A 57671-nucleotide genomic window follows, 5' to 3' on the forward strand; every position below is an offset into this window, starting at 1 on the left:
CGAGCCGAACGGAGCGACGGTCGAGAACAACACCCTACCTCTCTGCTATACCGCGGATCCGGAATCAACGTTCGGCTCGTGGACGGACAATGTAGCCCACGTGTACGAGTACGAGTCGGCAGGGACCGTTCCCGGAGGTCCGAGAACTTACGCGAATCGGGTCGGCGTGAACCCGGTCCGAACCCCGCTGGATGTTCAGAACCTATGGAGAAAGCAGCTCATCTTCTACGAGGGACTCGGTTGCCATAAGAACGCGTGGGTGGACGCGTGGACGGCGTGCGGAAATACCCGGAGACTCGATCCTCCCGGCTCGCCGGACTCGCTCGCGGGGCAGAGGGTCGAAGATCTGATGAGCTGCTTGCGCCTGCTCTTCCCTGTCCGCCCTTCCGCTTTCCACAACGTCGCTCATCTCCGCATGGAACCCGATTATGCGGAGAGCAGCAGTTGCGCTCCGACCCGCGGGCTGGTTCGAGAGATGAACCAGGACGCATCCTTCGGCCTGATGATGTCGGTTTCGTCCTCCCCGCGTCTTTGGGGAGAGTGGCTGTCGAGGGACTGTGCCAACTTCGAGTTCGTGCTGGAGACCGTATGGGTACCTCCGGTCGTGCTTGGTCTGTCTTGCGGGACGAACGGAATCGACATGGACAACGATAATCGCCGGCACTCGACTGTGGAAAAGCTGCTCCCGCTTGACCGGAGAGGCTTCTCGGCCCATATCGGTCCCACGAGGGGTTTCTGGCAGTATTACTACTACTGGTACGGGGAGAAGTGGTTGGCGGCGCAAATGCACCCGGAGCGCTTTCCGACGATCGGAGATCTCCACAACCACGTGAGGACCGAGCTGATCGCCGAGCACGCGGACGATCCGAACATGCCCATCTTCTGCGACATGATGATCCTCGTCGGGAACCCGATCCTTCGGCTTCCCGGCATGAACTGGGACCCTCACGTCGGGGTTGCGCACAACGAGGGGAGAACGCACTTCCGACTCGGTTCTCCGCGCCCGTCTCCCTTCGGCTCGGCCACGGTATTTCCGTATGCGCTCGGAGAGCGACAAGCGGTCACGCTGCACGTCTACGATATCCGCGGGCGGCTCGTTCGGGTCTTGCTTTCCGGCGAGCAGGAAGCAGGGGAGCACCGGATCGAGTGGGACGGGCGGGACGGGAGAGGCCGGCGCGCACCGGCGGGTCTCTATTTCGCGAAGCTCCGTGCCGGATCGGAGAGCGCGACGCGAGAAGTGACGTTGATTCGTTGAAAAGACGATTGCGCGGGATCACGGCTTGAGGAACAGGGAGGTTCGGCCATGAACCGAAGGAAGGCCCGAATCGGGTTCGGGATCGGCCTGTGTCTTCTCTTCTCGCTCGCGGAGGCTGGAGGCGAGGACGAGTGGGAGCTCTTCTATGAAGGCAAGGTGGGCGATGGGATCGACGAGTACAAGGTCGCTCTTCACGAAACCCAGCTCTTTGGCGTCCGAGATTACACGGTGGACGATGTAACCGGGGACATCCTTCTCTATGACGGGGAGAAGAACGACATCAAGAGGATCTCCTCGGAGGGGCGATATCTTCGCACGATCCCGGTTCCGGTGCGCGAGTACTGGGTGATGAAGATCGTGGCGTCGGGGGAGGATGTGTTTCTCTTTCGAGAGGACAGCGCCATCGGGCCGTCCTTGAAGCATCTCCGTCCGGATGGATCGGTCGTCGACATCTCCCTCCGAAGGAAGATGGATCTCTACGAGGTGACGACATGGGGGATGAAGGGTTACGCCCACAACGTCGTGTCGCCGTACGTGGTGGGCGATTCTCTCTATCTTCTCGTCGCCGGGAACGAATGGTTCACGCTCCCGATCGGGGGGCGTTCGGCGAGGGCCGAGGGGGGCTGGGAGTTTCTCGATCCGGAGGAGCAGGAAGCAAGGAGAAGGCCGGGGCGCGTGAGGTCGGGGGGCCTTCCGAACGTGGCCTTCAACAGGGAACGCGTCCGGGCGGAGATCATCGATCGAGACGGCCAGACGCTTCGGGAGCTTGGGGACCAGGAATCCCTGGAAGAAGTGGATGCCCAAGGCAATGTCTACACGGTGGCCGTCGAGTATCGGGGGAATGAGATCCTTTCGTGGTTCAAGGTGTACGACCCAGCGGGAATGCTGGTGAAGACGATCCCTCGAGTCAGGGTTCGCAGTGATGTAGCGTACGACAAGCCTCGAACGCGGTTCGGTCCGGAGGGATCGGCCTATTTCATTCAGCTCACGGAAGAAGAGGTAGTGATATGGAAGGCAGCGACGCGATAGTTGCCGAGTCGGATGGGATGATCATGCGATGGACAGTCCGGGCGTGTCTCGCCCTAGCTGCCGTTTCTTTTCCACCTCTTTCCCCAGCCCAGTGGACGCAGCAGGATGCCGTCACGCTCGCGCTCCACTATGCGAACGATTACTGGAACAGCGCCCCCGAAGGAACGACCGCGCGGGCATGGAACACGTCTCATCCGAACTGCAATGTCGGAGGGGGCGATACGTGCTCGGCCCATGCTCCCTACTACTACGCGAGGTACGGCGATGTGCAGGCGTTCACGGAGCGGGGCGTTCCCTACGCCTTCAATCTGTGCGACGAGCCGAGCGAGATTCAAGCCGCCATCGATGCGGGGCAGTCGGCGGGGAGCACGCGTTGTCACTGTGAGAGAGACGGGGGGTGCTCTCGGAACGGCGTTCCGACGTGGGCGACCGGCGTCGACTGCAGCGGGCTTGTCGGGGCGGTGACGCGGATCGGGTGCGTCGGAACATGTACCTTGATGGAGCGCAGCACCCCGATCGATCCCTTGCGGGTGGGGTATGGGGATTTCCTCGTCAAGTGCGGGGTCCATGCCGTCTTCGTGTTCCATGTCGGCTCTCCCGGAACGGTTTCGATCATCGAGGCGGACGGCAGAGCACATGTGCACCGCGTCATGAAGGCTTGGGATGTGGATGTCGATTACTACCTCAACCAAGGCTAGTCCGCGCGCCGGAAGAACGAGTGGGTGGACAATGTCGCCGCGCATCTTGGTTTCTCTCGCTTCGCCGAGGAAGGAGGACAGGTCTTCGTCGAGTGGGAAGCGGTCCGCGAGGAGGACGTGTACTTCTACACGCTCTCCGTGTCGTCCGATCGAGAGGGACCCTACGAGGAGTGTGCCCGGGTCGAGGCGGTCGGCGCGCATCATCTCTATCGGGTTCCGATCGAGCCTCGGGGCTCTTGCTTCTACAAACTGACCGACACCGAGCGTCGAAGCGCGGTCGTGACCGGGCACGGCATTCTCTGGTGGCCGAGGGACTTCGAGGAGCGAGTGGCGGAGTGGACGGACGAGCCCCCTCCCTCCCTGCGTTAGGCCCGGATCCCTTCCGGCTCTCTACCCCCGCCTCGCGATCCTGTGGAAGAGGATCGAGAGAAATCCAAGGCTCCGACGGCCTTCCACAGTTCCCTGGAGAGCAGGCAGTAGCTCCCAGCTCCATCAACAACCGCCTCTGTCGTGGCCTTGTGGATGGTTGAGGACGCCGTGTCCCCGGCGGCGTCTTGACCTCGGGAGCCTCTCGCTCTACCATCCGATGCGGCCCGGCCCCATCGCCCCGCTTCCCCTTCCCCGATCCTCGGGGTTGAGGGAGCGGGACTCGGCCCCGCCCCGGATGGAGAGTTCGATGAGCCACGACTCGATGCTCGCCCTGGTCTACGACAAGGAGCGGGATCCCTGGGACGAAACCCGCGGCCTTCGCCTCGCGGAGGTCGAGAAGCCGAGGCTGGACGAAGCCGCCGATCCCCTCGATGCCGAACACGTGATCGTGAAGGTGATTTACGCGGGCTTCTGCGGATCGGATCGGGGGATCTGGTTCCGCCGCGCCTTCAAGGGGATGATCTTCGATTCCTTGAAGAACGAAAAGAAAGTGCGCCGCGTGATCGGGCACGAGATGATCGGCGAGATCGTCGAGGTCGGGAGCCTCGCGGCCCGGCGCTACGGCTACCGTCCGAAGGAGATCGTCTCGACCGAGTCGCACATCATTTGTCGAAAGTGCTTCCACTGCAGGACCGGCGAGACGCACATCTGCTCCGACGACATCATCATCGGGATCTCGCGGGACGGATGTTTTGCTGAATACATCAAGCTTCCCGCGCACCCGCTGTGGCCGACCGACACCTCCAAGATTCGCATGAAGGTCGGGGCGCTCCAGGAGCCGTTCGGGAACGCCGTCCACGTCTGCACGAAGGTCGATCTTCGCGGGCGGAGCGTGGCCGTCTTCGGATGCGGGACGATCGGGCTCTTCGCGATCTTGATCGCGCGGGCGATGGGCGCCTCGCGTGTCGTGGCGATCGAGCCGGACCCGGATCACCGCGAGAGGGCGCGCGCGCTCGGCGCGGACGACGTGATCCCTCTTTCGCTCGAAAGCGCTTGGGGGAGAGATCCTTGGCGCGCCGATCCGGAGATCGTCTCCGCGCTGAAAGCGGCGTTCCCTCCCGAGGGGCCGGATGTCGCGCTCGAGATGGCCGGTCCCGAAAACTCGGTGAACAACGCGATCCAATCGGTCCGCCGCGGCGGGGACGTCGTCCTTTTCGGCATCAAGGGCGGATCGTTTCAGATTCAAGACTTCGACCGGATCATTCTGAACGGGATCACGCTCCATTCGGTGATCGGCCGGAGGATCTTCGAGACCTGGTACATCACCAAGGGTCTCCTCGAGTCGACGACGAACGGGATTCAAGAGAAGATCCACGACGTGATCCTCGCGGGCGGCGAGGAGACGGTCGTTCCGATCGCGTCCTTTGATCCCGATTCCTTCGAGAAGAAGATCTCCTCGCACCCGAAGGTTCTCTTGAAGCTCTGATCCGGGCGCTCGCGGCCTGGTCTTCGCGGTTGCGCGCCGGAGCGGGAAGGGTCTACACTACCCGAACGGTTCCTTTTCATCCGATCGAAGCACCCGGGCCGGGGGTGATCTCTTGCCTTCGCAGGCGCCCATCGATCCGCTCTTCGCCGACATCCTGCGATGGGCGAAGGGGATCGCGCTCGCCGAGGGAGCGAAGGAGCTCGACGCGTCCCACGTTCTCCTCGGCGCCTTCAAGAGCGCGGGCGGCCGCGACCTCCTCAAATCCCTGCTTCCGACGTCCGTGCCGCTCGAGGAGACGCTCGATCCGGCCGTTCGGAGCCGCCTCGCGGCCGTGAACGAGCCGGTCGCCGAGCCGTTCGGCCTCTCGCCGCGCATGAAGCGGATTCGGGACGAGGTGTGGGGCCGGCACGGCGCTCTTCCGGCGGAGGCGGTTCTCCGGAGCATCCTCGATTCGCTTCGCGCGGAGGAGGAGTGGGTGCGCGCGCTCCTCGAGTCGGCGGAAGGCTCCGCCGGCGCGGCGCCCGCAGAGCGCGTGCGCGCGCTCCTCGGCTTCCTCGACGACACGCACATCCTCCGGCGGGCCCTCTCCGAGCGGCTCGCGGGGCAGAACCGCGCGATCGAGATGGTGTGCGATGCTTACTTCTCGACGCGGCTCTTCGAGAAGGCGGGCGCGCGCGATCCGGTGACCGGACGAGGCCCGCGGATGATCCTCACCTTCGTCGGTCCGCCCGGCGTCGGCAAGACCTACATGGCGGAGATCCTCGCTCACCATCTTCGCGAGGGGGAGGCGGCCGAGCTTCTCCGTCTCGACATGACCGCGTACGCGGGGCATCAGGCGCACGAGCAGCTCGTCGGCTTCAGCACCTCGTACAAGGGGGCGACCGAGGGGCTTCTCACCGGGTTCGCGCGCGCCCACCCGGAGGGGTTCATCCTCGTCGACGAAGTCGAGAAGGCGCACCCGAACACCCAGGATCTCTTCCTCCAGGTGCTCGACTCGGGAGGGCTCTACGACAACCACGTGCGCGAGACGATCGACTTCTCCTGCAACGTGACGATCTTCACGACGAACCTCGGGCGGTCGCTCTACGACGCGCCGGAGCGCTCGGGCGTTCTTCGCGATTCGGAGCATCTCGCGGACGCGGTTCTCCAAGCGCTCCGCGAGGAGGTCGGCCGCGAGCACGAAGGCCGAACGGGGCTTTCCGCGGAGCTTCTCTCGCGCCTCGCGAAGGGGCACGTCGCGCTGTTCAACCGGCTCGACGGCCTCGCCCTCGAGCGGATCGCGGGGATGACCGTGCGGAAGTTCTCGGGCGAGCTCGAGGCGAGCATCGGCCTTCCGCTCGCGATCGACGATCCGATCGTCCTCGTCCTCTTCGTCCTCCGCTTCGGCGCCGGGGGGGACGCGCGCCGCCTCACCACCGGCGTCCGAAACTACCTCTACGGGGCGGTCAAGCAGCTTCTCCACGAGCACCGGGGCGAGCTTCTCGAGGGAGAGAAACCGGTCCTCCCCAAGGTGCGCGCGATCCGAATCGCGCTCGGTCGATCGGCCGTCATCCCCGCGCGGATCACCGAGGCGATGGAAAGGAAGAGCCGCGTTCTTCTCATCGACGACGATGAGTGGGATCTTTCGAACGAGACGGATTTTCACTGGAGCCGGGCCGATGGGAGAGAGGAAGCGGACGCTCTTCTTCGCAAAGGGGACATCGATCTCGTCCTTCTCGATCTTCACATCGGCGCCGGCCCGACGGAGAAGACGAGCGAGAAGGGGATGCTCCTCCTTCGGTGGATCCGCTCCCGCTCTCCGACGACGCCGGTCTATCTCTTCTCCGAGTCGCCGGAGAAGCGCGGTCTCTCGGCCGAGGCACTGCTGCGCGTGTCGGCCGAGGGGGGCGCCGCGGGCGTCCTGCCGAAGCTCTTCCTCGGCGACGCGGTCGAGGAGATGCTCGCGCGCGACGGCTTCTTCAGCCGGCTCCGCGAGGTGGACGCGGGGGTCAAGCGGCAGAAGCTCGTCGAGCAGTACAGGAACCGTCTCAAGGTGATCGAGTTCGACGCGGAGCGCGCCCCCTCTCTCGACGCGGAAGGGCGGGTCGTTTTCGAGGTCGGCGGCATTCGCGAGGCGACATCGATCGCCCCCGAAGACCGCGATCTTCCCGGGTGGGTCGATCTTCCGCGCGAACGCTTCTCCGACATCGCCGGCGCGGAGAACGCCAAGCAGCGGCTCGCCGAGGTGGTCCGATGGCTCGGCGATCCGCGGCCGGTGATCGACATCGGGGTCGATCTTCCGAAGGGGATCCTCCTCACCGGTCCGCCCGGGACAGGGAAGACCTCGCTCGCGCGCGCGACGGCGGGCGAGGCTGAGGTCCCCTTCTTCGCGATCTCGGGCGCGTCGGTGTTCCGGAAGTACGTCGGCGAGTCGGAGGCGACGATCCGGAACCTCTTCGCCGCGGCGCGCCGCTACGCCCCCTCGATCCTTTTCATCGACGAGATCGACGCGATCGGCGGGGAGAGGAGCGGCACGTCGGTCGACAACGCCGCGCGCGTCGGCGTGCTGAACGAGCTTCTCGCGCAAATGGACGGCTTCGTGCAGACCGGGCGGCCGGTCTTCGTCATGGCGGCGACGAACCGGGCGGACATTCTCGATCCTGCGCTCGTCCGTTCGGGCCGCTTCGATCTTTCCGTCGAGGTTCCGATTCCGAACGCCTCCGCGCGCGAGGAGATCTTCCGCGTGCATCTTCGCCGGGTCGCCGCGGAAGACGGGGTCGATGTCGCGGCCCTCGCCGCGCGCACGGCCGGGCTCTCCGGCGCCGACATCATGCAGATTTGCAAGGAAGCGGCCTTTCTCGCTCTTCGAGAGGGGGCGAAGCGGATCGGTCCGCGCCATCTCGACGAGGCGATCACGACCGTGCGCTTCGGGCTCTCGTCCGAGCGCGTGCTTCTCGACGACGCCTCGAAGTGGAGCACCGCGGTGCACGAGGCGGGGCACGCGATCGCGCAGCACGCGATCTTCCCCGACGAGCCGGTGAGCCAGATCTCGATCTTGCCGCGCGGGCGGGCGCTTGGCTTCACCGAGCACGTTCCCGCGCGGCACTACGTGGATCAGAGCCGGAAGCGGCTCCGCGGGATGCTCCGCGTCCTCCTCGCGGGGCGCGCGGCGGAGAAGATGGTTCTCGGCGAGGACGGTCTCACGAGCGGCTGCTCGGAGGATCTCGAACGCGCCTCCGCCCTCGCGCTCCGAATGGTCGTCGCGTGGGGAATGGACGATCGTCTCGGACCGCTCAGCCTCTCGGGGCTGAAGCAGGGCCTCTCGGTGGCGGAGGGGATGCCGGTCGAATCGGCCGCGTTGGACGAGGCGGTCGCCGCCTCGCGGAAGATCCTCGAGGAGGAAGAGGACGCGGCGCGGCGTCTTCTCGAAGAGAACAAGGAGCGTCTTCTCCGCCTCGCGGAGGCGGTTCGGAAGAAGGAAACGCTGGGGAGCGCGGAGCTCGGGGCGCTGCTCGAACGGAAAGCGGAGAAGGAGATCTGACGGATGGCGACGACCCTCAAGGAGATCATGGCCTTCCTGGACGGCGAGAACCTCAAGTACAAGCCGGAAGAAGAGAAGGATTTCCTCGTCACCGGCTTTCGAATGGAGAACTACCAAAACCCCGAGGGCGAAAAGCGTCTCGTGATGGTGGTGCAGCTCTACGAGGACGGGGAGTTTCTCGAGGTTCTCGCGCCGAAGGCTTATGTGTACAAGGAAGGGCCGCACGCGCTCGCGGTCTTCAGGGCCTGCATGTTCGTCTCCTGGCGCACGAAGATGATCCAGTACGAGTACGATCCGATCGACGGCGAGATCCGCGCGGTGATCGAGTTCCCGCTGGAGGACTCGAAGCTCACGAAGAAGCAGTTCATGCGCGTGTTGATGGGGCTCCCCTCGATCATCGACCGTTTCCATCCGGTCATCCAGGGCGCGATCGACACCGGCGAGCTCAAGATGCCGGACGACGACGAGGCCGCAGCGGCGATGCAGCTCTTCCAACTTCTCGAGGAGCTCAAAGGTCAAGACCCGAAGGTCGTCAAGGAGACGATGGAGAGGATCAGCGAGCTTCTCAAGAAGACGAAGAAGAAGCCGCCGGAAACGCTCTGAGCGAGAAGAACGGCCTCTGCGGATCGCATGCTCGCGGTCGATTTCCTTGACTTCGCAAGTGAAGTTCGGGTCCCTTCGGCGCTCGCTGTGGCCCCAGCGGGAGAATGCGTCGCAGGGTGACGCCTCCGGCATCCGGATCGTCCCGTCGCTTCACGGACACACGGGTGCCCGAAAGGGCGAGCTCGCCGGCGATTCCAGAGAGGTGCCGGGTGCCTGTCGGCAGCCCATGCGCTCATCCCGCGTTCCCGACCTTCCCCTCATCGCGCATCGCACGGATATCCAGGACTTTCCCCATAAACTGACGATTGATTCGACCTAACTCTTGCAATGCCAAGGGGAGGGGGGTTCTTGAAAAGTGAAAGTGGTCTCGGCTGCCAGGGTGATGTGAGAGCTTTGGAACGAACAGTTCCCCCGAGCAAGAGGAGGCCACGAAGTGGTTGAGACTAGGGGAGTTGCGCGGAAATTGCGAGAGCAGATCCACGATTATTCGGGGAGACTTTCTCCCCGGTTTTCGTTGCCGATGCGGCGGTTAGTGGAGGAGATGCTGTACGGGATCCAGGCTTCGCAGTCGGTGCGGCTCAGCGAGGTGGGGCGTTCGTTGGAGGAGGCGATCGAGCGGGGCCGAGGTCGCGGCGTGATTACCCCGACTCTTGTGTCCAAGAAACCGGGTGCGGTACATATCCGATATGGTTCATAACGATGGGCCGGGTATTCGGGGGACGCGATATCGATTTCGGGACGATTGGAGACTCATTCCGATTGCGGGTCTGGCGCAATAGGTACGGTGTCCCCCGAATCCCCCCGCGGCGTTCGGCCTTCTTTACGGCGGGTCAGGAGGGTGTAGAATAAGAGTATGAGCCCGACGGTGTTCAGGTGGCGTGGCTACCGCTTCTACTTCTTCTCGCGTGAAGAACGCCGCCTGCACGTGCACGTCCACCATGCGAGCGGAGAGGCGAAGTTCTGGGTCGAGCCTTCCGTTTCCCTGGCGGCAAACTACGGCTTGAGCGCACGTCGAGCGGCGACGGCGCTCCGGCTGGTTCAGGAGCATGAGGATGAGATCCGCGCAGCGTGGCAAGCGCACTTCGGCGGTTGAGATCGGAAACATCTCGAAGCATGGCTTCTGGCTACTCGTGGGCGACCGAGAGATGTTCCTCCCCTTCACGAAGTTCCCCTGGTTCCGCGAAGTGCCGATCGGGAAACTGCTGAACGTCGTGCTGTTGCATCCGCAACACCTGTATTGGCCGGACCTGGACATCGACCTTGCCGTGCAGTCGATCGAGCAACCCGAGAAGTATCCGTTGGTCAGCCGCTGGCGACCCAAGACGCCACTCCAGCCGACGGGCGTGGCGCGGCGTCGCTCGAAGGGTGAACGTGCTCGAAGCCGCGCCCGCAGCTGAGCGGCATCGTTGGGTCGACGGATCACCGCCGTCAGACATTTATCTGCAGCATCTGGCGCGAATGCGCCCTCGCCGAAGATTGAGTTTGGGTGAACCCGCCAGCCTCGAAACAGGTTACACGAAGTATCGCCACGCCTCTTGCGCGGATCACACATTCACCGAACAGCGAGGACCGGCGGGGAAGGCGCATCCGTGGCATCCGGCAGGGAGGATTCGGGGGACACCCTACCGATTTCGCCCGGCCAGCGATCGGGACAATCCGCGAATCGTCCCGAGATCGGTATCATGCCCCCGGAAACCCCGCAGCAAATCGAGGTGGGAGCTTCGGGGAAGGAGTTGTCGCACGGCCGGTGGGCCGCGTGAAGGAAAGGAGAGGGCTTACGATGGTACGGGTACTTCTGGCGACACTGATCGCCGTTGTCTGGATCGGTGGGTGCGCCCAACAACAAGAAGATACGGAAGCTGTCTCCGACACGGGAACGATCGTGTTCCTCTCGTTTGAGGGGGGCTTCTTCGGCATTGTTGACGATCACGGCAGGCGCTGGGATCCGAGTGGTTTGCCCGAGGAGCTTCAGGTGGACAGCCTCCGCGTGAGATTCGAGGGGATTCCCACCGATGATGTCACGTTTCGCATGTGGGGCCGGACGATCGAACTGATTTCGATCACGCCGCTGAAGTAGGTCGTCGCGATCGCGGACTGAGGCGGGAAGGAAGAGCGGACAGTGCGCATGGAGCTGGTTTCGGGAAACAAGGCGGCGCGTTGCCTGTGGGGCGCGGCGGCGTTGGACGCCCGCAAGAGAGGATGAGGAGAAGGGAAGCGGAGCGACCCCTTCGCCCTCCATCCTCGAGACCGCGATCGCTTCATTGACATCTGAGCGGCGGAACAGGTTATAATCGCCCCCGCTTGCGTGAAGCCGAGCCGATCGCGGAGGTGACATGGAAGAGAGCCGAATGCCGCGCATCTCGATCTGGTGGATGGCTTTCGGCTACTTCGCCTGCTACTGGCCGTACAGCGCGCTCGTGCGCGCGACCTCGGACGGGATCCTTCCGGGTCTTGCGGGGCGGATGGACGGCCTGTCGCTTCAACCGTTACAGGTCGCCGCGTCCCTCGTCTCGATGTTCGTCTTCATCACGTGGATCGGATGGTGGAAGTATCCGGGGAGGCGGGAGCTTCTCGGCGCGCGCATCCCCTTCCCGTCGCTCTGGACCGCGCTCTCGGGCGTGTGCACCGCGATGGTGATCGTGACGACCAACCTCGCCTACACGTTCACCGGCGTCTCGATCGTCTTTGTGATGCTCCTCATGCGGGGGGGCGTCCTCATCCTCGGTCCGATCGTCGACACGTTGAACCGCCGCAAGGTGCGGTGGTTCTCGGCGACCGGCATGCTCCTCAGCCTCGCGGCGCTGTTCGTCGCTTTCGCCGAGAAGGGGGGCTACGCGATCTCGCTCCTCTGCGCGATCGACGTCGCGGCGTACCTTCTCGCGTACTTCGTCCGCTTCCAGTTCATGAGCCGGATCGCGAAGTCGGCGGACACGACGAGGAACATCCGCTATTTCGTTGAGGAGCAAATGGTGGCGACCCCCTTCCTGATGCTCCTTCTTGCGCTTGTCGCTCTCTTCGGCCGCGGGGAGATGGCGGAGCAGGTGCGCGTCGGTTTCGTCGGGCTTCCGGGAGGAATCGCGATCGTCTACATCGTTCTCGCGGGGATCTTTTCGCAGGGAACCGGCATCTTCGGGACGCTGATCTTCCTCGATCGCAGGGAGAACACGTTCTGCATTCCAGTGAATCGCTCCTCGAGCGTTCTCGCGGGCGTTCTCGCGTCCTTCACGCTCGCGGTTTTGTTCGGGATGCGCCCGCCGAGCGCGCACCAGCTCCTCGGCGCTGCTCTCGTCATCCTCGCGATCCTCGTTCTCAGCCTCCCGACGATCCTCGCCAAGAGGCGATCGGCTTCGGCGGAGGCGGCCGGCCGGACGCCGGCTTGACAGCGCGCGGAGTGCGCACTAGGCTTAATTCACGGCATGTCAACGAGTTCGTAGCGTCGGCCCGGAGGAGAGCGTGAGGCTTCCCGTCTATCTCGATCACCATGCGACCACCCCGTGCGACCCCCAGGTGGTCGAGGCGATGCTCCCCTTCTTCACCGAGCGCTTCGGCAACCCGGCGAGCCGAAGCCACCGCTACGGGTGGGAGGCGGAGGAGGCGGTCCATCGCGCCCGCGAGGAGATCGCGAGGGCCATCGGGGCGCGGGCGAAAGAGATCGTCTTCACGAGCGGCGCGACCGAGGCGAACAACCTCGCGATCAAAGGAGTGCTCGAGGATCACGGCTATGCAGGGAGCCATGTCGTCGCGTGCGTCACTGAGCACGCGTCGGTTCTCGATCCGCTCGCCTACGCCGAGGGGCGCGGCACGGCGGTGACCTACCTTCCGGTCGACGAGGCGGGGCGGATCGATCCGGAGAGGGTTCGCGACGCGATCCGGGAGAACACCGTGCTCGTCACCGTGATGGCCGCGAACAACGAGATCGGGACGATCCCTCCGCTCGATGCGATCGGCAAGGTCGCCCGCGAGAGAGGAGTCCTCTTTCACACCGACGCGGCGCAAGCTTTCGGCAAGATCCCGATCGACGTGGACGCGATGCACGTCGATCTTCTCTCCCTCTCGGGGCACAAGATCTACGGCCCGAAAGGGATCGGGGCGCTCTACGCGCGAAGGCGGGAGCCGCGCGTCCGTCTCGAGGCGCAAATCCACGGCGGGGGGCACGAGCGGAAGATGCGCTCGGGCACTTTGAACGTCCCGGGCGCGGTCGGGCTTGGGCGGGCGGCGGCGATCGCGAGGGAGCGGATGGAGACGGACGCGAGCCGGATCGCGGGCCTTCGCGATCGTTTCTACATGAAGATCATTTCGAGCCTCGACCGGGTTCGCCGGAACGGAGATCCGGAGAGGTCGCTTCCGAACACGCTCAGCCTCACGTTCGAGTTCGTCGAGGCGGAGGCGCTTCTCATGGATCTGGAGGATGTCGCGATCACCCCCGCCTCGGCGTGCTCGTCGGGGAGCTTCCGGCCGTCGCACGTCCTTCTCGCGATCGGGCTCGGGGTCGAGAGAGCGCTCTCGACGGTCCGGTTCGGGCTCGGCCGCTTCACGACCGAGGAGGAGGTCGACTTTGCGGCGGAGAAGATCGTCGAGGCGGTTCGCCGCTTGCGGAGCTGGTCTCCGCTCTACGAAGAAGAGCGGGAGAAGTGAACCGGCGCGTCGCGTGCGCCCCCCGCGGCGCTTGATTATTTTCTGATGCGGCGAGTGCGTCCGCCCGATGGGGGGCGGAGCGAGCGCGGGGGACATGAGAGATGCTGGCGTTGACCGATCGAGCCGCCGGACAGGTGAACCCGAACGCGCGGGGAACGTGCGGCTGCGGGCAGTCGTTCGCCGTGTAACCAAGAACTGCCGGTGGGCGGAAGATGATCGGACAAAGGGAAGCGCTGCGGAAGACCTCCCTCGAGGAGCTTGAGGCGAGGATCGCGCGAGCGAAGGGGAAGCTCGCCTCGCGCGTTCTCATCCTCGGCCATCACTATCAGCGAGACGAGATCATCCGCTTCGCGGACTACACCGGCGATTCGTTCAAGCTGGCCCGCGACGCGGCCGCGGAGAAGGAGAAGCCGTACATCGTCTTCTGCGGCGTTCACTTCATGGCCGAGAGCGCGGACATCCTCACGTCCGACGAGCAGGCGGTGATCCTTCCCGATCTCGGCGCCGGATGCTCGATGGCCGACATGGCGGACATCGACCAGGTGCTCGATTGCTGGGAGGAGATCGCCGAGCGAAACGGGAAGCGCACGGTTCCGGTCTGCTACATGAACTCGAGCGCGGCGATCAAAGCCTTCTGCGGCGACCAGGGCGGGATCGTTTGCACCTCATCGAACGCGCACTCGGTCTTTCGGTGGGCGTTCGAGCGGGGAGAGCGGATTCTCTTCATCCCGGATGAGCATCTCGGAAGGAACACGGCGCACACGCTCGGGATCGGAGACGAAGAGCTGACGGTCTGGGATCCGGCGAAGCCGCTCGGGGGATGCGAAGAAGGGGCTCTCGACCGCGCGCGCGTTCTGCTTTGGAAGGGATTCTGCAGCGTGCACATGCATTTTCTTCCCGAGCACGTCGACCGGATGCGCGAGCGCTTTCCGGGTATCCGCGTGATCGTGCATCCGGAGTGCACGGCCGAGGTCGTGGCGAAAGCGGACGCGATGGGATCGACCGAGCAGATCCTTCGCGCGGTCCGCGAGAGCGCTCCGGGGACGCGTTGGGCGGTCGGGACCGAGTTTCATCTCGTCGGACGGCTCGCGGCCGAGATGGCTCCGCGCGGGGTCGAGGTCTCGACCCTCTCGCCGTTCGCCTGCCAGTGCGCCACGATGTACCGGATCCACCCGCGGTCCCTCTGCTATGTCCTCGAGAGTCTGGTCGAGGGGTGCGTCGTGAACCGGATCGTCGTTCCGGAAAAGATCGCGTGCTCCGCCCGGGTCGCCCTCGATCGAATGCTCGAGCACAAAGGGTAGATGCGCGGGAGCGTGGGGTCGCCGTCTCCTGCGGCTTCGTTGGCGGACACGCGGGTCGTGGGAGGCCACGGCCCGCACGTGGTCCCGTCTGCGAACGGCGGGTCCTGTCGGCGGCTGTCCGCTCCATGCTCGCCAGTCGCCCTTCGGGCTTGGTGGCTGCGCTTCTCGCGGACACCTGCCGCCGCCACCCGCCGTGGTTGAGTGGATGAATCGTTGCAGGCCGAATTCGGTGCGCGAATGGAGCTCCGGCCGATCCCTGAAGACGTCCCCCCGCGCGGGTGGCGGCCACGGCCACCACCCAGTCTGGGTACCATGAATGCCTTCGATCGGTTATGATGAAAGAAGACGGGCGGGAGGATCGCCCGTTTGTTCCGAAAGGGAGGACGATCCGTGCCGATCTACGAGTACCGCTGCATGAGCTGTCAGCACTTTTTCTCCCTTCTCGTGTTCGGAAGGGAGGAGATCCGCTGCCCGAAGTGCGGGGCGGATCAAGTCGAAAAACAGTTCTCGATCTTCGGCGTGGGGGGGAGCTCTCCCTCCGGCGCGGGGCCGTCCTGCGGGCATTCGGGCGGGTCTTGAGGGCCGAGATGTTGAGGCCTGAAGGTCTCAGGCCGGAGAGTAGGACTTCGTGCGCGCGTCCGTTCACACGCTCGGCTGCCGTCTGAATCAGGCGGAGAGCGCTCTTCTGCTCGGCGGCCTCCTTTCGCGCGGCTGGTCCGCTGCGCCCGAGGGGGAGAGCGCCGATCTCCACATCATCAACACCTGTTCGGTCACGAGGGGGAGCGAGGCGAAATGCAGGCGCCTCATCCGCCTTCTCCGGAAGCGATCGCCGGAGGCGCGCGTCGTGGTGACCGGGTGCTACGCGGAGCTCGACGCGGAGCGGATCCGCGCAATCGGCGGCGTCGATCTTGTCGTCGGAACCGTGGACAAGCACCGCCTTCCCGACCTCGTCTCCGCGATCGACAAGTCCTCTCCGGTCTTGAGAAACCGGGTCGAGCGCGGCCCCTTCGCGATCGAGGGAGCCGGAATCTTCGCCGAGACGCGCGCGAACTTGAAGATCCAGGACGGGTGCGACCAATTCTGCGCCTTCTGCGTGATCCCGCTCACGCGGGGGCGCGCGCGGAGCCGGCGCGCGGATGATTGCGTGCGCGAGGCGGAAGCGCTCGCGGCGCGCGGGCATCGAGAGATCGTTCTTTCGGGCGTGAACATTGGAACGTACTCGGACGGCGGCGCCGACCTCGCGCGGCTCATCGATCGGCTGGAGGAGGTTTCCGGGATCGATCGGATCCGAATCGGGTCGATCGAGCCGATGACGGCGGGGGACGAGATCATCGCGCGCATGGAGCGCGGCGGGAAGCTCTGCCCGTACCTCCATCTTTGTCTGCAGAGCGCCGACGACGGGATTCTCGCCGCGATGGGGAGGCCCTACACCGCGGCGTCGTACGCCGCGCTCTTCGGAGCGTTCGCCCGCCGCGTGCCGGACGTCGGCGTCGGAACGGACGTGCTCGTCGGCTTTCCCGGAGAAACGGAAGAGGCGTTCCGCAACACGATGGGTCTTCTCGAGTCGCTTCCCTTCTATCATTTCCACGTCTTCCCCTACTCCGAGCATCCAAGGACGCGCTCCGCGCGCCTTCCGGGGAAGGTGCGTCCCGACATCATCCGGCGCCGGGCGGACGAAGCCCGCGCGCTCGGCGAGGAGAAGAAGCGGCGTTTCCACGAGCGCTTCATCGGAAGGACGCTCGACGTCCTCTTCGAGACGCGCGACCGGAGCGGGCGCTGGGTCGGCCACGCGCCGAACTACACGCGCGTCGCCGCCCGCTCGGCGGAGGATCTCGAGAACCGGATCGCGCGCGTGCGCGTCGAAGAATCGTCGGTCGCGGATGCGCGGGGAACGGTCGAGGAGGTTCTCGGTTGAAGGTTTATCTCGAAACCTACGGATGCCAGATGAACCTCTCCGATTCGGAGGTCATCGGCGGGCTCCTCGAGGGAGAGGGCTTCGAGGTCGTCGAGGACCTTCGCGAGGCGGACCGCATCCTGATCAACACGTGCGCGGTGCGCGAGCACGCGGAGGAACGGATCTACCAGCGCCTCCGGCAGCTCCATCCTTTGAAGAACGAGAGGCCGGCTCTTCGGATCGGCATCCTCGGATGCCTCGCGCAGAACCTCAAGGCGGATCTCCTCGAACACGAAGGGGCGGTCGACTTCATCGTCGGTCCGGACGCGTATCGGGCTCTCCCCGATCTTCTCCGAAAGAGCGCGAAGGGCGACCGGGAGCGGGAAACGCGGCTCTCGAAGACCGAAACGTACACGGACATCCCGCCGCTTCGACGCTCGGGCGTGAACGCCTGGATCACGGTGATGCGCGGCTGCGACAACTTCTGCACGTTCTGCGTCGTGCCGTACACGCGGGGGCGGGAGAGGTCGCGGCCGCTCGCGTCGGTCCTCGCCGAAGCGCGCGCGGTCGTCCGAGAAGGCGTCCCGCAGATCACGCTTCTCGGGCAGAACGTGAACTCGTACCGGGACGAAGGGCGCGGTTTCGCGGATCTCCTTCGCGCCATGTGCCGGGTCGACGGAATTCGGCGCGTTCGTTTCACCTCTCCCCATCCGAAGGATTTTCCGGACCAGCTCCTTTGCGTCCTCGCCGAGGAGCCGGCCGCGATGCCTCACGTGCACCTTCCCCTCCAGTCGGGGAGCGACCGGGTTCTGGATCGGATGGGACGCGGCTACACGCGGGAGCATTTCGACGGCATTGTCCAGCGGATTCGGGAAGCGATCCCCGGGGTCGCGATCACGACCGATCTCATCGCGGGCTTCCCGGGCGAAACGGACGGAGATTTCGAGGAAACCGTCCGCGCGATGGAGGAGATCCGCTTCCATTCGGCGTTCACGTTCCCGTACTCGGAACGCAAGCACACGCTCGCCGCGCGCCGCTTCGCGGACGACGTCCCCTCCGAGGTGAAGAGCGAGCGCGTGACGCGCCTCGCGCGCATGGAGAGGGAGCACTCGAGGGAGAGGCTCGAGGAAGAGGTGGGGACGGAGGCGGAGGTCCTTGTCGAGAGCGCCAGCAAGAAGTCGGCGGAGGAGGCGTTCGGGCGAACGCCGAAGGGGAGCGGCGTCGTCTTTCCGGTCGAGCGCGTGAGGCCGGGCGAGATCCGCTCGGTCCGGCTCGTTCGCGCCACGGCCCATACCCTGATCGGGGTTTCCGGTCAACCCGATGGAAGTGCGCTCCACGCGCGGCCGCCGGGGCCCGGGGCGAGGGGTGTCTGAGCCTGTACGCGCCTGCCCCGGGCCGAGGCCGGGAGGCGCCGGTCGAGTCTCCGTCGGATTCGGATTCATCCGGCGCGAGACGAACCTCTCGGGCTCCCGGCGAGAGGCGACGAATCCGGGGTTGAGGACCGCATCGTCTTCTGCTATACTAGCAAAGCTCGGGCGGGGCCGGCTCGTGGTGTGAGGGGCAGAGGCAGAGGTCGAAACGGACGCCGGAAACCGCCTCCCCGCCGGATTCCTGCCCCGCAAGTTGCGATCCCCTGTTCGAGAGGTCGTTGGAACGTGAGCGGAAAGAACGGTCGGCAAGAAGTCCTCGCGAGCGCGTCCCGAGTCGAAGAGCACTCCACACCGAACGGCGAGTATCGCTGCATCGTGTGCGGGATGCGCTATCGTGCGAGAGAGCACGCCGAGATCTGCTGCAAGAAGATCGCCGGAATCGAGAACCTCGGAGGGCGCAGGCAACACCGCTGGCGCTGATCCCGGTCGACGCGCGCCGACGGGGCGGGGCCTTTCCGCTTCGTTTCTCCGGCGCGCGTTGCCGCATCCGCTCTTCGATCCCGCTCCGTTCTTTTTCTTGACCCTTGCCGGGCCGGATCCGTATATTTCCCTGCGAACCGAACACGCACCCCGGCGGCCGCGCGCGCGACGGATGGATCGCGCGGCGTGGGCGGTCCGGTTCCTCGAGACGCCGGCCCGTCGCGTCCGGCCGGCTTCACAAGGCTTCTCCCGGAAGCGTTCCGGGGCCCGCCCGGGACCGCTTCCGTTCGTCTCCTCGTGTGGGGATCGAATGAACGGTTACGCCCCGCTCATCCTCGTGGTCGCTCTCGCCCTGATCACCCCGGCGATGCTGCTCGTCGTCTCGAACTTCCTCGGAGCGAGACGGACGGAGCGGACGAAAGGGGAGCCGTACGAGTGCGGCATTCCGCAGCCCGCTCCCCCACGCCGGGCGATCCCCGTGAAGTACTACTTGGTGGCCGTTCTCTTCCTCCTCTTCGATGTCGAGGCGGTCTTCCTCTATCCGTGGGCCGTCGTCTACCGGCGTCTCGGTCTCTTCGGTTTCGTCGAGATGGCCGTCTTCCTCGCGATGCTCGTCGCGGGGCTCGTCTATGTTTGGAAGCGGGGGGCGCTCGAATGGGATTGAGGGAGATCGAGAACCTCTCCGGATCGGGCGTGCTCACCACGCGTCTCGACGCGGTCCTTCGATGGGGGCGCCGGAACTCTCTCTGGCCGCTCCCCTACGGAACCGCCTGCTGCGCGATCGAGTTCATGGCGGTCGTCGCCTCTCCGTTCGATCTCTCGCGCTTCGGCGCCGAGGTGGTCCGCTTCTCCCCGCGCCAGTCGGATCTCCTCATCGTCTCGGGAACGATCGTGCACAAGCAGGCGGTGATCCTTCGCAGGATCTACGCGCAGATGGCGGAGCCGAAGTGGGTGATCGCGATGGGCGCCTGCGCGAGCGCGGGCGCGTTCTATGACAATTATTGCACGCTTCAAGGAATCGACCACGTGATCCCCGTGGACATCTATATCCCCGGGTGTCCTCCGCGGCCCGAGGCGGTCCTCCACGCCGTCACGGAGCTGCAGAGGAGAATCGACGCGGGAGTCCCCCCCCGGTCGCAGCGGACGGAAGGGAGCGCATAGACTTGTCGTCGCCGTCTCTCGACCGTTTCCGGAGCCGCTTGGCCGGCGCGGTCCGGGAGGAACCGAATCCCTTCGGGGATACGGTGTTTCGGGTGGAACCTTCCGGTCTTCGGGACGTTCTTCGCTCCCTCCGGGACGAGCACGGTTTCGATCTGCTCCTCGATGTCACCGCGGTCGATCGTCTGGAGCTCCCCGACTCGAAACCCCGCTTCGACGTCGTGTACATCTTGCGTCCTTCGGTCGGATCGGAACGCGTGCGGGTCCAGTGCCGTCCCCCGGACGAGGACCTCGCCCTCGAGACCGTCTCGGACCTCTGGAAGTCGGCGAACTGGGCGGAGCGCGAGGTCTACGATCAATACGGCGTCCGCTTCCGCAATCACCCGAACCTGAAGCGTATTTTGAATCATAAAGATTTCGTCGGCCATCCGCTCCGGAAGGACTACGACATCAAGAAACAGCAGTGGCTCTCCGAGCCGGACGACCTGATGGACGAGATGCGGAAGCTCCGGGGCGGCGCGGAGGAGGAGGAGAGCGAGTCGGTCCTTCTCAACATCGGCCCCTCCCATCCGGCGATGCACGGAGCGCTCCGCGCGCTCGTCGATCTCGAGGGGGAGACGGTTCGGCATACGGTTCCCGAGATCGGCTACCTCCATCGCGGGTTCGAGAAATCGGCGGAGAAGGGGACCTACACGCACGTGATCCCCTTCACGGACCGACTGAATTATTGCAGCTCGGTCATGAACAACATCGGTTATTGCCGGACGATCGAGAAGATGCTCGGCATCGAGCCGACGGCGCGCGCGCAGACGATCCGCGTCGTTCTTCTCGAGCTCGGACGGATCATGGACCATCTCGTGTGCGTCGCGGCGAACCTCGTCGATGTCGGCGCGCTCACCAACTACTGGTATCTGTTCAACGAGCGCGAGAGAATCTACGACGTGATCGAGGCGCTCTGCGGCGCGCGTCTCACGCACTGCTACGTTCGGATCGGCGGTCTCGCCCACGATCTCCATGCCGGCTTCGAGGAAGGAGTCGAGGGGATCCTCCGCGAGCTCCCGAAGGCTCTCGGGGACGTGGAGAGGCTCGTCGCCCGGAATCGGATCTTCCTCGACCGGGTGGTCGGCGTCGGCGCGATCTCGGCCGAGGAGGCGATCTCGCACGGGTTCACCGGGCCGTGCCTTCGCGCATGCGGCGTTCCGAACGACCTCCGGAAGGACGAGCCGTACTACGGCTACGACGGCTACGACTGGAACGTGATCGTCGGGACGCGCGGCGACGCGTACGACCGGATCTGGGTCCGCATGGAAGAGATGCGCGAGTCGATGCGGATCGTCGCGCAGGCGATGAAGAAGATGCCGGGCGGACCGGTGAACGTCGACGACAAACGCGTGTCGCTCCCGCCGAAGACCGAGGTGTACGGCAACATCGAGGCGCTGATGAACCACTTCATGATCATCATGGAGGGGATCAAGCCGCCCGCGGGCGAGTGCTACGGTTCGATCGAGGCGGCGAACGGCGAGCTCGGCTTCTTCGTCGTGAGCGATGGAACCGGAAAACCGTACAAGGTCAAGGTGCGCCCGCCCTGCTTCTATGTCTTTTCGGCGTTCCCGCGCCTTACGGAGGGGGGAATGATCCAGGACATGATCGCGACGCTCGGGTCGCTGAACATTATTGCGGGGGAGTTGGACCGGTGAAGACAGAGAAACCCCGCTGGAGCGCCGCGCGCGCGGAGGAGATCGAAGCGCTCCGCCGGCGCTATCCGACCGACCACGCGCTTCTCCTCCCGGTTCTGTGGATGGCGCAGCGCGACTTCGGTTGGATCTCGCACGAGGTGATGGAGCTCGCGGCGGAGACGTGCCGCACCTCTCCGGCGCATGTCTATTCGCTCGCGACCTTCTACACGATGTTCGAGCTCGAGAAGCCGATCCGCTATCACATCCAAGTGTGCAACAACCTCTCGTGCTCGCTCACAGGGTCGGAAGGGATTCTCGCCCACCTCGAGAAGCGTCTCGGCATTCGGGCGGGAGAGGCGACGGCGGACGGACGGTTCCGGCTCACGGCGGTCGAGTGCCTCGCCTCGTGCGGAACGGGTCCCGCGATGCAAGTGAACGACGCGTACTACGAGAACCTGACGCTGGAGACGGTCGACGCCCTCCTCGAGGAGTGGATGAAGTGATCGCCGAGACGATCCTCCTCAAGGCGCGCATGGTGAACCCCGATTCGCACGCGCTCGTCTCGGCGCGCGCGGCGGGCGCGTACCGCGCTTCCGCGAAAGCTCTCGCGGAAGAGCCGGAGGAGATCGTCCGGCTCGTGAAGGACTCGGGTCTTCGCGGGCGGGGAGGCGCCGGCTTCCCGACCGGGCTCAAGTGGACGTTCCTCCCGAAGAACCGGGACGCGACCTATCTCTGCGTGAACGCCGACGAGAGCGAACCCGGAACGTTCAAGGATCGGTTGATCCTCGAGAAGGACCCGCACCTACTCATCGAGGGGATCGTGATCGCGTGCCACGCGATTCGATGCGCGCATGCCTACCTCTACATCCGCGGCGAGTTCTGTCTTCCGTACGAGAGGATCCGCGCGGCGGCGGCCGAGGCGTACGCGGCCGGTCTTCTCGGTCCGAACGCCGGCGGCTCGGGACAACCGATCGACCTCACGATCCACCGCGGCGCGGGAGCGTACATCTGCGGCGAGGAGACCGCGCTCCTCAACTCGATCGAAGGGAAGAAGGGGCAGCCGCGCATGAAGCCCCCCTTCCCGACGAACGTCGGTCTCTTTGGAAAGCCGACCGTCATCAACAACGTGGAGACCCTCGCGAACCTTCCGTTCATCGTGGAGAACGGGCCGGACGCGTACCGCGCGATCGGAACCGAGAAGAGCCCGGGAACGCGGCTCATGAGCGTGTCGGGCCATATCGAGAAGCCCGGCGTGTACGAGGTGGCGCACGGCGTTCCGATGCGCGGCCTGATCGAGGATCTCGCGGGGGGCGTGCGCGGCGGGCGGAAGCTGAAGGCGCTCATCCCGGGAGGATCCTCGACGCCCGTCCTCACCGCCGAGGAAGCGTACGCGGTGAACGTCGATTTCGAATCGGTCCAAGCGACCGGCTCGATGCTCGGGTCGGGCGGCTGCATCGTGATGGACGAGACGACCGACATGGTGTGGGCGCTCGACAAGCTCGCGCATTTCTACGCGCACGAATCGTGCGGCCAGTGCACTCCCTGCCGCGAGGGCTCGGGGTGGATCGCGGAGATCGTGCAGAAGATCGCGGCGGGAAACGGAACCCGAAAGGACCTCGAGAAGCTCGAGAGCCTCGCGGCGCAGATCGTCGGCAACACGATCTGCGTCTTTTCCGACGCGCTCGCGATGCCGGTCGTGAGCCACGTGACGAAGTTCCGCGCGGAGTTCGAGGCGCATCTCGCGGATCGGGCGTCCTCCTCCGCGGCGCCCTGATCGAGGAAGGCGATGGCGAAGTTCACGCTGAACGGTGTGGAGCGCGAAGTCCCCGACGGGATCAACCTGATCGAGGCGGCTCTCCTCTTCGGGGTCCGCATCCCGCACTACTGCTACCATCCGGGTCTATCCCCCGAGGGGAACTGCCGGATGTGCGCGGTGGAGATCGAGGGGATCCCGAAGCTGCAGACCGCGTGCACGACGCTCGTCGCGGACGGAATGGTCGTCCACACCGAGTCGGAGAAGGTGATCCGCGAGCGGACCGAGGTGATGGAGTTCCTTCTCCGAAACCACCCGATCGATTGCCCGATCTGTGATCAAGCGGGGGAATGCGGGCTCCAGAAGTACTACATGGAGCACGGCCTCCATGATTCGCGGGTCGCTGTCGAGGAGAAGATCCTGAAGCGGAAGCGGGTCGATCTCGGCCCGCTCGTCGTGCTCGACTCGGAGCGCTGCATCCTCTGCTCGCGCTGCGTCCGTTTCTGCGACGAGATCGCGGGCGTGCGGGAGCTCGTCCTCGCGAACCGGGGCGGCCGCTCCGAGATCACGACCTTCCCCGGCCGAACGCTCGAGAACCCCTATTCCGGGAACGTGATCGACATCTGCCCGGTCGGCGCGCTCACCAGCAAGGACTTCCGCTTCAAGGTGCGCGTGTGGTTCCTGAAGACCGCAGGCTCGATCTGCCCCGGATGCGAGCGCGGCTGCAACATTTACATCGAGCAGTACCAGAACGAAGTGCAGCGGATCCGTCCGCGCGCGAACCTGGACGTGAACCGCTGGTGGATCTGCGACGACGGGCGACTCGACTACAAGTGGATCAACCGGGATCGTCTCCTCCGCGCGGAGGGAGAAGCCGGAGCGCATTCTCCGGAGCGGGCGGATGAGGAGGCGGCGCGGATCCTGAGGGAAGCCGGATCGGTCCTTCTCGTCGCCTCGCCGCGCTCTTCAAATGAGAATCTTTTCGCGCTGAAGCGTTTCCGAGACGCCGCGCTTCCGCGCGCTGCGCTCGTCGGCGGCTCGTTCCGGAAGCCTTGGGAAGGGGATCGGATCCTGAAGCGCCCCGACCGGAACCCGAACCGGAAGGGGATGGAGATTCTCGGCTTGTCGGGCGATCTCGAGGGGGCGCTCCGGAAGGCTCCGGATTGCGTCCTCGTGGTGGAGAACGATCTTCTCGGGGACCGTCCGGATCTCGCGGACCTTCTCCGCGGGAAGAAGCTCATCGCGCTCGCCTCGAATCGAGATGCGACGGCGGAAAAGGCCGCGCTCCGCATTCCCGTTTGCACCTACGCGGAGACGGAAGGAAGCTGGACGAACTTCGAGGGGCGGACGCAGGCGTTCCATCCGGTCTTGAAGGCGGTCGGCGAATCGCGGCCGGTCTTCCGCGTTCTCGAAGGGATCGCGCGCGCTCTCGGAGCGTCTCTCGAGTGGAGCGATTTCGGAGCGCTCCGCGAGGAGACCTTCCAGGCGGCGCCGGCTCTCGGGAGCTTGTCCCCATCGCCCGGAGGAGGCGCGCATGCTCTCTGATCTCCTTCTCCCCGTTCTCTTCGCGCTCGTCGCCGCGTTTCTTCCGCTCATGTTCGTTCCGCTTCTCGTCTGGGGCGAGCGGAAGGCGGCCGCCTTCATTCAAGATCGGACCGGCCCGAACCGCGCGGAAGTGCTCGGGATTCGTCTCGGAGGCCTCGTCCATCCGTTCGCCGACGTGGTGAAGCTCCTCGCGAAGGAGGATTGGACGCCCGCGCGCGTGAACCGTTTCTACTACAATCTGGGTCCGTTCCTCGCCATCTTCATCTCGATGCTCCCCTTCGCGATCATCCCGCTCGCGGACAACCTGAGCGTCGGCGGGCGGCTCATCGAGATGCGGGCCGTTACGCTGAATGTCGGGATCCTCTTCGTGCTCGCAATCACGTCGTTTCACGTATACGCGATCGTTCTCGGCGGATGGGGGGCGAACAACACCTACACGCTGCTCGGCGGGATGCGCTCGGCCGCGCAGATGGTGAGCTACGAGCTCGCGATGGGGCTCTCGCTCATCGGCGTTCTCATGATCTCGCAGACTCTCGACCTCGGCGAGATCGCCCGCCAACAGGGAGGGCTTCTCTTCGGTTTCCTCCCGAGGTGGAACGTCTTCCTGCAGCCGCTCGGGTTTCTTCTCTTCTTGATCGCGCTCTTCGCGGAAACGAACCGGAACCCGTTCGACCTTCCGGAAGGGGAGTCCGAGATCATCGGCTTCCATGTCGAGTACTCGAGCATGCGTTTCGCCTTCTACTTCATGGGCGAGTACGTGGCGATGGTGGCGGGGAGCGCGGTCGTCGCGACGCTCTACTTCGGCGGCTGGCAGGTGCCGTGGCTCGGGACGGAAACGCTCCGGGCGAACGCGCTCCTCACGGCGCGCGCGCTCCTTGTGCTCGTCGCTCTCTTCGCCGTGCTCGCGGCCGTTCTCTTCCGCTCGTACGGCCGCCGGCTCAGCGCTCTCTACCGCGATCGCCGGAGCCGCGAGGCGAAGGTGCTCGGCGCCGCGTCGATCTTCGTCGCGGCCCTCGCTCTCCTGGCGCTCGCGTTTCTTTCGGGGATCCGGCCGCTCGGCGCGCAGATCCTCGTCGCGGCGGTCCAGTTTCTGTTCCTCGTCGCGAAGATTCTCGCGTTCGGTTTCTTGTTCATTTGGGTTCGATGGACTCTTCCCCGATTCCGCTACGACCAATTGATGGGACTCGGCTGGAAGAGCCTCGTCCCGCTCGGACTCTTGAACATCGCGGTGACCGGGCTCGTGTTGCTCGGCATCGATTGAGGGGCTCATGCCGGGGATCCGCACCGTCGGCCGTCCGATGAACATCAAGGAGAAGTGGTATCTCTTCGAGATCGCGAAGGGGATGGCGGTGTCGATCCGCCACCTCGTCTCCAACATCCTCCACCAGGAACGGATGCCGACCCTTCAGTACCCGGAAGAGAAGCGGGTGCTGCCGGAGCGTTTCCGCGGGAGGCACCGCCTGACGAAGAGAGACGACGGAACGCCGAAGTGCGTCGCCTGCTATTGCTGCCAGACCGCGTGCCCCGCCGACTGCATCAGCATCGAGGCGGGGGAGAGAGGGGACGCGGCGGAGAAGGTCGCCGTGCGGTTTGACATCAACATCCTCCGTTGCGTATTCTGCGGTCTCTGCGTGGAGGCGTGCCCGGTCGACGCGATCCGGATGGACACGGGGAAATACGAGCTTACTTCCGATTCGCGGAAGAAGCTGATCTACGATATCGATACGCTCTTGAACGACTAGGGAGCCATGCAGACGATCGCCTTTTGGGTTTTCTCGTTCCTCGCCGTCGCCGGAGCGGTGTTGACCGTGACGCGCAAGAACCCGCTCTCGTCGGCGTTCTCCCTCGTCGTTTCGCTCGTCGCGGTGGCGGGTCTCTTCGCCACGCTCTCGGCCCATTTCCTCTTCGCCGTCCAGCTCCTCGTCTACGCGGGGGCGGTGATGGTGCTCGTGATCTACGTGATCATGATTCTGAACCTGCGGGAGAGAGACATGCGGGTTCTCGGGCTCTCGCGGCCGCGCGCGGTGCTCGCCTCGCTCGCCTCTCTCGCGGTGCTTCTCGTTCTGGCGCGCGTTCTCGCGACGCGGGGCCGAATCTCGTTCCCCGCGGACGCGGAGGGGCTCGGATCGCTCGATGGGATGGCCACGGCCCTCTTCACGCGCTATCTCCTCCCGTTCGAGGTCGTTTCGGTTCTCCTTCTCGCGGCGATGGTGGGCGCGGTCGTGCTCGCGATGAGGAAGTTCTGATGGCGCCGGAAACCCACTACCTGATGGTGAGCCTCGTCCTCTTCCTCGTCGGGTGCGTCGGCGTGCTCGCGCGGAGGAACCTTCTCGTTGTCCTTATGGGGATCGAGCTGATGCTGAACGCGGCGAACCTGGCGTTCGCGGCGTTTTCCCGCTCGAGGCTCCTCGTCGACGGGGAGATCGTTGTGTTTTTCGTGATCGCGGTAGCCGCGGCCGAGGCGGCCGTCGGTCTTGCGATCGTCGTGGCCCTCTACCGGAAGAAGGAGACGGTGAACCTCGACCGGTTCAACGTACTTCATCAATAAAGGGTGTGAGGCGTGGAAGGCGCGCTTCTCTGGATCTTGATTTTCCCGCTGATCGGGTTCGCGGTGAACGGGCTCGCCGCCGCCGCTGCCGCGCGCCTCCGCCGGGAGCTCCCGCTCCGCTTCACCGCCTTCGTCGCGTGCGCGGGGCCGACCCTCTCTTTCCTTCTCGCCCTCGATCTCTTCCGGAGGTTCCTCGGCGAGGAGCCGGAGCACCGGCTTCTCGTTCAAGAGGTCTTCCGTTGGATCGGGAGCGGAGACCTCTCCGTGCATCTTCGCCTCCTCGCGGATCCGCTCTCCCTCGCGATGGTCCTCGTGGTGGCCGGCGTGGGGGGCGTCATCCATTTCTATTCGGCCGGTTACATGGCGCACGACAAAGGACACGCGCGCTACTTCGCCTTCTTGAACCTGTTCCTCTTCTTCATGCTTCTTCTCGTGCTCGGCGATTCGCTCCTCACGCTCTTCGTCGGGTGGGAAGGGGTCGGTCTCTGCTCGTATCTCCTCATTGGTTTCTGGTTCGAGGACACGGAGAAGGCGCGCGCGGGGAAGAAGGCGTTCATCGTGAACCGGATCGGGGATTTCGGGTTCCTTCTCGGGATGCTCCTTCTCGCCTCCTCGCTCGCGCGCTTGGGCGGGGGCGCGACCCTCGCGATCGGAGAGATCGCCGCGCGCGTGCACGAGCTTCCGCGAGGCGTGATCGAGGGCGCCGCCCTTCTCCTCTTCATCGGGGCGACCGGCAAGTCGGCGCAGATCCCGCTCTACATCTGGCTCCCCGACGCGATGGCCGGTCCGACTCCGGTCTCGGCTCTCATCCACGCGGCCACGATGGTGACGGCGGGCGTCTACATGATCGCGCGGATGTCGTTCCTCTACGAGCTCGCGCCCGCCGCCTCCGCGGTCGTTCTCCTCGTCGGAGCGGCGACCGCGCTCTTCGCGGCGACGATCGCCGTCACGCAGACCGACATCAAGAAGGTGCTCGCCTACTCGACGGTGAGCCAGCTCGGATACATGATGATCGGCGTGGGGGCAGGCGCGTTCGCGGCTGGGATCTTCCACGTCTTCACGCACGCGTTCTTCAAGGCGTGTCTCTTCCTCGGGGCGGGATCGGTGATCCACGCGGTGAGCGGGGAGCAGGACATTCGGAAGATGGGCGGTCTCTTCCGAAAGATGCCGCGGACCGGATGGACGTTCCTCATCGCGACGGCGGCGATCGCGGGCTTCCCGCCTCTCTCCGGTTTCTTCTCGAAGGACGAGATCCTCTTCCGCGCGTTTTCCGGAACGAGCGCCGCGCTCTCTTGGGCGCCGAAAGCGGCGTGGGTTCTCGGGACCCTCGCCGCGGTGCTTACCGCCTTCTACATGTTCCGCCTCTTCTTCCTCGTCTTCGCGGGAGGAGAAGGAGAGAAGACGCGCGGGGCGCACGAGTCGCCTCCTCTCTTCACCGTGCCGCTCGTGATCCTCGCGGCGGGGGCCGCCCTCGCCGGGTTCCTCGGCGTGCCGGCCGCGCTCGGCGGCGGAAACCGGTTCGAGCACTGGCTCGCGCCGGTTTTCGAGAGCGCGCATCACGGGAAGGGCTACGCGTCCGCGCACGCGTCCCACGGGACCGAGCTCGTCCTCATGGCGCTCGCGGTTGCGATCGCGGTCTTCGGGACCTCGGCGGCTCACGCCTTCTACGTGCGGAACCAAGAACTTCCTGCGCGCCTCGCCGGGCGGTTCCCGGCCGTCTATCGGACGGTCCGCGACAAGTTCTACGTGGACGAAATCTACTACGTGCTCGTCGTTCATCCGATTCATGTCGTGTCGCGGAGGGTTCTCTTCCGAATCGTTGACGTGCGAATCGTGGACGGCCTCGTGAACCTCGCGGGGCATCTCGCGCGCGGATTCAGCTACATGCTCCGCTTCGCCCAATCGGGACACGCGCAGACCTACGCGTTCGTGCTTCTCGCGGCGCTCGCGGTGCTTCTCTGGAAGGTGTTGTAAGGGGAGACGATGGGAGGCATCTTGACGGCGCTGATCTTCCTCCCGCTCGCGGGGATGCTCCTTCTCGCGTTCGTGCCCGGCTCGAACACGCGCGCGGTGCGCCTCGTCACGCTTCTCGTCACCGTGCTTCTCTTCCTTGTCTCCCTTCCGCTCGCGTGGGAGTTCGAGGGGACCGGCGGGATGGAGTTCGAGGAGAGAGCCCCCTGGGTTCCCGCGTTCGGGATCTCCTATCACGTCGGGATCGACGGGATCTCTCTCTTTCTTCTCCTTCTCACGACGTTCCTCGCCCCGCTCGTCTATCTCTCGGCGTGGAACGCGATCACGAGCCGCGTGAAGGAGTTCGCGCTCTTCTATCTTCTTCTTCACACCGGAATGATCGGGGCGTTCGTCGCGCTCGACCTCTTCCTCTTCTACGTGTTCTGGGAGCTGATGCTCGTCCCGATGGCGTTTCTCATCGGCGTGTGGGGAGGGGAGAGGAGGATCTACGCGGCCGTCAAGTTCGTCCTCTACACGGTGGTTGGGTCGCTTCTCATGCTCGCGGCGCTTCTCGTTCTCGCGCGCCACGCGGCGGAGGCGAGCGGGCATCTTTCATTCGATTGGGCGGACCTCGTGGGAACGCCGGTGCCGCGGACGCTCCAGATGCTCCTCTTCGGCGCGTTCGCGCTCTCGTTCGCGATCAAGGTGCCCCTCTTCCCGTTCCACACGTGGCTTCCGGACGCGCACGTGGAGGCTCCGACGGCGGGGAGCGCGATCCTCGCCGGGATCCTCCTCAAGATGGGGACGTACGGCTTCCTCCGCTACGCGATGCCTCTCTTCCCCGAGGCGGCTCAGGCGGCGGCGCCTCTCCTCGCTTTTCTCGCGCTCGTCGGGATCGTCTATGGAGCGCTCGTCGCGATGGTGCAAGACGACGTGAAGAAGCTCGTCGCGTATTCATCGGTAAGCCATCTCGGGTTCGTCGTTCTCGGGCTCTTCGCGTTCAACACGAGCGGGATTCAAGGGGCGATCTACGTGATGCTCGCGCACGGGCTCTCCACCTCCGCGCTCTTCCTTCTCGTGGGCGTGATCTATGAGAGGCGGCACACGCGGCTCATCTCCGAATACGGCGGGCTCGCGAGGCCGATGCCTCTCTTCGCGGCGGTCTTTCTCGTCACGACGCTCGCCTCGATCGGTCTCCCCGCTCTATGCGGTTTCGTCGGCGAGTTTCTCGTGCTCTTCGGGACCTTCCGCGTTCATCCGGGCCAGGCGGCGATCGCCGCGACCGGCGTTGTGCTCGGCGCGGTCTACATGCTCTGGATGGTCCGCCGCGTCTTCTTCGGCCCGATCACCTCGGACGCGAACCGAAACCTTCGCGATCTTTCCATTCGCGAGCTCGTGGTGATCGTGCCCCTTCTGGCGGGAATGGTGGCGCTCGGCGTGCACCCGGCGCCGCTTCTCGATCGAATGGAGGGGGCGGTGGAGCGCCATATCGAGATGATGCGAGGGGAGGCGCGGGCGGAGGCCGAAACGCCCGAGGTTCGGCTCGTCGCCGAGGCGATCGATTCGGCGGAGGAGACGCCATGAGCCCGCCTCTCTTCGGCCCCGACATCCTTCGCGCGCTCCTTCCGTTCATCGTGATCGCCGTGGGCGCGACGCTCACCACGCTCCTCGGCGCATGGAGAACGCGTCTCGGACTCGCCGCGGCTGTCGCGGTCCTCGCGGTCGCGGTCCTCGCGCTCCGAGGCGCGCCCGACTCGGTCCGGGCATGGGAGGGGGCCCTCGTCCTCGACCGGTTCGCGCTCGTCTTCATGGTCCTTCTCCTCGGCGCCGCGTTCTTCACCCTCTTCCTCTCCGAGCCGGTTCTCCGGCGGGAAGGGCGCGTGCGCGCCGAGTACTACGGGCTCCTCCTCTTCTCGCTCTCCGGAATGTTCCTTCTTGTCTCAACGACCAATCTCCTTATGATCTTCCTCGCGCTCGAGCTCCTCTCGATCCCGCTCTATGTTCTTTGCGGCTACGCGCGGGAGGATGACCGCTCGATCGAGGCGGCGATGAAGTACTTCGTGCTCGGCTCGTTCTCGTCCGCGATCTTCCTCTTCGGAGCGGCGCTCCTCTTCGGGGCGACGGGGACGATCGACCTCGCCGCGATGCACGGCGGAGATCGGCTTCTCGGCGCCTCCGGCGTCCTTCTCCTTCTCGTCGGTTTCTTCTTCAAGGCGGCGGCGGTTCCGTTCCACATGTGGGCGCCGGATGTGTACGACGGGGCCCCGACCCCGATCGCCTCGTTCATGGCCACCGCCGTGAAGATCGCGACCTTCGGCCTCCTTCTTCGGGTCCTCTCGTTCGCGTTCGCCGCGGAAGCCCATCCCGCAGCCGCGTTTCTCGGGCGCGAGGCGGCCGAACCCGCCCTCCGATGGATCGCGATCCTCACGATGACGGTGGGGAACCTCTCCGCGCTCACGCAGAACAACGTGAAGCGGATGCTCGCCTATTCGTCGATCGCCCACGCCGGGTATCTTCTCCTCGGGCTGATCCCCGGGAGCGGAGCGGTGGACTGCGCGGGGGTGATGTACTATCTCCTCGCGTATCTCTTCATGACGAGCGGCGCGTTCGCGGTCGTCGCCGCTCTCTCCGCGCGCGAGGGAGGGCGCGAGGTCCTCACCCTGGACCGCTACGCGGGGGTCGGATACCGGAGGCCGTTCCTCGGCCTCGCGATGACGGTCTTTCTCGTTTCCCTCGCCGGGATCCCGCCGACCGCCGGCTTCTTCGGCAAGTACCTTCTCTTCCGCGGGGCGATCGAGAGGGGGCTCACGGGGCTCGTCGTCATCGCGGTCCTGAACAGCGCGCTTTCGCTTTACTATTACCTTCGCGTCGTCGTCTATTTCTACATGAAGGAAACGGACCGCCCGGCGGCGGTCGACGGCGCGCTCGGGCTGCGCCTTGCGATGATCGCCGCTCTCGCCGGGGTTCTCTGGATCGGCTTCATGCCGGATCTCTTCGGCCTTCCCGGGATTCCCTCGCTCCTCGGGTGGGTGCAGGCGTCCGCTTCCTCGCTCCCCTGACCGCCGCCGCGGGTCGCGGCTTGCTTCCCGTCAATCGGCGCATCAAGATCGATCCCAAGCGGATGAGGTTGGGGAGCGGCAAGCCCACCGCGACCGAGGAGTCGACCTGGGGGAACATCAAGTCGATGTTCCGGTAGGGTTCTTTCGTCTGCCGACAGCGAGACGGGCGCCTTCGGGCGCTCGTCTTCTCTTCGAGGATGTACCTGGTACACGTGTGCGACCCGTCAGCGGCGCTTTCTTCGGATCGCTTCGGCGAAGGCATCGGCCGGGAGCGTGTTGAGGACCGCGCACGGCCCGATCCAACCCTTGCGGGCGATGTGGACCGCGAGATCGAGGTCCCCCATCTCGTCCGGCGCGTGCGCGTCCGATCCGATCCAGATCGGCACTCCTCGCTCGCGGAGCTTGGGGAGCTCGCGCCAATCGACGTCGAGGCGCTCCTCGTGCGCGTTCAGCTCGACGGCGGTCCCCGTCTCCGCCGCGGCGTCCCAGACGGCGTCCGCGTCGAACGCGTACGGCTCGCGTGTGAGAAGAAGCCGCCCGGAAGGGTGACCGAGGACCGTCGTGAAGCGGTTTCGCACCGCGGCGACGAGCCGCGCGGTCTGCTCCTCGCGCGAGAGACCGAAGCGCGAGTGGACCGAGGAGACGACGAAGTCGAGCGCTTCGAGGATCTCGTCCGGATAATCGAGCGCGCCGTTCGCGAGGATGTCCGACTCGACGCCGTGGAAGATGCGGAAGGGGGCCGTCTCCGCCGCGACGGATCGCGCCTCTTCTCCTTGCGCGAGGAGGCGCTCGATCGAGAGCCCTCCCGCGTAGCCCGCGCTCCGGCTGTGATCCGCGATCGCGAGGTACTCGAACCCGAGCGCGATCGCCTTCTCCGCCATCTCTCGGATCGACGCCGTTCCGTCGCTCCACGCGGAGTGGACGTGAACGGCTCCCCGGATCTCCTCGCGGACGAGAAGACCGGGAAGCGGTCCACGAAGAGCGGCCTCGATCTCGCCGCTCCCCTCGCGGATTTCGGGGGGAAGGAGAGGGAGGCCGAGCGCGGCGTAGAGCGCGGCCTCGTCGCGCGCCGGAAGGAGGCGCCCCTCTTCCAGAAGCCCGTCCTCGCCGAGCGTGAGGGAGCGCTCCTCCGCGAGCCGCTCGAGCGCGGCGCGGTGCGCGGGCGATGCGACGGCGAGCGCGAGAGCCGCCCCAAAGGACGAGGGAGGAACGACCCGGACGCGAACCGGAAGCCCCGATGCGCTTGAAAAGCGAAGGGTCGTCCCCTCAATCATCGAGCCTGGAAAGCGAGAGGCCGCCGCCGCGAGGAACTCTGAGGGAGAGGGATGCGACGCGACCAAGGAGAGGTCGCCGACGATCTCGCGCCACCGGGCGAGATCCCCCGCGATCGCCGCTTCCGCCGCGCCGAGGGCGAGGAGCGCGCCGAGAACCTCCTCCGCATCCCGGCGGCCGGCGCGGTGAAGACGAAGGCCCCGCGACTCCGTCCAGAGGCGAAGCGCCCGCCCGAGGTCCTCGAGAAGCTTCGGACCGAAACCTTTCACTCCGGAAAGGCGTCCCTCGGCGAGCGCGCTTTGGAGATCCTCCGGAGACTCGATCCCGATCGATTCGCGGAGCGCGCGGATCCGTCCCGGCCCGAGCCCCGGAATGCGCGCGAGCTCGACGACCCCCTTCGGGATCTCCTTCCGGAGCTCGTCCAGCATAGGGATCGTGCCGGTCGCGAGGAAGTAGCCGATCTTGTCGGCGAGACCCTTGCCGATGCCGCCGATCTCCGTCAGCCGTCCCTCGCGCGCGAGGCCGACGAGATCCCCCGCCCGCTCGATCGCGTCCGCCGCCTTCTCATAGGCGCGCGCGTGGAAGGGGGAATCTCCCTTGAGCTCGAGGAGCGCCGCGATCTCTCGAAACGCCCGCGCGACCTCTTCGTTCGACATCGTTCGTTCCTCTTCTCGAGAAAAACCTCCTCCGGCCGATCGGGTTCAGTATACACTCCGCCTCGAACGGCGGGAAAGGAAGGGACGATGATCGATGATCGCGCGGAAGTTCCTCGCCCGGTGCGCGTGGAGATCCACGTGCACACGGAAATCTCGGGCGACGCCTCGAACACGTTCGAGGATCTGGAGGCGGCGGCTTCCGAGAAGGGGATCGATGTCTTCGCGATCACCGACCACGACACGATCGAGGGGGCGCTCCGTCTTCGCGACCGCGGGAAGGTGCGGGTGATCGTCGGCGAGGAGATCACGACCGCGCTCGGGGACGTGATCGGCCTCTTCCTCGCGGAGGCGGTGCCCCCCGGCCTCTCGCCCGAGGAGACGATGGACGCGGTGCACGCGCAGGGCGGGCTCGTCTACGTTCCGCATCCTTTCGACCGCAAGCGAAAGAGTCGGCTCTTCGCCGAAGCGATCGAGCGCTGCGCGCCGCGCATCGATCTCTTCGAGGTTCGGAATGGGCGGACGCCCTACGACGACGACAACGAGCGCGCCGCCCGTTTCGCGGCGGAGAGAGGTCTCCTCGCAGCATGCGGATCGGACGCCCACGCCCCCTTCGAGCTGGGGCGCATCTTCCACGAGGTTCCTCCGTTCGACTCCCCGCCCGATTTCCTCCGGGCGATCCGCGCGGGGCGGCCGGTCGTTCCCGCCGTTCCCCTGCGGGGCGGTCGGGGAGGCCTCTTCGGGTTTCTTCGGGGAACGGGATAGGCCGTGGCCGCGATCGAGATCGTTCGAGCGACCCGAGCGGAGGAGATCGAGGAGTGGAGCGCCGCCCTCGAGGCGGGGGGCGCAGGACTCCTCTTCTCGCGCGTGGTTTGGGCCGAGACGCTCGCCGCGGCGCTCGGCGCGTCCTGGTCGCTTCACCTCTGCCGGATCGGCGGGGAGATCGCGGGCGGGGCGCTCCTCCTCACGGAAGGCGCCTCGGGGAGAGAGCGCGTGCGGAGGTCGGCTCCGTACCCTCTCTTCTCGCTCCACGTGCTTCATCGGGAAGGGGTCTCCCCGACGCGGAGGATCCCGCAGGGGGTGGAGGTCCTCTCCTCCTTGGCGCGGGAGCTCGCGTCGGTCTACGGAAGGCCCTCGTGCGATGCGTCCCCGTCGCTCGTCGATCTTCGCGCGCTCTCGTGGGCGGGATGGAGGGTGGAGCCGCGCGTCGGGTTTTGCCTCCCCCTTTCGCGAGAGGGCGACGAATCCCCGCCTCTTGTCGAGGCGTTCTCGGGAGAACCGAACGATCCGGTCGCACGCATCGCCCTCGAGAGGAAGATGGGGGCCGCGTACGCCGCGCGAGTGAGATCCGGCCCCGCGGCGACGCTTCTCGTTCTGCGAGGCGAGAGGCGGCTGTATGCGCTCGTCGGACGCGGGGCCGCGCGCGCGCTCCCGGCTTCGCGGAGGGTCGCGGTCGCGCGCTCTCTCTCGTCCCTTCCGGAAGCGAAGGGGAAGGAGGAGATCCTCTTCTTCGGCGACGGGTGGGAGGAATGGTTTGCGTGTGAAGCGATCGAACCCCTTCGAATCGTGCCGGCGGCCCGCGTCTTCGGGCCTGGGAGATCGCGATGAGCGCGGAGCCGGAAAGAGCCCGCCCGCTCGCGCCGGGTGAGGAGCCTCTCTGGGACGCCCTCGTCGAGGAGGCGGGGTCGACTCCCTTCTTCGCTTCGCGCGAATGGGTGGACCGGATCGCCCGCGCCTACGGGGGGAGTGTCCGCCTCGTCGGGTTGTTTCGAGGAGACGAGCTCGCGGCGGGGGTCGCCCTTCCCGTGAGGCGCCGCGCGGGGATCCCGATCGCGACCGCCCCCTACCTGCTCCCCTACCTTCCGCTCGTCGCGCGGGAGGAACGGCCGGAGGCGATCCGCCCCTTGCTCCGCTTCCTGGCGCGGACCTACCCGCTCCTTTCCCTTCTTCTTCCGCCCGGGTCCGACGACCTCCGGGCGTTCCGCCAGGAAGCGTGGGAGACGGCGTTCCGCTACACGCTTCGGATCGATCTTCGGGACGCGACCGCGGAGAGCCTTCTCGATCGAATGGAGAAATCGCAGCGCCGGCGGGCGCGGCGCGCGGAAGAAGAGGGAGCGGTCGTTCGCTCCTCCTCGAACGCGGATGAGCACTGCCGGCTCGTGCTCGCGAGCTATCAACGCCAAGGGAAGCGCTTCCCGATTTCCGAGGAGGAGGAGAGGGGGCTGATCCGTTGGGTTCTCGAGTCGGGTCGCGGGCGAGTATTCGAACTTCACCGCGACGGGCGCACGGCCGCCACCTTTCTGATCGGCCTCGATGGGAAGCGCGCCTACTCGCTGGAAAGCGGCGTCGATTGGGAAATCGGGCGAGGCGGTGAGTCGGCGCATCTTCTCGTTCGCGCGCTCGCCGAACTTGCGGCGGAAGGAACCCCCGAGTTCGACTTTCTCGGCGTCAACCATCCGAGCATTTCACGATTCAAGGAGTCGTTCGGGGGGACGCTCGCCCGCTACCATGCCGCCGCTCCGCCCCGCCCGCTCTGGGTCCGGCTTCTCCTCCGGCTTCGGGGCGCGCCGGCGGGTCTCGAGATCGAGGGGGAAGGGGCGGCGGGGCGGTGAGATCCCCCGCGCCGGCGTTGACACCCCTCCCTTCGTCTGCTACATTCCGCCCGCCGGAACGCCGGGGAGACGTCCCCGATCCCCGGCGTTCCCCGGCCGGGGACCGGTCGCGCCGCGATCCGTCTCCGCGCAAGCCCTGAGGACGTGCGCGCATGCACCCCGGTTCGCGATCGATGGACAGGGGGAGGCGCGGATCGTTCGGGCGGGGAAACCCGATGGGAGGAAGCGACATGCGCCGCCCTCGCCGGATCGAGCTCGTCGTGCTCGTCTCCCTTCTGGCGGCGATCTCGTCCCGCGCGGAAATGACCGAGGAAGACCCGACCGATCTCGTCGACGGCCCGACGGCGTCGCTTCTCCCGCACGGCGCGTACGATACTTCTCTTCGCCTGTACGCCGGGGGCGGCGTCCTCTTCCGCTGGCGAGTCGGGATTCGCGACGCGGTGCATCTCGGCGCTTCCTTCGGCGGAACGAACATCGTCGGGAGCGGCGACCCCGACTGGAACCCGCGCGTCGAGTTCCTCTTCCGCGCGCTTCTTCTTCGCCAAACCTACTACGGTCCGGCGCTCGCGGTCGGCTTCGACTCGCAAGGCTACGGCGCGTACAGCGGGGCCTGGAGCCGTTACCGGTTCAAGTCGCGCGGCTTCTACGCCGTGGCGAGCAAGCACTTCCTCTTTCTCGGGGACCTCGGCTTTCACGGGGGGGCGAACTACAGTCTCGAACGGGGAGACGGCCAGAAGAACCTGAACGCGTTCTTCGGAATCGAGAAGTCGCTCCACCCGAGGGTCGATCTTCTCGTCGAGTACGACCTTGCCGCGAACGACAGCAAGGACGACGGGGTCTTCGGCGAAGGGAAGGGATACTTGAACGCCGCGCTCGTCTGGCGGATTTCAAGCAGCGTGTGTCTGGAGGCCGATTTCCGGAACCTCCTCGAGAATGGATCGGGTGAATCCGGAAACGAAGCGGCCGCGGAGTGGAGCCGCGAGCTCCAGATCATTCATCGGCAGTATTTTTAAGTCCAAAGAGAGGCGGGGCCGCGATGCCGGAAGTCGCCCTCGATTTCGAGAAACCGATCATCGAGCTGGAGAAGCGGATCGCCGAGCTCCGGCAGATCGCCGAGCAGGAAGGCCTCGAGGCGGGGAACGAGCTCCGCGAGCTCGAGAAGAAGGCGGATCACCTCCGCAAGGAGGTCTTTTCGCGGCTCACCCGCTGGCAGCGCGTCCAGCTCGCGCGCCATCCGCTCCGTCCGTACACGCTCGACTACATCGACCGGATCATGGAGGAGTTCATCGAGCTTCACGGGGACCGTCTCTTCGGCGACGACGGGGCGGTCGTCGGCGGTCTCGCGACTTTCGAGGGGAGGAAGATCGTCCTCATTGGCCAGCAGAAGGGGCGGGAGACCAAGGAGAAGCTCGCGCGGAACTTCGGGATGATGCATCCGGAAGGGTACCGAAAGGCGCTCCGCCTGATGCGTCTCGCGGAGAAGTTTCGCCTGCCGGTCGTCACCTTCATCGACACGCCCGGCGCGTATCCCGGCATCCAGGCCGAGGAGCGGGGCCAGGCGACCGCGATCGCCGAGAACATCCTCGCGATGACGAGGATTCGCACACCGATGATCGGCGTCATCATCGGCGAGGGGGGGAGCGGCGGCGCGCTCGCGATCGCCGTCACCGACCGCGTGCTCATGATGGAGAACGCGATCTACTCGGTGATCTCTCCGGAGGGATGCGCGGCGATCCTCTGGGCGGATCGGGCGATGGCCGAGCAGGCGGCCGAGTCGCTTCGCATCACCGCGCCCGACCTTCAGGAGCTCGCCATCATCGACGCCGTGATCCCCGAACCTCTCGGGGGAGCACATCGGGATCCCGGGTCGGCCGCCGAGTCGGTGCGAGCCGCTCTCCGCGCGGCGCTTGACGAGCTCGCGGGAGTCCCCGTCGAGCGTCTCCTTGAGGAGCGTGCCGCCAAGTACCTGCGCATGGGTGTCTTTCACGATCCGGGGGGCGTCTCCGGCGGGTGACAGGTGTTCTTCGAAGGGGACACTCGTCCGGAACCGAGGTTGAGCCGCCAGCGTAACCAGTTGCAGGAAAAAGAGCTAGGTACGTCCGTCCTCGGACGAGGACGGAACGATTCTTGCTCGCTCGTGAGCAGAACGGCTCTTGGCCGTCCGCGAGGGGGTGGATGAACGGATGACCACGATCACCCACGCGGCGGCGGGGGCGGCTTTGGGGTCGCTCGGGCTGGGTTCTCCCGCGTCGTTCCTTGCCGGAATGGCGTCGCACCTGCCGCTCGACCTCGTTCCCCATTGGGACCTCAAGAGGACATGGATCGATACCGTTCTCACCGTCGGCGCCCTCGGGGCGCTCTGGATCGCGACCGGGGCCTCCCCGCTCTTCTGGGGGGCGGCGGGAGCGGCGCTTCCGGACTTGGAGCATTTGCTCCCCCTCCGGAGGAAGTACTTTCCCGGGCACGGGGCGCGGCACGGAAGGGCGCTCGGGCGGGCGCACGCGCTCCCGCAAGCGCTCCTCTTCGCGGTCTTCGCCGCCACGGCCCTGCGCGGACTTCCATGAGCCCGCGCTTCGCTCGCGGTCTTCTCGCCGGAGCTCTTCTTCTCGCCGCGTGGGCGCCCGCTTTCTCCGCGGCGCCCGCACTCCTCGCCGACGGTCCGGAGGGGATCTCGTTCCGATTCGTTCTCCCCGAGCTTGCCGAGGAGCGTGTCGACGGGGATCGGGTTCTTCTTCGGGCCGAGGGTCTCTCGATCCTGACCGAGGTGGGAGCCCCCGCGGTTCCCGTCCAAGAGGTTCTCGTCGCGGTTCCGCCGGGCGCGTCCGCCGTGGTCGAGGTCGAGAACGCCGAAATCGAGCGGAGGACCGATCTCCGCATCGCTCCCTTCCCTCGCATGGACCGCGAGGAGAACGCCCACTTCGAGGTCGGAGAGGAGTACGCGGGAAGGCTCTTCCCCGAGGCGTGGGCCGAGGTCTCGCCGCCGGCGCGTCTTAGGGATCAACGGGTCGTGCCGGTCCGGGTGCATCCGGTCCGCCACGACTTCATCTCCGGGACGACCGAGATCCTAAGGACCGCGATCGTTCATGTCCGTATCATCGGCGCCGCGAAGAGGTTGGGAGAGGCGCCCCCCGAGGACGCCTTCGAGCCGGTCTACCGGAAGGCGCTGGCGAACTACGAGTCGGGGCGCGCCTGGCGCGAGAGGGGAGCCCCGCCGCGCAAGACAGAAACCGGCGACTCCTTCGCCTCGAGCGCGAACTGGTACAAGATCACCGTTTCCGAGAGAGGCCTCCATCGGATCACGACCGACGATCTCGTCGCCGCCGGCCTCTTGAACCCGCGCGTCTCCATCGGCGATCCGCGCACGATCCGGATCTACGCGGGGAACGGGCTCCCTCTACCCGAGTCGGAGACAGTCCCCCGTCCCGAGTGGATGAAGCAGCTCGCGATCCGGGTCGCCGGCGAAGAGGACGGATCCTTCGACGCGACGGATCGGATCGAGTTCCACGCGCTCGCGGCGAGCGGATGGAGAGGAGAGTACGATCCGGACGCGCCGGAGTACTACGATCACGTCGAGCATCCGTACTCATGGACGACCGCATACTGGCTCACGTGGGGCGGGACGTTCGGGGAGGCCCCGAAGAGGATGGGCGCGCTCGCGGCCGGCCCGGACGCGGCCCCCGGCGCGATCACTCTCTCCACGTTCCCCGAGCGGATCCACGCCGAGGAGAACACGATCAAGGATCTCACGCGGATCGGCGAGGACGGTTGGTTCTGGGACAAGTTCAGCCCGACGGAAAACAACAAGAGCTTCAACGCCCTGACGACTCCCGCCTTGACGACTCCCGACGCCGACACGAGCCGTGACGGAAACGTCCGGATCCGGTTCTTCCACTACGTGGACGCGCTCGGAAACTGCGGGACCGAAAGGGCGCGGATCAACGTGAACGGCGTCCCCTCCGCGCTTCAGGAATGGAACAGCTGCCGGACGGAGGACGGGGCGATCCAGCCCTTCGACTACGACTCGACCGCGCACTGGGTGAAGGATGGGTTCAATCAGATCCAAATCACGGTCGCCTTCCGCCAGAAGGTGTACCTCTGCTGGATTGAGATGGGCTACGAACGCTTCTTCCGCGCGCGGCGGGGAGAGCTCCGGTTCCGGCTGGTGGAGCCCGGTTCCTACCGGATCCCGATCGAGGGCCTTTCGGCCGGCGCGGCCCGCGTGTTCCGAACGGATGATCCTTTTGACGTTAAAGAACTAACCGGTCTCTCCGCGGCCGGCAACAGCCTGCTCCTTCACGCGGAGGTGTCGGCGCCGGCCTCGTTTCACGCGGTCGCCGACACCGCGTGGAAGAAGCCGGTTTCGCTCGAGAAGTACGTTCCGCTCAACCTTCGCGAGGGAAGGGACCCGGCTGAATACCTCGTGATCGCCTATGACCCCTACATCAGCGCCGTCTCCGAGCTCGTGGCGCACCGCTCGAACGAATACTCGGCGCTCGTCGTCCCCTATTCTGCGGTCGTCAACGAGTTCTCCTGGGGGGTTCGCGACGCGGTGGCGGTCCGCGACTTCCTTTCGCATGGATATCACGAGTGGGCGCCGGAGAAGAGGCCGGTGTTCGTTCTTCTCGTCGGGGACGCGACCTCGGATCAGAAAGGCTACATCTCCTCGACCCTCACGACGCTCCTCCCGACTTTCTTCCGGATCGATCGGGGGGGAAGCGACACGAACACCTACGCCACCGATGACTTCTTCTCTTACCTCGACCCTGCAGAGGGCGCGGCGGACCGCATGCCGGATGTCGCGATCGGGCGCCTTCCGGCCAACTCGATCGAAGAGGTGCGAACGATCGTCGAGAAGACCGTTCTCTACGAGACCGACCCGGAATTCGGCCCGTGGCGCAACCGTCTTCTCTTCCTCGCGGACGACGAGGTCAAGAAGGACAAGTTCGATTGCGGGTTCCTCCTGACGCACACTCAGGATATGGAATCGGTCGCGAACTCGGCGCCGGAGCCCTTCGACAAGGTCAAGGTGTACATGGTCGAGTACCCGCTGACGTCCGCGGGTCTGAAGCCGCTCGCGAAGAACGCGTACATCGGCTGGATTCGTGATGGGTTCCTCCTTTCCAGCTACCTCGGCCACGGAGGCGTCGACAAGATGGCGGACGAGGAGCTTCTCGTTCTCGCCGATGTCTCGCCGACCATTCTGACCAACGGGAAGAGACTGCACGTCTTCTGCGCGTTCTCCTGCTCGATCGGAAGCTGGGATCTTCTCGATCGGAACTCGATCGCGGAGGCGCTGCTCAAGATGATCGGCGGGGGGGCGCTCGCCTCCTTCTCCTCGGACGCCCCCGCCTTCGCCGGTGTGAGCCTCGCCCTCAACGTCGAGTTCATGAAGAACCTCCTTCCCGGCGACCACGAGGTGATTCCTCTCGGGCTCGCCGCGCAGGCGGCGAAATCGGTCTCGGGAACGAACCTCAGCCGGAAGATCAACGACGAGAAGTACACGATTCTCGGCGACCCCGCGCTCCGGCTCGGCGTGCCGGAGCTCGGCGTCCGATTTCAAGGGGGAGGCGAGGCCTCCTTCACCCGCGGGCGAGTGGACACGCTTTTCGGAGAGGTGGTCGACGCAGCCGGAGCCCTCGTCTCCTCTTTCGACGGAACGGCGGACGTCGCGATTCGGGGGATGGCCGACACGCTCGGGTACAGCTTCCTCGACACCGCCTGCCTCGGCCAGCCGAACAACCCGAGGCCGGGGAAGGCCCGCTACAGCATGGAGGGCCCGACTTTCTTCCGCGGGACGGCGGACGTGCGGGGCGGGCGTTTCAAGATCCCGTTCTTCGCTCCGCGCGACACGAGGGTCGGCAATCTCGGCCGGGCGAGCGCTTACGTGCTCGACTCCGGGGAGTCGCGCGACGGCTCGGGAGGGAACGACAGCGTGCGGGTTGTGGCGGAACCGCCCGGAACGGTCTGGAGCGATACCCTCGGGCCGCAGATCTCGTTCACCGTGAACGGATTCCCGGTGCGGGACGGGACGTCGTTCACGAAGAACTCGGTCTTCCGCCTCGACCTCGAGGACGAGAGCGGCATCAACCTGCAGAGGAACGACAACTTCTACACGATGCACATCGTCTTCGACCGCGGACGGCCGATCGATCTCACGCCTCTCTTCGAGTATGAGAAGAGCAGTTTCCGGAAGGGCGGGCTCTCCTTCCGGCTCTCCGATTTCTCGGACGTTTTCGTCCTCGAGGGGCCGCACGAGCTGGCCCTCCGTGCATCGGATAACCTAAACAATCGAACCGAAAAGGAATACAACATCATCGTCGTGGACGCCGGCGCCGAGCTTGCTTTCCGCGCGCCGGTGCTGAACTACCCGAACCCGTTCGATCCGGACCGGCACGGGACGACCCAGATCGCCGTCGATCTGACGAGAAGCGCCCGTGTCACGATCCAGATCCTCACGCACACCGGAAAGAGGATCCGTGAGATCGAGTCCGCGACGGCGGAGACGGGCCTTTCCGTCCGGTTCGACTGGGACGGAAGGGACGGCGACGGGGACCTCGTCGCCAACGGGGTCTACCTGGTTCGGGCCGTCGCGGAAGCGGAGGACGGCTCCGCGAGGACGGAATCGATCGGCAAGATCGCGGTCCTGAAAGGCGTTCGCTGAGCCGTTCGGGGTAGGGGGCGTCTTGCCGATCCTTGATGCAACCGGTGTTTTCGAGTATCGTTCGCAAATGAAACTTGAGAGGAGTGTCCTACGATGAACGCTGGAGTCCGGAGCTTGTCGATCGTCCTGATTCTCTTGGTTTGGGGAGCGGGGAGCGCGCTCGCCGTCTCCGACGGAGCGCCCCAATCGATCGCCCCCCTCATGACGCCGAACGCCCGCGCGGCCGGTCTCGGGCAGTCGTTCGTCTCGATCGCGGATGACGCGACCGCGTCCTTCTGGAACGCCGGGGGGCTCGCCTGGCAGACGAAGCCGGATGTCGTTCTCTACTACTCGAAGCTCGCCGAGGGGCTCGCCGACGACATCTCCTACAACTACCTCGCCTACTCGCGGCCGATGTGGGGCGGGGGCCTCGGGTTCGGGGTCATCTTCCTCAACCTCGGGGAGTCGGACATCATCGACGAACAGGGGAACATCCTCGGGAACTTCAACTCGTTCGACTTCATCCCGATGGTCGCGTATGGAGCATCGCTCACCGAGAACCTCGCCTACGGGGCGTCGTTCAAGTTCATCTACTCGCGGCTCTCGCCGCAGATCAAGGAGCTCGGCATCGACGACGGGACCGGGATCTCCTTCGGCGGGGACCTCTCGCTTCTCTACCGGATTCCGGGGATCCGCCTGCAGGCGGGAATGATGCTCCAGAACCTCGGGCTCGACATCGTGTACAACGATCAGAATCAGCCGGAGGAGCTCCCGCGCAACCTGAAGGCGGGCGTCAGCTGGAGGCCGATCGAGAGCCAGCTGAACAAGTTCCTCGTCACGACCGAGCTGACGAAGAACCTTGTCTACATGGAAGGGGAGACGATTCTGATGGGGGGGATCGAGTACACGTATTACGACATGGCCTCCGGACGGGTCGGCTACATCTATGACCGCGAGGGGCATATCGAGGACATGACCTTCGGCGTCGGGCTGAAGGTGAAGTCGATCGGTCTCCGTTTCGATTGGGCTTCGGTGCCGCAGGCGGAGGACCTTCCGCGCGTGAACCGGTTCGCCATCGGGTTCACCTATTAGCCCGGGGGAGGGGAGAAGAACCGCGTGATCGTTCGGCGCGCCGTGCGGGGTCTCCTTTTCTTTCTGCTCCCCTCGATTCTCTTCGCCGCCGGCGCGGATGCCGGCGTCCTCCGCGTCGAACGGGCGCGCGAGAGGACCGCGCCGGAAGCGGCGCGCGCGCCGAGACTCCGGCACTTCCCGGACGTGATCGGAGAAGGGCCTCTCCGGCCGCTTCTCCCCGGTTCCGGGCGTACCTATGCCGATCTCCTCAAGTCCCCCGAGGCGGCCCCGTCAACGACGATCCGCGTCGCGGTCTTTCGGATCGAGTTTGAGAACGACTCGGCCGGCGAGGCGACGACCGGAGACGGGCGCTTTATTCTCGAGGACGACGGCAGCTGGTTCATCGACGCGCCGCCGCACGATTCGCTCTACTTTCACACGCACCTCACGGTGCTCCGGCGGTACTACGAGGCGCAGTCGTACGGCAATCTCCGCATCGAGTGGGAGATCTTCCCGAAGAGCCTCGCCGCGGGAGAGTACCGTCTTCACGACACCGCCGACTATCTTCCGGCGGGGAGCCCGGACTCGTGGACGATCGACGACCGGGTCGACGGCCTCATCCGGCTTTGCAAGGACGCGCTCGCCCTCGTCGACACGGTCGATCCGGGCGTCGTCTTCTCCGCGTACGACGGCTACATGATCATTCACGCCGGACCGGATCTCCAGACCGACATCAACGGGGACTCGCCGGGGGACACCCCGAGCTTCTTCCTCTCGTTCGGCGACGAGGACTCGGTGGTCGTCGATCGGGATTCTCCCGACTCGGTTCTCGTGCGCGGCGTCACGATGATCCCCGAGTACAACAGCCAGGACGGCTTCTCCTTCGGCCTGAACGGCGTGATCGCCCACGAGTTCGGGCATCAGCTCGGGCTCCCGGACCTTTACAATACCGAGCGGAGCTGGCCCGCGATCGGCGTGTGGGGCCTCATGGACAGCGGCGGCATGATCGCGATCGACGCGGGGGGCGTCTACCTCGGGAGCGTGATCCCCGCGTCTCTTTGCGCCTGGTCGAAGCTCTATCTCGGATGGGCGACGCCCGAGATCGTGACGACCTCGCGCGATCTCCGGATCGCGTGCGCGACCCTCGCGGATCCTCCCGAGGGCGCCCCGCGCTATGCGCTCATCCCGCTGAACGACCGGGAGTACTTCCTGATCGAGAACCGGTGCGGGCTCGCCCCGCTCGGCGAGTACGCGGCGAAGCTCGACACGCTGAACCAGGTAGTCCTCGGCCCCGTGACGAACGACAGTCTCGAGTTGTTCACCGGCGACTACGACTACGCGCTCCCCGGCTGGGGTCTCCTCATTTGGCACATCAACAATCGGAAGCTGACCGAAGAGGCGATCCTCTACACGAACGACGTGAACAACGACTACAACAACCGCGCGGTCGAGCTCGAGGAGGCGGACGGAATCAAGGACCTCGGAAACCCCTACTCGGCCTACTGGGACGGGAGCCCGTACGACCCGTTCTTCGAGGGCAACGCGACGGTCTTCGGGCCCGGAACGGCGCCGAACTCCAACCTCACGGACGGCGGGAGATCGCGGGTCACCGTGCGGGGAATCGGAGCGTGGGGCGCGGTGATGGAGCTCGCGGTCGACGTCGATCGGAACCTCGCCGGTTGGCCGATCCCGCTTCTCATCGACTCGTCCGCCGCGGCTCCGGAGGGGATCGCTCTCGCGCGGTCGGATGGGGCGGTTCATGTCGCCGCGTTCTGGACGGCCGGCGACTCGATGGAGGCGCGAAGCGGCGTGACCGTGGCCGCCGCGGAGGAGACGCTCCGCATCGCCCGCGCGGAGCTTCCGGGCCCTCTCGCGGGGAACGCCCTCGTCGGCGATCTCGTGGAGGAGATCCCGGGCGAGGAGCTCTACGCGATCGCGGGGGGGCGCGTTCTGCGGATCGACCTCTCGGAGGGGTCTCTCGTTCGCGATCTCGGCGAGGCCCCGAGCGGAGAGGTGAGCGGAGGTCCTCTTCTTCTCGACATCGATGGGGACGGCGTCTCGGAGATTGTCGTCGCCGCTGGGGAGAGCCTCTTTGTCTACGCCGTCTTCTCGGACTCGATCGCTCGTCTCCGCAGCGATCCGCTTCCCGGGCTCCCCTCTTCGAACCTAGCCGCGTCTTCGGACGGGGGCGGGGGGCCTCGCGTGTATTTTCTGTCTCAAGGTTCTTTGTACGGGCTCGCGTACGGCGAGAAGACGAGAGCGGGAAGCGTGCGAGCGAGAGGCGCGTTCGGCGCCTCGGAGGGCTCCGTCCTTCTCGCGGATCTCGACCGGGACGGCGCGCGCGAGATCGTGGTCGTCACGAACTCCGGCGCCGCCTACGCCGTGTCGGAGGAAGGAAGGGACCTTCCCGGGTGGCCGGTCTTCCTCGGCAAGGAGCCGACCGGAACGCCCTTCGCGTGCGATCGGGACGAGGATGGCTTCCCCGAGATCGCGATCCCCGTCGGCCCCGACCTCGTGCTCCTCGAGAAGAACGGGATTCGGCAGATGGACACTCCACTTCGCATCCCGCCGTATCTTCAGAAGGAGCGCATCCTCGCGGGGAACGGCGTGGCCGCGCTTCGGGAGGGGGGCCGCCCGCTCCCGCCGATCGCGGCGGACGACGGAGGGCGCTTGTGGATGTGGGAGGGGAGGGAGAGGGTCTCTCCCGGCTGGCCCTTCTCGACCGGGACGGCGAACCTCGCCGTTCGCGGCGGGCCCGCCCCGGGTGGATCGGGGGCGGCTCTCTACGCGCTCTCGCGCGACGGGTTTCTTTATGGGTATCCTTTCGAAGGAGCGGAGGCGAACCGCTTTCTCTGGTGGGGACCGGGGGGGAGCCCGGGTGCGAGCTATGCGCTCGCCGATTCGCTTCTCGCGCCGCCGGCTCCGCCCGGCGCGCCTCCGGGACGGATCGTACGCGCGTTCTGTTACCCGAACCCGGTTCGCGGGGACCGGGCACTCTTCCGCTACGAGCTTACCGCCGAAGCGAACGTGACGATCGCCGTGCACGATTCGTCGGGGAAGCGCGTGGCGCGGATCGAACGGGCTCCCGGCGCGCCGGGGGAGAACGAGGTCGCTCTCGACGCGGGGGCGCTCTCGAGCGGCGTGTACACGGTTCGGATCGACTCGGGCGCGGAACACGAGTTCGTTAGGATGGCGATCATTCGATAGAGGTGATCAGGAAGGGAGTTCCGGTGAGGCGACTACTTTGGTTGTGGATCGCGTGCGGATGGCTCGCGGCTCCCGTGGCGGGGGCCCCCGGAATCGAGCGGACGCTTCGGTCGGAGATCCGCCGGCTCCCCGCTCCCGCGCGCGAGGAGCGGGCGGGCGGAGGGCGCGACTCGACCCCGTCGCCGCGCAAGGCGTTTCTCTTCTCGCTCCTCGTCCCCGGGCTCGGGCAGGTCTATTCGTCCGGATGGGATCCGGTCTCATGGACCTCCGCGCGCGGCCTCGCGTACGGCGTCTTTGAGGCGGTCGCGTGGATCGAGCAGCAGGGGAATCACGGGCGCGGAATGGACATGCAGACCAAGTACCGCGCGTTCGCGGACGCGAACTGGCACTGGAGCTTGAACGCGTGCACGGTCCTCTATAACGGAGAAGGAGCGATCGACGACGATCCGTTCGCGCCTGGATATGCGGGCCCGGACGGCGTGGACATCTTCATCGACACGGCGGCGGATTCCCTCGAGTTCTACGAAGACATCCACAAGCTTCAGAAGTGGATCTGCGGGTGGGACGACTACGCGGACGAGCGATACTTCCAGACCTCCTCGGATGAGACGAACCGCATCTGGTCCACCCCGATGCAGCTGGAATACCGCGCGATGCGACAGAGGCAGAACAAGCTCATGAGCAACGCGGACCATTGGCTCTGGGCGATCGTCGCGAACCATGTGGTTTCGGCGTTCGACGCCTACTTCGTCGCGAAGGGGCGCGCGCGGGGCGACGATCTTTCCGCCTTGCCCGCCGTCCGCTTCGGGGGGACAATGACGGGAGACGGCGCGTCGGTCGCCGTCGCGTGGAGTTTCCGATGACGGCGCGTCTTCTGCCGATTCTTCTCGCGCTTCTTCTCTTGGTTCCGGACGCGCGGGCGTCCGATCTCGATTCCCATTTTCGCCGTGCGTCGCGCGCGGAAGCAGACGCGCGCTTCGAGTCCTCCGCGACGGAGAGCGGGGCCGGAACCTCTCTCTCCCCCTCGCGACGCAAGGCGTTCCTTCTCTCGGCTCTTCTCCCCGGCCTCGGCCAGCGGGCGAACGGCTCGGAGATTCGGAGCCGGGCGTTCTTCGGTTTGGAGGCGATGATCTGGACGAGCTTCCTCGTCTTCAAGATCCAAGAACACAACCGGACGAGCGACTTCGAGGAGTACGCGCGGGCGTACGCGGGCATTTCAGAGGGGGAGAGGGAGACCGAGTATTATCGGATCCTCACGATCTTCAACAGCGTCGAGGAGTACAACGAAGCGGTCCGCATCGAGGCGCGCGCTCTCTATCCGGTCTCGAGGTACTCGCAAGACACGCGCGACGCGTACTACGCGGAGCACGCGTACGGCTCCGATCGTTCCTTCCGGTGGAGGACGAACCAAGATCGTCTCGAGTATCGGCTCATTCGGAACGACGCGCTGAACTCGGGGCGGCGCGCGAACTACATGCTGGTCGCGGCGGTCGTGAACCGCGCGGTCAGCGCCGTGGAGGCGGCGCGGGCGGCCGGGGCGGGAGGCAAGCTCGCGGAAGCCGTCACGCATCTTCGCGCGTCCGCCTCCGGCGAGGGGGAGCCGGCCCTTCTCCGTCTGGGCGTCGGGGCGCGCTTCTGAACGCCGCGGAAGAGGAGCCCCTCTTGTCCGATCGTCTCCTTCTCCCGTTCGTCCTTCTTCTCCATCTCGTCTTCCCTGCGCGCGCGGATATCGTCCCCGTGCGCGCGCTCTCGGGATCTGCGGACGACGCGGCCCTCTTCTCTCCGCGAGGAATCTCGATCGGCTACGGAGGGCTTCTCTACGTCGCCGACGGCGGGAGCGACCGGATCGTCGTCTTCGATACGGCGGGCGCGGTCGCTTCGACCGTCGGCTTCTCCGGATCGGCCGGCGGCCGCTTTCTCGAGCCGACGGACGTGGCGGCCGCGGAGGGGCTGCATCTCTACGTCCTCGACGCGGGGAACGAACGGGTGCAGCTCTTCGATCGATACGGGCAGTTCCTCGATGTGCTGCTCGATCGCGAGGCGGGGACGATCGGGACGCCCCTCGGGCTCGAGGCGGATTCCTTTGGGCGGCTCTACGTGACCGACGCGGAGGCGGACCGGGTGCGGGTCTTTCGATCCTTCACGGGTCAAGAAGAGTTCTCGTTCGGCGGGTTCGGGACCGAGCCGGGTCGCTTCCGAGGGCCCGCCGACGCGTCGGTCGATCGCTCGCGCCGAATCTACGTCGCCGATCGAGGGAACAATCGTGTGCAGGTCTTCGATCCGCTCGGCGGTTTTCTCCGCTCGATCGGAGAAGGGGAAGGATCCGCGCGGCTCTCCGGTCCGACGGGGGTCGCGGTCGACCGGAAGGGGAGGGTCTTCGTCGCCGATGGGGGGAACGCGCGGGTGGTCGTCTTCGACGAGGCGGGGGGCTTCGCAGGCGAGATCCGGGAGGGAGTCGGCGGAAAGCCGCTCGTCTCTCCTCGCGGCGTGGCGGTCGACGACGCGGGTCTCCTCTACGTCTCCGACCCCGCCGGGGGGCTCGTTCATCTCTTCCGATACGGGGCCGCCCCGTGAGGGGGGGCGGGTCTCCCGCGCCGAAGGCGGGGTGAGCCATGCGGCCGATCTTGGCGCTTCTTCTCGCCTCGGTCCTTGTCCGTCCGGCCCTTGGCGAAGGGAAGGCGCTTCTCAGCGAGAAGACCTACCGCCTCGGGTACGCGTCTGTTCTTCTCACTGGGGAAGATCGAGCCGGCCCGTATCTCCTTCCGCACCGTCCGATCCTACTGGGATCGGAGACCGTTCTTCTTCATGGACGAACCATCGAACGTGAAACGGACTACTGGATCCGCTACGACCGGGGCGAGATCGTCTTCGCCGCGCCGCTCGTCGCGGGCGACGGGGCGGAGATCCGATACCGTCATCTCCCGCTCCCCCTTCCGTTGGAACGCTCCCTTCATCCCCTCCGCCTCGCGGAAGGAGAGGAGGAGACGGTCCTTGCCCCGCGCCCGCGCGCGGCGATGGCCGGACCCCTCGACACCGGCGCGCTCCGGGTCGGCGGGAGCAAGTCCTTCTCCGTTCTGATCGGTTCGGACCGCGCGCTCACGCTCGAGCAGGCGCTCCGTGTGAGCGTGACGGGGAACCTCGCGCCGGATGTTCGCGTCACCGCGCAACTCACTGACCAGAACCTCCCCTTTCAGGCGGAAGGGAGATCCGAACGGCTCGAGCAGCTCGATCAGGTCCTCGTGCGCGTCGAGTCGCCGCGCTTCGACGCGACGCTCGGCGACTACGAGATGCGCTTCGCGGAGACCGAGTTCGGCCGCTACGACCGGGCCCTGAAGGGGGCGCTCGGCCGGTGGAAGGGGAAGGGCTACGAGCTCGAGGGATCGGGCGGCCTTTCGAAGGGGACGTATCGATCGGTGGAAATCCGCGGGGTGGACGGGAAGCAGGGCCCCTACGCGCTCCTCGGCGTCTCCGCGCTCGGGCAGATCGTCGTCGCGGGGAGCGAGCAGGTTTGGGTCGACGGCGAAAAGGCGACGCGCGGCGACGGCAACGACTACGTGATCGACTACTCGGAGGGGGCGATCACGTTCAATCCGGCACGGAGGATCTCCTCCGACAGCCGCATCGCGGTCGATTTCCAGACGACGGGGGACGAGTACCGCCGGAGCTTCGCCGCCGGCCGATTCCGCGTCGGGGGCGAGGGGGAGCGCTTCACGCTCGGCGGCGTGCTCCTCTCCGAGGGGGACGACGCGGACCAGCCCGAGGCGCTCGTTCTGGACGACGCGGACTACGACTCGCTTCGCGCCTCCGGCGATCGGAGGCCGCTCGGATCGACGGCGCGTTTCCTGGGAGCGGGGGGCGACTACGACACGACGGGCGGGGTCTTCGTCTACGCCGGACGGGATTCGGGGGACTTCGCGGTCTCCTTCCGGGAGGTCCCCGCCGGAGAAGGAACCTACGTCGATTCGATCTCGGAAGTTTGGGGTCAAAGGATCTTCGTACACGTCGGCGAGGGGAAGGGAAACTACGAGCCGACCGTTCCGGTCCCGCTCCCTTCCTCCCACAAGCTCTTCGCGCTCGGCGGCGCGGCTTCTCCCATCCGCGGTTTCCGCCTCGCCGGAGAGGCGGCATGGAGCGATCTCGATCGAAACGTGCTCTCCCCGATCGACGACGAGGAGAACGCTGGGCGGGGGCTTCACCTCTCTCTCAGTTTGTCCGAGACGCTCCTTCGGCTGAAGGGGGCCGAGGTCGGTTCGCTCGATCTCGCGGGGAGTCGCCGGAGCGTGACGGAACACTTCGAGCCGCTCGGCCGCTACCGCGAGCCGCATCGGGACGGCCGATGGATGACCGCCGATCTCCGGCGCGCGATCGGTCCCGGAAGACAGGCGGACGACCGAATCGGAAGCGGCGAAGCCTTCGCCTCCCGGGGCGCGGAGACGACAACGCTGGCATCCGGAATGTTCCGTCGAGGGACGCCGATCGGAAGGATGGCCTTCTCCGGTGAAGGGGGGGAACTCGACGCGGAGGGGTTCCTGTCGAAGCGCTGGTCCTGGAGCGGCGCGTTCGAGGATCCGAAACGATACCGCGCCGCGTACGGCGAGGAACGGATCGCGAGCGAAGAGGGCGATTCCCTTCAAGGAGAAACGATTCAGCGGAACACGGAGGCGTCGGTTCGCCTGTCGATCGTTCGGCCGTCCATCCGCGTGACGCGCGCGCGCCGGACCTTCGATCGGGAAGGCTTGCCGTTTCGGGGGACGCGGGATCGGGACGAGCGAATCGGCCTCTCGGTCGCGCGCGGGACGCTCGAGGCGGAGGGCGCGGTGACGTTTGAAGAGAGGGACTACGTCGACTCCGCGACTTCTCTCTGGGAGCGATGGTACGAGGGGCGGACGGACGAGACGAGTCTCCGTTGGAGGGGGCCGGTCAGCGTCGGCGCCGAGTACGCGCACCGCACGCTCGTCTACGGCGAGACGGCGCCTGAGGGGAGTCGGGGAAGCGATCTCGGGAGGCTCGAGCTCCGTCACGGCGGCTTCGGCGGGATCGTCCAGGGGAGCTGGGACTACCAGGTGACGGCCGAGGAGCGGAAGTCCCGTCGCCGGCTCCTTCTTCGAGCCCCCGCCGGGCAGGAGGCCGACTACGACAGCCTGGGCAATTACTTTCCAGGTGAAGGCACGTTCAACCAGGTGATCGTCGAGGGGGACGCGGAACCGGTGATCGATCTCGAGGTCGGCGCGACGATCCGGGTCGAGCCGGCGAGAAGGCGCGGAGGCGCCGGCGGCGGATGGTGGGAGGGTATCGGGTCGGAGACGTTCGTGCGCGTTCGGGAGCGGACGACGACCGGCGATCGGGCGGGGCTTCTCCTTCTTCGGCCCGGCGCCTTCCAGAGAAACGACGTCACGCTTCGGGGGAGCACCGTGCTTCGACAGGAGCTTCGCTGGACCGATCCGCGGTCGGAGGGGAATCTTCGCGTCCGGTTCCAGAGGGAAGACCGCGAGGAGAACGAGTACGCGAACTTGAACCGGGACGATCTCGTCCGCACGTGGCTCGTTCGGGGGAAGGCTCCTCTCGGGGAGCGCCTCGCCGGCGAGATCGAGTGGAGCCGCCGCCTGGAGGAGGAACGATCGAACGACGACCGTGCGGTCGATCTCACGGGGGACGATTGGAAGGCGACGCTTCTCTTCGACCCGGCGCCGCGCCGCCGTTTCCAACTCCCCGTCGCTTACCAGAGCGAGCGGGAGGCGGTTCGGGGGGAATCCGTGAGGTCGGTGCGGATCGAGCCGGAGGCGGCTCTCAACCTCGCCTCGAGGAGCCGTCTCGACGCGGGGTTCGTATGGACCCGTTTCCTCGAGGAGGATTTGGATCGCTCGGGTTCGTTTCTTCGCAATCGAAAAGAAGGGATCCGTTGGCGTCTCCAATTCGCATATGAGTGGAACACCGTCCTCTCCTCGACCGTCGCCTACAGCGGGGAGAACTTGAAGGGCGAAGAGATCTCGCAGCAGTTCCGGGCCGAGATGAGGGCGTTCTTCTGATGCGCGCATGGTCGATCGCACTCTGGTGGCTTCTTTCCGCTTCGCTCGCTCTCGCGTCGGAGCGGCCGATCGAGTCGGTCGAGGTGCGGGGGGCGGGGGCGCTCTCCCGTTCCGAGATCGAGGCCGTTCTCGCCCTCCGGAAAGGGGAGATCTGGAACGCGGAGATGGAAGGGGCGGCGGCCGATCGGCTCCTCGCCGCGTACGCGGAGAGAGGACATCTCGACGCGGAGGCGCACATCCGGGTGGTCGAGGATGGAGAGGGGTTGCGTCTCACGGTCGATGTCCGCGAGGGGCCTCGGGTTCCGATCGCGAGCGTCGACGTTCGAGGGGCGGAGGTATTCGAGAAGGAAGAAATCGAGGGACGCCTCGACACGCGGCCGGGCCGAACGCTTGAGGTATCGAAGCTTGAGGCGGATATCGATCGGCTCCTCCGAGCCTATGCGAGAGCGGGTCATCCCTTCGCGCGTGTGCTCCTCGGCGAGATCGGGCGGGAGGACGAGGGCGGTCTCGATGTCGCCTTGCGCGTCGTGGAGGGTCCTTTTCTCATCCTCGGCGACCTCCGCGCGCGGGGAAACGAAAAGACGAAGAGCCGGACGATCCGAAGGCTGACCGGCCTTCGCTTCGGCGATCCGTACGACCAGGACGCGGTCGACGCCTCCCGCGCGAGGCTCCTTCGCAGCGGTCTCTTTCGAACGGTCTCCGAGCCGTCGGCGCGGATCGATTGGAAGAAGAAGGAAGCGGTGGTCGAGATCGAGGTGGAGGAGGCGCGCGCGAACCGAATCGCCGGGGCGATCGGATACGCCCCGGGACCGCAGGGGGAGGAGGGGATTATCAGCGGTCTCGTTGATGTCGAGTTCCGCAACATCCTCGGCACGGCGCGGAAGGGGGGAGCGCGTTGGGAGCGGCCCTCGCGCGAGACGCGGCTGGTCCGTCTCTTTTATCGGGAGCCGTGGCTTTTCGGGAGTCCGTTCGCCGTCGGAGGCGATCTCGCGCAGGACATCCGGGATTCGACGTACGCGCGCATCTCGGGCGGGCTTTCGGCGGATGTCGATCTCTCGCGCCGCGTCTCGGCGTCCTTCTCGGTCGGGGTCGAGACGATGCGGCCCCGCCGCGATTCGAGCCCGATCCCGCGAAGCACGAGAAGGCGAGGCGGCGTGGGGATCGTCTTCGAGGGACGGGATCTCCCCTTGAACCCGACACGCGGGGTCTTTCTTCGCGTCGGCTCCGAATACGGGGAAAAGAAGATCGAGGAGGAGCCGGAGCGCGGGATCCCGGGGGAACAGGCGCGGCAGGCGACTTTCGACTGGGGGATCGGCCTCTACCGGGGGCTCGGGCCGCGAACGGTGATCGCCTGGGAGTCGTTCGGGATTGGACGGTTCAGCAATGAAATGTATGTCCCCGCGTACGATCAGTTCTATCTGGGGGGCGCGCGCACGCTCCGAGGCTACGAGGAAGATCAGTTCCGCGGGGCGCGGGTCGCGTGGACGCGTCTCGAATACCGGTATCTCCTCGGGGCCCTTTCGCGCGTCTTTCTCTTCGCGGACGGGGGGTACGTGTTCGCGGGGCGGATGGAGGAGGAGAGGTCGGTCTCTTCGGAGACGACGAAGATCGGGTACGGGTTCGGGATCCGAGTCGATTCGCCGATCGGTCTTCTCGGGGTGGACTACGGGCTTGGGGAAGGGGATCGTCCCGGCGAGGGGAAGATCCACGTGAGCGCGGAGGGGGATTTCTAGGTGTGCGGACGCCTGCCGCCGCCACCCGCGCGTGGTTGGGTTGTCGGACGGCGGGTCCTGTCGGCGGCTGTCCGCTCGATGCTCGCCAGTCGCCCTTTCGGGCTTGGTGGCTGCGCTTCTCGCGGACGCCTGCCGCCGCCACCCGCCGTGGTGGCGTCGTCGGACGGCGGGGTACCACACAAGCAGGTCTGTCTTCCTCCGGAGACGGGGGGCGGGGCAGAGCGGCGAGTTGCCGCGCGCTTCGCGCGGCATGTTTGAGCAAGCGAGCCCCGCCCCTCGGCTCCGGAGGGGTTTCGTTCGAGACGCATTTCTGGAAACGATGTCGACCGGGCCGGGCGGAGAGGAACGGAGCGTGATCGAGGGGCGGGCGATCGAGAGATGGGAGGTAATGTGTCGTGGTTACGGTGAGAGAGGTTCGCGAGGGGGATCGGGAATGGGTCGCGAGGTTTCTCGCGGAGGAGTGGGGCTCGTCCGTGATCGTCACGCGCGGGAAGATCCATCGGGGAGAAGCTCTGCCTGGGTTTGTCGCGGAGAGCGAGAGGAAGAGGATCGGGTTGATTACGTATCGCATCGATTCGGGAGAGTGCGAGGTGATCTCGCTGAACAGCCTGCAGGAGAGAGCCGGAGTGGGGAGCAGGCTTCTTCTCGCGGTGGAGAACGAGGCGTTGCGGGCCGGGTGCGCGCGGTTCTTTCTCATCACGACGAACGACAACTTCCCGGCGATCCGGTTTTACAAGAGACGCGGTTTCTTCGTGCGAGCCGTCCGACGGGACGCTGTCGAACTCTCGCGGCGCCTGAAGCCGTCGATCCCGCGCATCGGGTTCTGCGGCCTTCCACTCCGCCACGAGGTCGAGATGGAGCTTCCTCTCGTTCGTTCGGGAAGGGACTCGGGGAAGAACCTCGTTTTCCGCGCGGGCCCCATCGGCTAAACTAATCTGCGGCGTTCAGGAATGGTACTGAAGGCGGTCTCTGGAAGGGATGCGGCCATGCGGACGGTCCCGCGATCGGTGCGCGAGGAAGCCAAACGGCTCCGGGAGGAGATCGAGGAGCACAACCGTCTCTATTATGAAGAAGCCGCCCCCGCGATCTCGGATTACGAGTTCGACAGGCTTCTCGAACGCCTGGCCGCGCTTGAACGGGAACACCCGGAGATCCGGACGCCCGACTCTCCGACCCTTCGCGTCGGCGGGGCTCCCTCGGACAAGTTCGAAACGGTCGTCCATTCGGTTCCGATGCTCTCCCTCGACAACACCTACTCACCGGAAGAGCTCGTGGAGTTCGACGCGCGCACGCGAAAGCTCCTTCGCGCCGAGATACTCGATTACGCCGTCGAGTTCAAGCTGGACGGCGTGGCGGTCGCGCTGAGCTATCATCAGGGCGTCCTCGCAAGGGGCGCGACGCGCGGGGACGGAAGGGCCGGCGACGACATCACCGCGAACCTGAGAACCCTCCGCTCGATCCCGCTCCGTCTTCGGGGGGATCCGGTCGACGTCGAGGTTCGAGGCGAGGTCTACCTTCGCTTCGCCGATCTCGAGAAGATGAACGAAAGACAGGAGGAAACGGGCGGGCGCCCCTTCGCGAACCCTCGGAACGCGGCCGCCGGATCGCTTAAGCTCCTCGATCCTGCGGAGGTCGCGAAGAGACCGCTTCGCTTTCTCGCGTACCAGATCGTCTCCCCTCTCGCTCTCGGTGTGAGAACGCAGACGGAAGCGATCGAGGCCCTTCGCGCGTTCGGCTTCGCCCGCACCGAAGGAGTCTCTCTCTGCCGCGGGATCGACGCGGTGGTGCGGCGCTGCGAGGAGATGAGCGAGGAGCGGCACCGCCTTCCGTACGGAACGGACGGGGTCGTCGTCAAGGTGAACGACCTCTCGCTCCACGATCGGCTCGGTGCGACGTCGAAGAGCCCGCGTTGGGGGATCGCCTACAAGTTCCCCGCGGAGAAGAAGACGACCGTGATCCGCCGCATCGTTCTCCAAGTCGGCCGCACCGGGGCGGTGACGCCGGTCGCCGAGGTCGATCCGGTCCGCTTGGCCGGCACGGTGGTCCGCCGCGCGACCCTTCACAACGAAGAGGAGATCCGGCGTCTGGACGCGCGCGTCGGAGACCGCGTCCGGATCGAGAAGAGCGG

General features: G+C 66.1%; 47 protein-coding genes (1 of these 47 running past the window's edge). 46 read left to right on the top strand and 1 reads right to left on the bottom strand.

The genetic code is table 11. From position 1 onward, the window contains the following. From FJY73_00005 to FJY73_00150, 30 genes are all read left to right on the top strand, one after another. The coding region (locus tag FJY73_00005) for a hypothetical protein (protein MBM3319043.1) at positions 1–1255 on the top strand (1255 nt) is incomplete at its 5' end. A 48-nt stretch (positions 1256–1303) separates the two neighbouring features. Then, entirely contained in the window at positions 1304–2284 is a 981-nt protein-coding gene (locus tag FJY73_00010) for a hypothetical protein (protein ID MBM3319044.1), read from the top strand. 23 nt (positions 2285–2307) lie between these two features. Beyond that, positions 2308–2982, top strand: coding sequence for a hypothetical protein (locus tag FJY73_00015; protein MBM3319045.1), 675 nt, complete (start codon positions 2308–2310; stop codon positions 2980–2982). A 24-nt stretch (positions 2983–3006) separates the two neighbouring features. Next, a complete protein-coding gene (locus FJY73_00020) occupies positions 3007–3351 on the top strand; it encodes a hypothetical protein (GenBank protein MBM3319046.1) in 345 nt (114 codons plus the stop codon). A 307-nt stretch (positions 3352–3658) separates the two neighbouring features. After that, positions 3659–4837, top strand: a complete 1179-nt coding sequence (locus tag FJY73_00025; GenBank protein ID MBM3319047.1) for a zinc-binding dehydrogenase — start codon at positions 3659–3661, stop codon at positions 4835–4837. 112 nt (positions 4838–4949) lie between these two features. Then, positions 4950–8357, top strand: a complete 3408-nt coding sequence (locus tag FJY73_00030) for an AAA family ATPase (protein ID MBM3319048.1) — start codon at positions 4950–4952, stop codon at positions 8355–8357. 3 nt (positions 8358–8360) lie between these two features. Then, complete coding sequence (locus tag FJY73_00035) at positions 8361–8960, top strand: hypothetical protein (protein ID MBM3319049.1); 600 nt, start codon at positions 8361–8363, stop codon at positions 8958–8960. An 853-nt stretch (positions 8961–9813) separates the two neighbouring features. Continuing rightward, positions 9814–10053, top strand: a complete 240-nt coding sequence (locus FJY73_00040; GenBank protein ID MBM3319050.1) for a DUF4160 domain-containing protein — start codon at positions 9814–9816, stop codon at positions 10051–10053. Continuing rightward, a complete protein-coding gene (locus tag FJY73_00045) occupies positions 10013–10357 on the top strand; it encodes a DUF2442 domain-containing protein (GenBank protein ID MBM3319051.1) in 345 nt (114 codons plus the stop codon). Before FJY73_00040 ends, FJY73_00045 begins: the two co-directional genes overlap by 41 nt. A gap of 383 nt (positions 10358–10740) precedes the next feature. Next, positions 10741–11037, top strand: coding sequence for a hypothetical protein (locus FJY73_00050; GenBank protein ID MBM3319052.1), 297 nt, complete (start codon positions 10741–10743; stop codon positions 11035–11037). A 256-nt stretch (positions 11038–11293) separates the two neighbouring features. Next, positions 11294–12340 (top strand): hypothetical protein, encoded by a 1047-nt coding sequence (locus FJY73_00055; GenBank protein ID MBM3319053.1) that lies wholly within the window; start codon positions 11294–11296, stop codon positions 12338–12340. A 73-nt stretch (positions 12341–12413) separates the two neighbouring features. Further along, on the top strand, positions 12414–13595 hold the full coding sequence (locus tag FJY73_00060; protein MBM3319054.1) for an aminotransferase class V-fold PLP-dependent enzyme: 1182 nt from the start codon (positions 12414–12416) through the stop codon (positions 13593–13595). A gap of 212 nt (positions 13596–13807) precedes the next feature. Continuing rightward, a complete protein-coding gene (gene nadA, locus FJY73_00065; protein ID MBM3319055.1) occupies positions 13808–14896 on the top strand; it encodes a quinolinate synthase NadA in 1089 nt (362 codons plus the stop codon). 390 nt (positions 14897–15286) lie between these two features. Continuing rightward, on the top strand, positions 15287–15475 hold the full coding sequence (locus tag FJY73_00070; protein MBM3319056.1) for a zinc ribbon domain-containing protein: 189 nt from the start codon (positions 15287–15289) through the stop codon (positions 15473–15475). A 49-nt stretch (positions 15476–15524) separates the two neighbouring features. After that, on the top strand, positions 15525–16811 hold the full coding sequence (gene mtaB, locus FJY73_00075) for a tRNA (N(6)-L-threonylcarbamoyladenosine(37)-C(2))-methylthiotransferase MtaB (protein MBM3319057.1): 1287 nt from the start codon (positions 15525–15527) through the stop codon (positions 16809–16811). Between the two features lie 29 nt (positions 16812–16840). After that, positions 16841–18163: a tRNA (N6-isopentenyl adenosine(37)-C2)-methylthiotransferase MiaB gene (gene miaB, locus FJY73_00080; protein ID MBM3319058.1), complete on the top strand. Its 1323-nt coding sequence runs from the start codon at positions 16841–16843 to the stop codon at positions 18161–18163. Positions 18164–18445: 282 nt separating this feature from the next. Continuing rightward, positions 18446–18640, top strand: a complete 195-nt coding sequence (locus FJY73_00085) for a hypothetical protein (protein ID MBM3319059.1) — start codon at positions 18446–18448, stop codon at positions 18638–18640. Between the two features lie 310 nt (positions 18641–18950). Beyond that, positions 18951–19304 carry an NADH-quinone oxidoreductase subunit A gene (locus tag FJY73_00090; protein MBM3319060.1) on the top strand — a complete coding sequence of 118 codons (354 nt, stop codon included), beginning with the start codon at positions 18951–18953 and terminating at the stop codon, positions 19302–19304. Next, on the top strand, positions 19295–19801 hold the full coding sequence (locus tag FJY73_00095; GenBank protein MBM3319061.1) for an NADH-quinone oxidoreductase subunit B: 507 nt from the start codon (positions 19295–19297) through the stop codon (positions 19799–19801). The genes FJY73_00090 and FJY73_00095 overlap by 10 nt, the downstream gene beginning before the upstream one ends. An 83-nt stretch (positions 19802–19884) precedes the next feature. Further along, positions 19885–21495, top strand: coding sequence for an NADH-quinone oxidoreductase subunit D (locus FJY73_00100; GenBank protein MBM3319062.1), 1611 nt, complete (start codon positions 19885–19887; stop codon positions 21493–21495). Next, complete coding sequence (locus FJY73_00105; protein MBM3319063.1) at positions 21492–21977, top strand: NAD(P)H-dependent oxidoreductase subunit E; 486 nt, start codon at positions 21492–21494, stop codon at positions 21975–21977. The genes FJY73_00100 and FJY73_00105 overlap by 4 nt, the downstream gene beginning before the upstream one ends. A gap of 29 nt (positions 21978–22006) precedes the next feature. Beyond that, on the top strand, positions 22007–23248 hold the full coding sequence (gene nuoF, locus FJY73_00110) for an NADH-quinone oxidoreductase subunit NuoF (protein MBM3319064.1): 1242 nt from the start codon (positions 22007–22009) through the stop codon (positions 23246–23248). A gap of 12 nt (positions 23249–23260) precedes the next feature. Next, positions 23261–24772, top strand: coding sequence for a (2Fe-2S)-binding protein (locus FJY73_00115; protein MBM3319065.1), 1512 nt, complete (start codon positions 23261–23263; stop codon positions 24770–24772). Positions 24773–25586: 814 nt separating this feature from the next. Continuing rightward, positions 25587–26033 carry an NADH-quinone oxidoreductase subunit H gene (locus FJY73_00120; GenBank protein ID MBM3319066.1) on the top strand — a complete coding sequence of 149 codons (447 nt, stop codon included), beginning with the start codon at positions 25587–25589 and terminating at the stop codon, positions 26031–26033. Between the two features lie 7 nt (positions 26034–26040). After that, entirely contained in the window at positions 26041–26514 is a 474-nt protein-coding gene (locus FJY73_00125) for an NADH-quinone oxidoreductase subunit I (GenBank protein ID MBM3319067.1), read from the top strand. 6 nt (positions 26515–26520) lie between these two features. After that, complete coding sequence (locus tag FJY73_00130; GenBank protein MBM3319068.1) at positions 26521–27018, top strand: NADH-quinone oxidoreductase subunit J; 498 nt, start codon at positions 26521–26523, stop codon at positions 27016–27018. Continuing rightward, entirely contained in the window at positions 27018–27320 is a 303-nt protein-coding gene (nuoK, locus tag FJY73_00135) for an NADH-quinone oxidoreductase subunit NuoK (GenBank protein ID MBM3319069.1), read from the top strand. The genes FJY73_00130 and nuoK overlap by 1 nt, the downstream gene beginning before the upstream one ends. Positions 27321–27332: 12 nt before the next feature. Next, a complete protein-coding gene (nuoL, locus tag FJY73_00140; protein ID MBM3319070.1) occupies positions 27333–29294 on the top strand; it encodes an NADH-quinone oxidoreductase subunit L in 1962 nt (653 codons plus the stop codon). Between the two features lie 9 nt (positions 29295–29303). Further along, positions 29304–30854 carry an NADH-quinone oxidoreductase subunit M gene (locus tag FJY73_00145; protein MBM3319071.1) on the top strand — a complete coding sequence of 517 codons (1551 nt, stop codon included), beginning with the start codon at positions 29304–29306 and terminating at the stop codon, positions 30852–30854. Further along, positions 30851–32329 carry an NADH-quinone oxidoreductase subunit N gene (locus FJY73_00150; GenBank protein ID MBM3319072.1) on the top strand — a complete coding sequence of 493 codons (1479 nt, stop codon included), beginning with the start codon at positions 30851–30853 and terminating at the stop codon, positions 32327–32329. Before FJY73_00145 ends, FJY73_00150 begins: the two co-directional genes overlap by 4 nt. A 224-nt stretch (positions 32330–32553) precedes the next feature. On the opposite strand, the gene FJY73_00155 is transcribed toward FJY73_00150, so the two are convergent. Then, positions 32554–34257 (bottom strand): hypothetical protein, encoded by a 1704-nt coding sequence (locus tag FJY73_00155; protein ID MBM3319073.1) that lies wholly within the window; start codon positions 34255–34257, stop codon positions 32554–32556. Positions 34258–34344: 87 nt separating this feature from the next. Between FJY73_00155 and FJY73_00160 the strand changes: the two genes are divergently transcribed. From FJY73_00160 to ligA, 16 genes are all read left to right on the top strand, one after another. After that, on the top strand, positions 34345–35019 hold the full coding sequence (locus FJY73_00160; GenBank protein MBM3319074.1) for a PHP domain-containing protein: 675 nt from the start codon (positions 34345–34347) through the stop codon (positions 35017–35019). Positions 35020–35022: 3 nt separating this feature from the next. After that, positions 35023–35862 carry a hypothetical protein gene (locus FJY73_00165; GenBank protein ID MBM3319075.1) on the top strand — a complete coding sequence of 280 codons (840 nt, stop codon included), beginning with the start codon at positions 35023–35025 and terminating at the stop codon, positions 35860–35862. Next, positions 35859–36866: a GNAT family N-acetyltransferase gene (locus FJY73_00170; protein MBM3319076.1), complete on the top strand. Its 1008-nt coding sequence runs from the start codon at positions 35859–35861 to the stop codon at positions 36864–36866. Before FJY73_00165 ends, FJY73_00170 begins: the two co-directional genes overlap by 4 nt. Positions 36867–37096: 230 nt before the next feature. Further along, positions 37097–37879: a hypothetical protein gene (locus FJY73_00175; protein ID MBM3319077.1), complete on the top strand. Its 783-nt coding sequence runs from the start codon at positions 37097–37099 to the stop codon at positions 37877–37879. 23 nt (positions 37880–37902) lie between these two features. Next, positions 37903–38880, top strand: coding sequence for an acetyl-CoA carboxylase carboxyltransferase subunit alpha (locus tag FJY73_00180; GenBank protein MBM3319078.1), 978 nt, complete (start codon positions 37903–37905; stop codon positions 38878–38880). Positions 38881–39049: 169 nt separating this feature from the next. Beyond that, positions 39050–39430: a hypothetical protein gene (locus FJY73_00185; GenBank protein ID MBM3319079.1), complete on the top strand. Its 381-nt coding sequence runs from the start codon at positions 39050–39052 to the stop codon at positions 39428–39430. Then, entirely contained in the window at positions 39427–43527 is a 4101-nt protein-coding gene (porU, locus tag FJY73_00190; protein MBM3319080.1) for a type IX secretion system sortase PorU, read from the top strand. The genes FJY73_00185 and porU overlap by 4 nt, the downstream gene beginning before the upstream one ends. A 93-nt stretch (positions 43528–43620) precedes the next feature. After that, complete coding sequence (locus tag FJY73_00195) at positions 43621–44598, top strand: PorV/PorQ family protein (protein MBM3319081.1); 978 nt, start codon at positions 43621–43623, stop codon at positions 44596–44598. A 24-nt stretch (positions 44599–44622) separates the two neighbouring features. Then, positions 44623–47784, top strand: a complete 3162-nt coding sequence (locus tag FJY73_00200) for an immune inhibitor A (GenBank protein MBM3319082.1) — start codon at positions 44623–44625, stop codon at positions 47782–47784. 23 nt (positions 47785–47807) lie between these two features. After that, the gene (locus tag FJY73_00205; GenBank protein ID MBM3319083.1) at positions 47808–48647 is read left to right on the top strand and encodes a hypothetical protein; all 840 of its coding nucleotides are present in this window, start codon (positions 47808–47810) and stop codon (positions 48645–48647) included. Then, positions 48644–49423: a hypothetical protein gene (locus tag FJY73_00210; protein ID MBM3319084.1), complete on the top strand. Its 780-nt coding sequence runs from the start codon at positions 48644–48646 to the stop codon at positions 49421–49423. The genes FJY73_00205 and FJY73_00210 overlap by 4 nt, the downstream gene beginning before the upstream one ends. Before the next feature lie 23 nt (positions 49424–49446). After that, positions 49447–50358 carry an NHL repeat-containing protein gene (locus tag FJY73_00215; GenBank protein MBM3319085.1) on the top strand — a complete coding sequence of 304 codons (912 nt, stop codon included), beginning with the start codon at positions 49447–49449 and terminating at the stop codon, positions 50356–50358. A 38-nt stretch (positions 50359–50396) separates the two neighbouring features. After that, positions 50397–53810 carry a hypothetical protein gene (locus tag FJY73_00220; protein ID MBM3319086.1) on the top strand — a complete coding sequence of 1138 codons (3414 nt, stop codon included), beginning with the start codon at positions 50397–50399 and terminating at the stop codon, positions 53808–53810. Beyond that, entirely contained in the window at positions 53810–55543 is a 1734-nt protein-coding gene (locus FJY73_00225) for a BamA/TamA family outer membrane protein (protein ID MBM3319087.1), read from the top strand. The genes FJY73_00220 and FJY73_00225 overlap by 1 nt, the downstream gene beginning before the upstream one ends. Positions 55544–55938: 395 nt before the next feature. Further along, a complete protein-coding gene (locus FJY73_00230) occupies positions 55939–56472 on the top strand; it encodes a GNAT family N-acetyltransferase (protein ID MBM3319088.1) in 534 nt (177 codons plus the stop codon). Between the two features lie 57 nt (positions 56473–56529). Then, on the top strand, positions 56530–57671 hold the 5' portion of the coding sequence (ligA, locus tag FJY73_00235) for an NAD-dependent DNA ligase LigA (GenBank protein ID MBM3319089.1). It continues 868 nt past the right edge of the window; only the first 1142 of its 2010 coding nucleotides appear in the window; the start codon lies at positions 56530–56532; the stop codon falls past the right edge of the window.

It is taken from the genome of Candidatus Eisenbacteria bacterium, assembly GCA_016867715.1.
Classification (GTDB): Bacteria; Orphanbacterota; Orphanbacteria; order Orphanbacterales; family Orphanbacteraceae; genus VGIW01.

Coding starts and splice junctions, on each gene's coding strand:
- FJY73_00010 (MBM3319044.1), top strand. CDS start 1,304: ATGAACCGAAGGAAGGCCCGAATCGGGTTCGGGATCGGCCTGTGTCTT.
- FJY73_00015 (MBM3319045.1), top strand. CDS start 2,308: ATGCGATGGACAGTCCGGGCGTGTCTCGCCCTAGCTGCCGTTTCTTTT.
- FJY73_00025 (MBM3319047.1), top strand. CDS start 3,659: ATGAGCCACGACTCGATGCTCGCCCTGGTCTACGACAAGGAGCGGGAT.
- FJY73_00035 (MBM3319049.1), top strand. CDS start 8,361: ATGGCGACGACCCTCAAGGAGATCATGGCCTTCCTGGACGGCGAGAAC.
- FJY73_00040 (MBM3319050.1), top strand. CDS start 9,814: ATGAGCCCGACGGTGTTCAGGTGGCGTGGCTACCGCTTCTACTTCTTC.
- FJY73_00045 (MBM3319051.1), top strand. CDS start 10,013: ATGAGATCCGCGCAGCGTGGCAAGCGCACTTCGGCGGTTGAGATCGGA.
- FJY73_00050 (MBM3319052.1), top strand. CDS start 10,741: ATGGTACGGGTACTTCTGGCGACACTGATCGCCGTTGTCTGGATCGGT.
- FJY73_00055 (MBM3319053.1), top strand. CDS start 11,294: ATGGAAGAGAGCCGAATGCCGCGCATCTCGATCTGGTGGATGGCTTTC.
- nadA (MBM3319055.1), top strand. CDS start 13,808: ATGATCGGACAAAGGGAAGCGCTGCGGAAGACCTCCCTCGAGGAGCTT.
- miaB (MBM3319058.1), top strand. CDS start 16,841: ATGAACCTCTCCGATTCGGAGGTCATCGGCGGGCTCCTCGAGGGAGAG.
- FJY73_00090 (MBM3319060.1), top strand. CDS start 18,951: ATGAACGGTTACGCCCCGCTCATCCTCGTGGTCGCTCTCGCCCTGATC.
- FJY73_00095 (MBM3319061.1), top strand. CDS start 19,295: ATGGGATTGAGGGAGATCGAGAACCTCTCCGGATCGGGCGTGCTCACC.
- nuoF (MBM3319064.1), top strand. CDS start 22,007: ATGGTGAACCCCGATTCGCACGCGCTCGTCTCGGCGCGCGCGGCGGGC.
- FJY73_00115 (MBM3319065.1), top strand. CDS start 23,261: ATGGCGAAGTTCACGCTGAACGGTGTGGAGCGCGAAGTCCCCGACGGG.
- FJY73_00125 (MBM3319067.1), top strand. CDS start 26,041: ATGCCGGGGATCCGCACCGTCGGCCGTCCGATGAACATCAAGGAGAAG.
- FJY73_00130 (MBM3319068.1), top strand. CDS start 26,521: ATGCAGACGATCGCCTTTTGGGTTTTCTCGTTCCTCGCCGTCGCCGGA.
- nuoK (MBM3319069.1), top strand. CDS start 27,018: ATGGCGCCGGAAACCCACTACCTGATGGTGAGCCTCGTCCTCTTCCTC.
- FJY73_00145 (MBM3319071.1), top strand. CDS start 29,304: ATGGGAGGCATCTTGACGGCGCTGATCTTCCTCCCGCTCGCGGGGATG.
- FJY73_00150 (MBM3319072.1), top strand. CDS start 30,851: ATGAGCCCGCCTCTCTTCGGCCCCGACATCCTTCGCGCGCTCCTTCCG.
- FJY73_00155 (MBM3319073.1), bottom strand. CDS start 34,257: ATGTCGAACGAAGAGGTCGCGCGGGCGTTTCGAGAGATCGCGGCGCTC.
- FJY73_00160 (MBM3319074.1), top strand. CDS start 34,345: ATGATCGATGATCGCGCGGAAGTTCCTCGCCCGGTGCGCGTGGAGATC.
- FJY73_00170 (MBM3319076.1), top strand. CDS start 35,859: ATGAGCGCGGAGCCGGAAAGAGCCCGCCCGCTCGCGCCGGGTGAGGAG.
- FJY73_00175 (MBM3319077.1), top strand. CDS start 37,097: ATGCGCCGCCCTCGCCGGATCGAGCTCGTCGTGCTCGTCTCCCTTCTG.
- FJY73_00180 (MBM3319078.1), top strand. CDS start 37,903: ATGCCGGAAGTCGCCCTCGATTTCGAGAAACCGATCATCGAGCTGGAG.
- FJY73_00185 (MBM3319079.1), top strand. CDS start 39,050: ATGACCACGATCACCCACGCGGCGGCGGGGGCGGCTTTGGGGTCGCTC.
- porU (MBM3319080.1), top strand. CDS start 39,427: ATGAGCCCGCGCTTCGCTCGCGGTCTTCTCGCCGGAGCTCTTCTTCTC.
- FJY73_00195 (MBM3319081.1), top strand. CDS start 43,621: ATGAACGCTGGAGTCCGGAGCTTGTCGATCGTCCTGATTCTCTTGGTT.
- FJY73_00210 (MBM3319084.1), top strand. CDS start 48,644: ATGACGGCGCGTCTTCTGCCGATTCTTCTCGCGCTTCTTCTCTTGGTT.
- FJY73_00220 (MBM3319086.1), top strand. CDS start 50,397: ATGCGGCCGATCTTGGCGCTTCTTCTCGCCTCGGTCCTTGTCCGTCCG.
- FJY73_00225 (MBM3319087.1), top strand. CDS start 53,810: ATGCGCGCATGGTCGATCGCACTCTGGTGGCTTCTTTCCGCTTCGCTC.